Origin of the sequence: Actinosynnema sp. NPDC050801 (assembly GCF_040673975.1) — a bacterium.
In the GTDB taxonomy this organism is placed as follows: domain Bacteria; phylum Actinomycetota; class Actinomycetes; order Mycobacteriales; family Pseudonocardiaceae; genus Actinosynnema.
In genome coordinates this window covers 1-57,671 of record NZ_JBFAQZ010000021.1, presented here as the reverse complement: position 1 = coordinate 57,671, position 57,671 = coordinate 1, and the positions used below count along the sequence as shown (strand labels likewise).

Sequence of the window (57,671 nt, the reverse complement as noted above, 5' to 3'; positions counted from 1 at the left end):
TCATGCCCATGTCCTCGTGCTCGGCGTTGTGGCCGCCACACCTCGACGTCGCCGAGACCGACCGGGACATCGGTGCGGGCCGGGTCGAACGGCAGCCCGTCGATGAGCCACCGTGCCCGCCGTGCATCCGCCCGACGCGGAAGGAGAAGTCGCGCACCCTGGTGGCGTCCGACCGTCGCCGGCTCGGCAGGTCGGTGCGGAGCGTGCGCGGGACGCGGCTGTCGTCGGCGGCGAACGCGCGACGGTCGGCACGGGCAGTTCGTTGCGGTGCGCCACGGTCACCGGCCGGCCGCGGCGCGACTCGATTGTAGGCCCCGGGAAGGCGCCCTCGTGCGTCCAAAGTGGAGTCTGCCACCGGGCAGGATCTCCGCGCCCGCTACGCGCTGGGTGATCTCGTAGCGGTCGGTGCCGCCCGAGACGCCCGAACCCGACCGTCAGCGGGACCGTCGTGCCGCCTGCTCCCGGCGCAACTGCTCGGCGGTGCGCACGAGGTTGTCGTGGAGGTGTTCCAGGAACTCGCCGACGTCCTGGAGGCGCCGGCCCGCGGACGTGGCGGAGCCGAGGGCCTCGGCCCCCTCGCGGACGGTCCGGGCCATCAGCGCGTTCCTGGTGGCGGTGGCCAGCATCGCGCGGTACCAGGTGTCGTCGTCCATGTGGTACCGGTCCCGTCGGCTACCGCCGTCACGTCGGCGGGTGACCAGCTGCTGCCCCTCCAGGTAGCGGATGGCCGTCGAGATCGACGCGGGGCTGACGCGCAGCCGCTCGACCAGGTCGGCGGCGGTGAGGCTGCCGGAGTCGGTGGTGAACAGGCAGACGAGCACCCTGGCCGTCAGCCGCGGCAACCCCTCGTCGACGAGCGCGGCGGTCAACTGCTCCTCGACCGCGCGCACGGCGTCCGAGTCGCGTGCCGGCTCGGTCCGCGGTGCGGTGGCGGCCCGGCTCGGTGCGCTTCGACGCGCGCGCCGCCGGGTCGCCAGCTCCGCCTGGAGCGGTCGGTACCCGGACGGGCCGCCGTTGCGGGCGATCTCGCGCGTGACGGTCGAGGTGGGCCGGTCGAGCCGCTTGGCGATCTCGGCGTAGGTGAGCCCGTCGGCCAACCCGGCCGCGATGTCCTGGCGGTCCCGCGCGGTGAGCCTGGCTCCGGGCACGGCATCCCACCTCCTCGTCGGGCCACTGCCGGGAGTATGCGTTCAGTCCTGGGTCATTGCAACGCGCCGGACGTACCTGTTGCATTCGGTCTCAAGCCTGTTGCAACTGTTCCGGGCGCTTCAGCTCGGAAAACGGGGTCGGCTCCCGATTCGCCGGTTGCGCGCGTTCCGAGCGCAACCCTAGCGTTCGGCTCGTCCTGAAGATCAGGTGCGACAGGGGGAGCAGCGCATGACCGAGATCGTGACCGCGTTGCCCACGGCACGCCCCGCGGGCCGTCCGTTCGACCCCGCCGAAGGGTTGGCGCGGCTGCGGCCGTTGACCCGGATGGTGTTCCCCGACGGGCACGAGGGGTGGCTCGTCACCGGACACCGGTTGGGCCGGGCGGTGATGGCCGATCCCCGGTTCAGCTCCCGGTACGAGCTGATGCACTCACCCCAGCCCAGGGCCGCCGTGGCCGACGGGCAGCGGTTCCCGCCCGCCGCGCCCGGCGACTTCATCGGCATGGACCCGCCACGGCACACCCGCTACCGCAAGCTGCTCACCGGCAAGTTCACCGTCCGCCGGATGCGGCTGCTCACCGAACGGGTCGAGCAGATCGCCGCCGACCACCTCGACGCCATGCAACGCCAAGGCCCGCCGGTGGACCTCGTCGAGGCCTACGCGCAACCCCTGCCGGCGTTGACGATCTGCGAGCTGCTCGGCGTCCCCTACGACGAACGGGACTTCTTCCTCAAGCACACCGCGACGTTGAACGACCTCAACGCCACCCAGGAGCAGAACGTCGAGGCGATGAACGGGCTCGGCGGCATGCTGTACGGCCTGGTCCAGGCCAAGCGCGCCGAACCGACCGACGACCTGCTCGGCGACCTGACCACGACCGACCTCACCGACGAGGAGCTCGCCGCCGTCGCCGCGCTGCTGCTGGGCGCCGGTCTGGACACCACCGCGAACATGATCGGGCTCGGCACGTTCGCACTGCTGACCCACCCCGACCAGCTGGCCGCGCTGCGCGACGACCCGGGCCTGACCGGCCGGGCCGTCGAAGAGCTGTTGCGCTACCTGACCATCACGCCCACCGGTGTGCGCACCGCGCTGGCGGACGTCGAGCTGGACGGCCAGGTGGTCAAGGCCGGGGAGACGGTCGCCCTGGCGGTGAACGCCGCCAACCGCGACCCCGAGGTCTTCCCCGACCCCGACCGGCTCGACCTGCGGCGCTCGGCCACCGGGCACGTCGCGTTCGGGCACGGCATCCACCAGTGCCTGGGCCAGCAGCTCGCCCGGGTCGAGCTGCGGGTGGCGTTCCCCGCGCTGCTGGCCCGGTTCCCCGGCCTGCGGTTGGCCGTGCCGCCCGAGGCCGTGCCGCTGCGCGACAACCAGGACATCTACGGCGTGCACAGCCTGCACGTGACGTGGTGACACCTCGACCGTCCGATGTGGACCGACGACGGTCGTCGGTGCCCCCGGTCAGGGCAGGTTCTTCTCCAGGGCGGCCACGTAGGCCTTCATCGAGTGGTCGCGGAGGCCGTCGCTGCCGGGTGCCGGCGGGTCGGCGGTCATGCCCTTGGCGCGGTCGAACAGGTTGGACACCACGGGCATGGACTCGTGCACACGACCGGCGGAGTCGATGTAGCGCAAACCCTTGACGTGGCGGAACACCGGCTCGGGCGGGACCTGGGCGACGACGTCGTTGTTGTTGACCACCCGGAACGTGCGGCCCTCCAAGGCGCGGTCGTAGGCGTCGGCCAGCGCGTTGTCGCAGGTGCGCGGTTGGCCGAAGGTGTACACGCCCTGCGCGGAGAGCCGGGGGTCCTCGAAGTGCAGCCAGGCCGCGGCGAGCATCGCCAGTGCCCCGCTGTGGCCGGTGAACACCGGCTCGGTGCCGCGGAACGCGGTGACCACCATCGTCGGACTGGCCATGGTGTAGGCCTGGGTGTCGCTTCATCGCACGGAGGTGTCACATCACCCGCTAAACTGCGGTCGTTAGGGGAGGGGAGTACTCCTTCGCGGCCATGTCGTCATCACGGACCCCCATGGGTTCCGGTGTGGCCGGTCCGGGTCCGTCCGGGCGGAGAAGACCTCCGGCAGACGCGTCGACGCCTTGTCGGAGGAACCCGTGCCACCACCCATGTCCGTGCCCGCCTGGCTGTGGGCGGCGACCATCGCCGGTCTGGTCGTCCTGATCCTCGCCGACCTGGTCGTCGTCGGCCGCAAGCCCCACGAGGTCGGCGCGCGCGAAGCCGCCAGGTGGGTGGTCTTCTACGTCGGTTGCGCCGTCGCGTTCGGCGTCGGTGTCTGGATCGCCGGCGGTGGCGACCAGGCCGCGAGCTTCGCCACCGGGTACCTGACCGAGTACTCGCTGAGCGTCGACAACCTGTTCATCTTCATGATCATCATGACGAACTTCGCCGTGCCCGTCGTGCACCAGCACCGGGTGCTGCTCATCGGCATCGTGATGGCGCTGGTCATGCGCGGGTTCTTCATCGCCGTCGGCGCCGAGGCGGTCGAGCAGTTCAGCTGGATCTTCTGGCTGTTCGGCGGGATCCTGATCTACACCGCGGTGAAGTTCGCGGTCAGCGGTCAGGGCGACCAGGAGTACGACGCCAACGGCGGGCTCGTGCGGCTCGTCCGCAAGCTGTTCCCGGTGACCGACGAGTACCACGGCGCACGGCTGACGGTCCGGCAGGACGGCCGCCGCCTGCTCACGCCGATGTTCATCGTGGTCGTCGCCATCGGCGGCGCCGACCTCGTCTTCGCGGTCGACTCCATCCCGGCGATCTTCGGCATCACGCAGGACGCGTACCTGGTCTTCGCCGCCAACGCCTTCGCGCTGATGGGACTGCGGCAGCTCTACTTCCTGCTGGGCGGACTCGCGGAGAAGCTCGTCTACCTGTCCTACGGCCTGGCGGTCATCCTCGGCTTCATCGGTGTGAAGCTGGTGCTGCACGCCCTGCACGAGAACGAGTTGCCGTTCATCAACGGCGGCAGGCACCTCACCGGGATCCCCGAGATCGACAACTGGGTCTCGCTCGGCGTCATCGTCTCGGTGTTGGCCGTCACGACGGTGGTGAGCCTGCTGAAGACCCGGCGCGACCGACTGGCGGCCGCGCCGACCGGCGACGCCGAACCGCCGGAGGGCTGACGTCGCCGTGCGCCGGGACTTCCCGTTCCGGCGCACGGCCGGTTCCCGATCCGCTACGTTGTCGAGCGGCCAACCCGTGCGGCTCGCCACAGGGCTGCCGGAGCAGCGCGCGAGAGGGTGGGGCGGATGGACGCGGCGCAGGCGATCTCCCTGGTGGTGGAGCGGATCCGGACCGACGGGCAGGACTACCCCACCGAAGACCTGACGGCGGACCGCATCCTGGGCGGCTGGTGCGTCTACGCGCCGGTGATGGTCGCCGACGGCGACCCGGTGGCGGACGTGGACGAGCCGGTGACGCGATCGGTGTTCCTGGTGGGCGTGTCCGGGCGCGTCGAGGAGGTGTCGTCCACGGAGCCCGCGGAAGACGCGCGCGAGCAGTTCGCGGAGGCGTGCCTCTGGTTCGGCGCGGGTGAGCCCCGCGTGCCGGGAGAGGACGTCTCCACCACCCCCTCGCACCCCGATTTCAGCAGGTTCGTCCTTCCTCGCCCACCACGTCCGGCCGCCGCCTACGACAACCAAGCCCTGTACGCCCTCGCGGAGGCCTTGGTCCACGAGCGTGATTTCGGCGGTTGGCTGGCCGGTCGGTTGCGCGAGCTGGCCGGTCTGGTGGGCGGCGCCAGTCGCCTGGTCGTCCGCCGCCCGAAGGCCTGGGCGGCCGGGCACGTCACGGAGCTGGCCGCGCGGGAGCACGGTGACGCCGGTCCGAGCGAGGTGTGGCGGACCTGGCCGCCGGTCGACCCGGCGGGCCTGCCCGCCGTCGACACCGCGGGGTGGCTCCTCGTGCCGGGTGACGCGGTGTGCGAGTACCTGGAGGCGTTGGAGTCCGAGACGGCCGCCGCGACCCGGCTGGCCGACACCATCGCCGACCGTGCCCGGCAGGCATCGCCGTGGCGGTCCTGCGGTGTTTCCGAGCTGGTGCCCCAACTCGTCGCGGTTCGCCGCGACGAGCGGTTCGACGCCGACCTGGCGACGGTGGGTCGGCTCGCTACCGAGCACGACGACGAGGACTTCCTCGGCGCGTTCATGGCGGCGGGGGTGCCCGACGACGCGGACGTCGAGGCCCTGTTGCGCATCGCGATCGACGCCGAGCAGCGCCACCTGGAGGTCATCGACGTCGACGCACCGGCCACGGCCGCCTACCGCCGCCTCCTCGACCGCATCGGCCTGGCGTTCGAGACCGAGTGGTTCGAGGCGATGTTCGAGCTGTGACCTGTCACCACGACCGCACCGTCGTGGCGAGGCGGGTCAGTGGTCCGGGACGGCTCGGGCGAGGTGGTCGGCCACGGCGTGCCGGTAGGGGTTGGTCGCCGGACCGGCCGCGGTCGGGTGGACCCGGTTGGTCAGCAGCAGCACGAAGGAGCGGCTCTCCGGCTCGATGACCAGGGACGTCCCGGTGTAGCCGGTGTGGCCCGCGGTGTACGGGGTGGTCAGCATGCCCATGAAGGCCGGCTTGCCCAGGTCGAGGCCGAGGCCTCGGTCGGCGCCCGGGATGGCGGCGTTCCAGTTCTTCGTCATCGCTCGCACGCTCTCGGGGCGCAGGACGTGCCGGTCGCCGTAGCGGCCGCCGTTGAGCAGCATCTGGGCGAAGACGGCCAGGTCGCGTGCGGTGCCGAAGAGACCGGCGTGTCCTGCTGTCCCGCCCAGGTACCAGGAGGTCGAGTCGTGCACCTCGCCCCAGATCAGGCCGCGCGAGCCGTGGTGCTGGGTGGGGGCGATGCGTGGCCGCAGGTGCGCGGGCGGGGTGTACATCGTGTCGTGCAGGCCCAGCGGTTCGGTGATCTCCGCGGCGACCAGCTCCGGCAGGGACCGGTCGGCGACGCGTTCGACGATCTTGCCCACGACGATGAGGCTCAGGTCGGAGTAGACGTAGCGGGTGCCCGGCGGCGCACGCGGCGCCACCGCGTAGACGGCGGCCAGCCGTTGGTCGATCGTGGGGTACGAGCCGAGCGCCAGGCCGGCGGGGAGACCGGCGGTGTGGGTCAGCAGCTGCCGGACGGTGACGTCCTGCTTGTCGTTCTCGCCGAACTCCGGCAGGTAGCGGGCGGCGGGCGCGTCCAGGTCGATCAGGCCGCGCTCCACCAACCGCAGCGCGACCGCGGTGGTGAACAGCTTCGACAGGGACGCCAGGTCGAAGATGGTGTCCTCGCGCATCGGGATGCGCTGATCGGGCGGTAGCTCCGTGCCGTCGGTCCCGTGGCGCAGCGCATCGCCCACGGCGGCGTGCTCGGCGACCACACCGTTGCGCGCGACCAGGACGACACCGCCGGGGAAGGCGGGCGGGGTGGACCGCACGCCCGCTTCGACGGTCGGCACCAGTCGGTCCACGTGCTCGGCGAGCAGACCGGCCTGGTGGGGCGTGCCGTCGCGCAGCCGGTGGTGGGGGAGCGGCCCGTCCCAAGGAGACCCGCGTCGTCGGGAGATCGTCAGGTCGGCCACCACCGGCAGGTGGTCGGACGCCTCCGTGGTGATCACCCGGGTGTCGCGCACCCGCGCCGGGTACGCGGCGGCGACGTAGTCGATGCGCTTGGTGGGCGCCTGCGCCGGGTAGGTCGCGCCGGGGGAGGACGGGTCGGTCATCGCCCACGCGTCGACCAGTTCCACCCACAGGGGAGCCAGTTCCGGTGCGTCCGGGACCGCGTTGAAGTCACCGAGCAGGACCCTCGCCTCGCCCCGGTCCTCGGCCACGACGCGGAGCATGTCCGCGACCTGTGCCTGTCGCACGGCCGGGTCGGCGCGGTAGTCGAGGTGCGTGTTGTAGACGTGGACGCGCTCGCCGCGCACGTCCAGCACGACTTCCGGGAAACCCGGCGCCGGCTCCGGGGTCGGGTCGGGTACCTGCGTGGACAGCCTCGTGATCCAGTGGTTCTCCGCCGCGACGACGCGGTGGCGGCTGAGCACCGCCAGACCGAACTGCCGCCTCGGCTCGCCCGGCGCCAAGGGCTCCAGGTCGTAGATGGGCGCGAAGTAGACGTCCATGTCGAGCGCGGCCGCGAGTTCCGCCGCCTGGTCGCGCCAGCCGCTGCGCGCCATCCAGTGGACGTCGACCTCCTGGAGGCCCACCACGTCGGCGCCGGAGGCCCTGATCTCGGCGGCCACGCGCGCCAGGTCGAGCCGGCCGTCCACGCCCACGCCGGAGTGGATGTTGTAGGACATCACGGTCAACGGCGCCGGGGATCGCCCCTCGTGCGCCGCCGCGGGCGCGCTCGTGACGAGCAGGCCGCACGCGGCGGCGGTCAGGAGTCGGCGGACGGCCTCGCGCATCGGTTCAGCCCTCCCAGGTCAGGCCGTGGCCGAACGGGTACAGCGCGGTCGAGGGGTCGCCCGCCACCGGGATGGTGACCGGCAGCTTCCCCGCCGGCGCGCGTTCCCCGTACAGCACCCGCACGGCCGACTCGACCGAGACTTCGGTGTAGGAGTAGGTGGCGAGGTAGGTCGGGGCGTCGGGGAAGTACGCGATGTCGTACGGGTCGCGGACCGCGATGACCACGACCGGCCTGCCGGTGGCGAGCAGTGCCTTCACCAGGTTCTGCTGCCCGGTGTCGGCCCAGGCCTTGTTCGTGGCGACGACCGTCAGGTCGGCGCCGCCCGCACCGGCGACGGCCCGGTCGATCATCGCCTGGTTCGGGTTGGCACCGGTCGCCAGGGACGTCGCCGACGCGGCACGTCGGCCGACGGCGGTGGCGAGCCGTTGCGGCACCGGGTCGGCGGTCGTGCCCCAGCCGGTGGTGAAGACGGAGGTGGGGCGGGTGCGCAGGGGGAGGGTTCCGGCGGCGTTGCGGACGAGTGTGGTGGTGCGGTCGGTGATCCGCTGCGCGACCTGCCTGTTGCGCTTGGTTCCGACGATGTCCGGCAGCCGGGCGGGATCGACGAAGCGGTCGTCGAACAGCCCGCGGCCGGCCTTCATGCGCAGGATCCGGCGGACCGACTGGTCGATGCGGTCCTCGGTGAGTTCGCCGTTGCGCACCGCGGTCAGCACCGCGTTGAACGCGAGGTCGATGTTCGGCGGCATGAGCAGCTGGTCGACGCCCGCCTTGAGGGCCAGGACGGGCACGCGGTCGTCGCCGTACTTCTGCCGGACACCGGCCATCCCGAGCGAGTCGGTGATCACCACGCCGTCGTAGCCGAGCTCTTCGCGCAGGATGCCGGTCATGATCGGTCGGGAGAGGGTGGCCGGGTCGCCGGACGGGTCGAGCGCGGGCACCACGATGTGCGCGGTCATGATCGAGTCGACGCCGGCGGCGATCGCGCGGCGGAACGGCGGCAGGTCCAGCCGCTCCCACTCCGACCGGCTGTGACCGATCACCGGGATGCCGGTGTGGCTGTCCACGGCGGTGTCGCCGTGGCCCGGGAAGTGCTTGGCGGTGGCCGAGACGCCGCCCCGCTGGTAGCCGCGCACCTGGGCGTGCACCAGCCGGGCGACGAGTCCGGGGTCCTCGGCGAACGAACGGACCCCGATGACCGGGTTGAGGGCGTTGACGTTGACGTCCGCGACCGGGGCGAAGTCCTGGTTGACGCCCATCGCGCGCAGCTCGCGGCCGGCGATCTCGGCCGCGGTGCCCGCCGACGCCGGGTCGCGGGCGGCGCCGAGCGCCATGTTGCCGGGGAACAGCGTGGCCGGCGCGCCGATCCGCGACACCACGCCGTGCTCCTGGTCGGTGCTCACCAGCGCGGGGATCGCGGACACCCGCTGGATGCCGTTGGACAGCCCGGCCACCTGGGCCGGGTCGGCGGTGTTGCCGGACCACGCGAAGTAGACGACGCCGCCGAGGTGGTACTTCTCGATGAGCTGTCGGGCGTTGTCCACGCCGTGCTGACGCCGGTTCGCGGCCACCGAGGCGGGGTCGGCCGTGTCGACCGTGGCCCCGTAGGCGTAGGTGACGAACAGCTGGCCGACCTTCTCCTCCAGGGACAGGTGGCTCACCAAGTCGGTCGGCTGGGACTCGGCCGAAGCCGTGGCGGTCGTGGCGGTCGGGACGGAGCCGACCAGCAGGGCGGCAGCGACGGCGAGCACCCGCCGCCTGTTGAACAGTTTCCTCATCTGCACTCCCGCAGTGGGAAATTCACTGATCTGTCGGAATGTACGCAGGTGGCGCCGTGGCCGGGATCGGCCGTTCGGTGGCATTGGCCGGACGCGCGCTCCGCCGGTCGCGGCGTCACGTGGCGAGTCGCCGGTACAACTCGCTGTCGCACAGCAACTGCGCGGGCGTTCCCCGTGCCACCACCCGGCCCCCGTCGGGCAGCACGACGCGGTCGGCGTTGCGGAGGGTCGACGGCCGGTGCGCGATGACCAGGAGCGCGCATTCGGCGGTCCTCGAACGCCTGCCCGCTGAGCTGGACACCGAGGTCGGCGACCGCGGGTGCGTCCTGTCCGGCGGCGAGCGCCACAGCGCCAGGACCGTGGACTTGCCCACGTCGGACCGGCCCGCGAGCGCGACCAGGGAGCGTGGCGGCACCTCGAAGGACACGCCGCGCAGCACCGCGCGACGACGCGACCGCGTGCACGGAAGGGCGTCCACGCCTCATCATCTGACTTGCTGCGCCGACACCGCATTTCCCCCGCCGGTCGAACCACTCGTACGAGACTGCCGCCGCACACGACCGGCGGCCGCGCACTCGAACCGGTGTTCGCGGACCCTGCCGGGAGAAATCGGGTGCGGGCGCTCGGCAAGTTGGTGTGTGATCGGCGGCATGGCGATCGTGCTGGGGGACCCCGGGGTCGACGGGCTGGACGCGGCTGCGGGCGTGCTGCGGGAGTGGCAGCGCGAAGGGGCGCCGATGCAGCTGCACCCCGGGGACCTGGGCTGGTTCTGGCGGTTCGGTGCGGAGGCGACGGCCGCGGCGGTGCGGACCTGGGACCGGGACGGGCGGATCCTCGCCGTCGGGCTGCTGGACGGTCCGGAGCTGTTGCGGCTGACGATCGCGCCGGACGCCCGGCGGGACGCGGAGTTGGCGCGCCGACTGGTCGAGGACGTGACCGAGCCCGAACGCGGCGTGCTGCCGGCGGGGAGGGTGAACGTCGAGGCGCCGAGGGACGCGTTGGTCCACGACCTGCTGTCCGAGGCCGGCTGGCACGACGACGAGCCGTGGACGCCGCTGCACCGCGACCTCACCGGGCCGGTGCCGGACCCCGGCGTGCGGATCGAGGTGATCGGTGCGGAGCGGGCGGCCGTGCGGGCCGAAGTGCAGCGGGCATCGTTCGACGGGTCGACGTTCACCGACGAGCGCTGGCACGCGATGGTGGCCGGATCGCCGTACGCCGACGCGCGGTGCCTGGTCGCCCACGACGACCGGGGCGAGGCGGTCGCGGCGGTGACGGTGTGGTCGGCCGGTCCGGGCAGGCCCGGGTTGCTCGAACCGATGGGCGTGCACCGGGACCACCGCGGTCGCGGCTACGGCAAGGCGATCACCGTCGCCGCGGCGGCCGCGCTGCGGCAACTGGGCTCGTCGAGCGCGATCGTCTGCACCCCGAGCGTCAACGTCGGCGCCGTCGCCACCTACCGGTCGGCCGGCTTCCGGCAGCTGCCCGAGGTCCGGGACAAGTACCGCGACGCCTAGTAGGACTTCGTCAGGTCGAGCGACCGAAGGCGTTCAACCGGTGCCTGTTGCGCTCCCCGGCCCGCGGGCCACGTGCCGCCGATTCCTGGTGAGCATCCCCGACACCACGAGCACGACGAGCACCGCGCCTGCCGGCGACAAGAAGAGGGGAAGCGGCGAGGTCAGGACCGAGATCCAGTCCAGCGCCGCCAGGCCCAGCACGACGACGAGCACGATCCCGAACGCCCATCCACGCAGCACCAACGCGCCGCGCGTCGCGTCCATGGCCGTGACCGCCAGCACGGGCACGGCCACGCCGCAGAACAGCGCCGCCGTTGCGATCACCTGCCACGGCAGCGGTGCACCGGAGAAGGCCCACAGCACCCACAACGCCGGTCCGAACCACACCACCGCGCCCGCGCCGGCCGTCATGGCCAGGCCCGGCCTGCGCTGAGCACCACCTGTGCACGCCCGCGCCGCGGCTGTGATCGCCGCCGCGGCCGCGGTCCCGATCAGCACCGCCAAGGCCAAGGCCAAGTCCTGCCCCCTCTCGGGATCGGTCTCGTTCACCAGGGCCAGCGTCGGGACGAGCAGCGACAGCCACAGCGAGGACTGTCCGGCGAACGAGTCCCGCCGCCATGCCTGGTTCCGCCGCCCCACCAGGTCCCACCCGGTGTGGACCAGGTTGACCGCGAGGTAGCCGGCCAGCAGCAGTACCAGGGCGTTGCCCCACAGCGGCAGCGCCTCGCCCATCACCGACCTCAGTAAGGACTTGGGGTTGTATCCCGAGAACAGGACGAAACCGCCGAACATCGTGAGCGGCACCAGCAGGCCGAGCCCCGTCACCAGCGCCAAGGCCCCGGCCAAGGCCAGCCACGGATCCCGGTGGGCCGGCACGGGGGCGTGGAAGTGCACGTCCCCCGTCGACCAGGCCTGCACGACATCGCCGTGAATGGTGCCCGGGATGGTGTTGTGGTGTCTGCGCGATTCCTCCGGAACGGACATGGCCCGGCTCCTCTCGTCGCTCCGCCGGCAGCGTAGGAGCGCACAACCCCTACTTGGGCCGGGAATCGGGCCGTGTCGCCCGGACGGCGCAGCCTGGCCGAGGCGACTACGCGGTGCCCGGGTTCCAGCAGTTCGCCCGGATCCGATGGTCCCTGCCGGCCGGCGATTGGCGACACCAGGCGACGTGTGCCGCAACGGTGACGCGCCGACCGCGGCGTGAGGACCCGGCAATGGCGGATGAGGCGTCGTGCGATCGGACCGAGGACGGGTCGCGGAGGCTGCCTGCCGGTCGGCACGGAGCTGGTCCAAGCCGCGGCGGAGATCGTCCGCAAACGGATCCGCTGCGCGATCCCGGATGAGGTGCGGCACCGGGAGAAGTGGCGCCTGGCGCTGGACATGATCGACGAGCTTGTCGACCGGGGCGTGCCGCGGCGGCCGGTGGTGGCCGACTCGGCCTACGGCGACGACACCGCCTTCCGCCAAGGGCTGGCCGACCGCGGCCTGACCTACGCGCCGACGGTCCCGGCCTCCACCGGCCTGCATCCCGCCTCGTCGGCCCCGGTTGCGCCGGTCTACTCCGGCACCGGCCGCGCACCGGTCAGGACGACCTACCCGGACAAGCCCGTCACCGCCAAGACCCTGGTCACCGAGCAGGGGCGCTCGGCGGGGCGGTTGGTGGTCTGGCGCCACGGCTCCCGCAAAACCAGCGGCAACCCGACCGCGACCATGCGCTCGCGTTTCCTGGCGCTGCGGGTGCGTCCGGCCGACCGCAACATCCCCGCGCCGACGACGGCACCCTGCCCGAGTGCCGGCTACTGGCCGAATGGCCCACCGGTGGAACCGAGGCTACCGACTACCGGCTCTCCACCCCGCCCGTCGACATCCGACTGCGCGATCTGGTCAGGACCGACCCTCTACGCCGTCCTGCGCGAACCCAGCACTTACTCGTGGCCTGGACCGGCGCCTGCCACCCCTGCCGACAACCCGTCCAGGCCATGACCAACCCACCGAAACCGGAACTCAACAGCACCTGACAAAGCCCTACCAGGTGATTCCCGGACCTCGGAGGGCATCGTCGCTCCTTCGGGTTGAAACGATCCAATCGTCGGTCAGACATTAGGAAGCTCGCCGCCTCCTGTCAACCCCTCCACCATTCGTCGGACAAGCCGTCTCAATTGGTGCTCTTTCGAACCATGGTCGAATGAATGTGTCGAATGCATTCCCGGCGCACCTGGACCGGCTGCTCACGGACGTTTCCGGCAGGGTGGACGCGGTGCCGCTCCGGCACTTCGGCACAAGGGTGTCTGAGAAGCCGTGATTCGACTGAACGGGTGATCTGGTGGGAGCGTGCACAGCGGTATCGATGCCCTATGCACGGCTTTCACCTCCCACTTTGGTGTGTTTACATACATGACGCACCCCGCTACTGTGCACGTTCACAGCGACCGCGACCTCGCCCAGGCCCGCCTGCCGCACCCTCCGGGGAAACCCCGCGCAATCAGTCCCTCCGACGAACGGAATCGCCATGCACAAATCAAAGTTGATGCGTGCACTGCTCATCGCAACGACATCGGTCCTGGTCACGGGAGTCGCCGCGGCCCCAATCCCGGCCGCCGCCAATGGTGCTCCGCCGGCGTTACCGGAGTTTTCGTCGGCGACGACCGCGCCGTCCGGTACCGGTGCCGGGCCGACGGTCGACGCGACCGCCGCGACGAGTCGGTACGAGGCGGAGTCCGCACCGTCGGTGTGCGGTGGTGTCGTCGCCTCGAACCACTCCGGCTACTCCGGCGGTGGCTTCTGCGACACGTCCAACGCCGTCGGCAGCGCGGTCCAGTTCGCGGTGGACGCGACCGCCGCAGGCCCGGCGACGCTGTCCTTCCGCTACGCCAACGGCAGCGGCGCCGACCGGCCCGGCGACGTGGGTGTCAACGGGTCGGTGACCCAGCCCGGGGCGGCGTTCGAGGCCACCGGCGCGTGGACCACCTGGGCGACGAAGACCTTGACCGTGCGGCTGGACGCGGGGCACAACACCGTGCGGCTGGCCGCGACGACCGCCGCGGGCCTCGGGAACGTCGACTACCTCGACGTCACGACCGGCGACGCCGGGGACGGCTCGATCATGCGGGGCGCGGACGTGTCGACGTTGCAGCGGGCCGTCGAGCTCGGCGCGAAGTACTACTACGCCAACGGCACGCAGGGTGATCCGTTGGACATCCTCAAGGCCGCCGGTGTCGACTACGTGCGGTTGAGGATCTGGAACAACCCGGTCAGTGGCTACAACAACAAGGCCAAGGTGCTCCAGTACGCGCGCACGGTGAAGGCCAAGGGCCTGAAGCTGATGGTCGACTTCCACTACTCCGACACCTGGGCCGACCCGGGCAAGCAGTTCAAGCCCGCCGCCTGGGCGAACCACGGCATCGGGCAGCTGCAGACCGACGTCTACGACTACACCCACGACGTGTGCACCAGCCTCAAGGCGCAGGGCACCGTGCCGGACAGCGTGCAGATCGGCAACGAGATCAACACCGGCATGCTGTGGCCCGAGGGCCGGGTGGACAACAACAACTTCACCAACCTGGGGCTGCTGCTCAAGGCCGGCTACAACGCGACCAAGGCGTGCAACGCCGGCACCAAGGTGGTCATCCACACCGCGAGGGTGGAGAGCGGCGCCCGCTGGTTCTACGACGGCATCCGGGCACAGGGCGTCCAGTGGGACGTCACCGCGCTGTCCTACTACTGCTACTGGCACGGCGGCATGTCCGGGATGGCCGCTGTCGTCTCCGACATGAAGTCGCGGTACGGCAAGCCGGTCATCCTCGCCGAGACCGCCTACCCGTACACCACGGCGAACCACGACGGCACCGCCAACATCATCACCTCCTCGCAGCCCTGCGCCGGCCACCCGGCCACGCCCGCCGGGCAGCAGGCCGACTTCGCCGCCGTGCAGAACACCTCCCGCAACGCGGGCGCGACCGGCGTCTTCTACTGGGAACCCACCTGGCACGCCGTGCCCGGCAACGGCTGGGACCCCGCCGACATCGCCAACTCCGGCAACGGCTGGGAGAACCAGGCCGTCTTCGACCGCAACGGCCGGATCAACCCGAACATCCGATGGCTCCCCTGACTACGCCACCGGAACCCACGACCGTCCCCGCACCCGAGGAGTCGTCCATGACCATGCAACGGCGGAAGTTCCTCACCATCAGCGCGGCCGGGGCGGCGGGTGTGGGCCTGTCCCTGCTCGGCGCGGGACAAGCCTTCGCCGCACCGCTCGGACCGCTGGGCACGGCGCCTGCCACACCGTTCGCGGTCGGCGTGCGCCGGTACAACTGGACCCGCGGCAGCCGCCCCTGCACCACCTACGTCTACTACCCCGCCACCGGCACCGCAGGCGGCAACCCCGTCACCGACGCCCCGGTCGCGAACGGCGTCTTCCCCGTCTACAACTTCACCCACGGCCTCGGCAGCAGCCCTCAGGGTTCCCTGTTCATCATCCGCGCCCTCGCCTCCGCCGGCTTCATCGTCCCGGCACCGCACTTCAACCACAACTTCGGCGACGTCAACAACGGCAACACTTCCAAGGACGTCTCCCAGATCCTCACCAACACCCTCGCCCTCAACACCAGCGGACCGCTGGCCGGGCACATCGACACCGGAGCCGGCGTCGGCGTGTCCGGGCACTCGCTGGGCGGCATGGTCACCCACGGGCTGCTGACCTCCTGGCCCGACAGCCGCATCGTCTCCGCCAACCCGCAGTCCTGTGTGGACATGGGCAACCCGTCCTCCTCGGTCAATGCCAAGGTCCTGTTCGTCCACGGCGACCGCGACACGACCACCCAGTACTCCTCGGCCCGGCAGGCGTACACGGAGATGACCTGGCCGAAGGCGTTCCTGACCTTCGTCGGTGGCAGTCACACGAGCTTCTGGAGCGACCAGCGCTTCCCGAGGACGGTCGTCGACTGGGCCCGCTGGACCATGTACGGCGACACCGCCGCCCGCGACCGCCTCCCCGCCGACGCCTCCGGCACCAACACCCGATGGGAAGCCCAACTCGGCACCACCCCCGGCGGCCCCATTGCCTACACCCTGATCGCGCAGCACAGCGGCAAGGCCGCCGACATCAACGAGGCGTCCACCGCCCCCGGCGCCCGGCTCATCCAGTGGACGGCCGGCAGCGGGGCCAACCAGCAGTTCGAGTTCGCCGACACCGGCGACGGCCACGTCACGATCAAGGCACGGCACAGCGGCCTGGTGCTCCAGGCGGGCAGTGGCTCCGGCACCGACGTCACCCAGCAGACCGCCACCGGTGCGGCCGACCAGCAGTGGCGGGTCGTCGACCACGGCGGCGACGTGATCAGCCTGGTCAACCGGCAGACCGGCCTGGCCCTCGACGTCTGGGAACGCGCCACCGCGGACGGCGCGCGCATCGCCCAGTACGCCTACAACGCCGGCAGCCCCAACCAGCGCTTCACCCGCCGGCGCGTCTGACACCGCACCGGTCGGGGCACCGCTCGACCACCAAGCCGTCGAGTCTCATCCTCAGGAGAAGGACATGCGCAACAAGCGCCTGGCCCGCGCCACAGCGGGCCTGACGACACTGGCCACCGCGGTGTCCGCGGGCATGCTCATGGTGCCCGCGTCCGCCGGTGCCATCCACGGAACCGCGGACATCAAGCCGATCGAGAGCAACATCGCCGCCAAGCCCTGGGCCTCGGCGACGGCGAGCAGCGGGTCGTCGACCGCCGGCCAGGCCATCGACGGCGACCCGGCGACGTCCTGGTACCCCGACCGCGCCGGTGCCCGGCAGTGGCTGACGGTCGACCTCGGTGGCACCTACGACAACCTGCGCAAGGTCAAGGTGGTGTTCCCGGAGCGCGGCGTGGTCCACCGGTACGTCGTCGAGGTCTCGACCGACGGTCGCCTGTGGAAGGCGGTGGCCGACAGGTCGCACAGCAGAGCCGCGTCGCGGGGCGAGGTGCACCTGTTCACCCGACCGGCGACGCGCTTCGTCCGGTTGGCGTTCACCGGTGGACCGGGTCGTGCCCGGGCCGGCGTCAGCGAGCTCCAGGTCTTCAACTACCTGCGCGACGACCTCGTCCTCGGCGCCGACCTGTCCTGGGTGGACGACCACCAGTCCCGCGAGTACTGGGTCCACCCCCTGGCCGCCGACCGGGGCGCCGGGCCGCACCAGTTGGACGTGGTCAAGGACCGCGGCATGCAGCACGCCCGGCTGCGGGTGTGGAACGAGCCGCGCAGCGAGAGCACAGGTCAACCGACCGCAGTACCGCGCCAGGGTCCGCAGCGCACGCTGACGTCGGCGCGGTGGATCAAGCAGCGGAACATGGGCCTGGGCATCGACTACCACTACGCGGACTCGTGGGCGGACCCTGGCAAGCAGCCGAAGCCGCGCGCCTGGGCCGGGCTGGAGTTCGAGGACCTGAACCGGGCGGTGTACGACTTCACCGCCGACCACCTGCGCCAGTTGGTCCGCCAGGGCACCACGCCGGACAAGGTCGCCGTCGGCAACGAGATCATCAACGGGTTCCTGTACGGCAGCGAGGCCGCCCTCATCGGCACGACGAGCCCGCCGTACTTCGTCGACCAGGCCGACGTCTACCAGGCGAAGCCCGGCGGTGGCCTGCTGTGGCGGTACTGGGGGTCGACCGACCCGGCCGAGCAGCGGCTCTACGACCAGGCGTGGGACCGGTTCACGACCCTGGCCGCCTCCGGGATCAAGGCGGTCCGCGACGCGTCGCCGAAGTCCGAGGTCGAGATCCACGTGATCGTCGGCAAGGACCGGCTCGCCAAGACCATGGAGTTCTGGCACCAGTTCCTCACCCGGGTGAAGGCCAAGGGGCAGGACCCCGACGTGCTGGCCATCTCGTACTACTCGGAGTGGCACGGCACGCCCGAGGCCCTGGACGTCAACCTGAACACGATGGCCACCACCCACCCCGGCTACAAGATCGACATCGCCGAGACCGCCTACCCCGCCTCGGGCGGCGACGGCTCGCCGATGCCCGACTCGCCCTTCCCCCGGACGATCCAGGGACAGGCCGACGCCATCCAGCGGGTCTTCCAGGCCGCCAACGACGTGGTCGACAACAAGGGCGCCGGCGTGCTGGTCTGGGAGCCGGCCGGGTTCCAGACGATGTTCCGGGCCGTGCCGGGACTGGCGAACACGTGGGAGCCGCACGCCTCCATCGACGTCTTCAACGCCAGCCGGGCCAAGCACGTCCTCCAGGACACCGTCCACACCGCGACCGCGGTGCGCACCGCGCCGAGGCTGCCTTCCTCCGTCCACCTGCTCACCACCGCCACCAACAAGATCACCGACATCGCCGTCCGCTGGCAGCCGTTGCCACCCGGTGCGACCGACGAGCCGGGCGAGGTGACGGTCACCGGCATGACCGCCGCGGGACCCGTCACGGCGGTGGTCGACGTCCTGCCCGGGCGCGGCGAGCACGAGTGACCACCTCGTAGGTCGACGTCCCGGCCGCTGTTCCGCCGGGACGGGCCTACGGGCGGACCGCGCCGCGACCGTGATCACCGCCGCCCCGGACCCGATCGGTTCACCGAACTGATTTTTTCCCAATTGACGCTCGCGGCGCCGTGACCGCGAGCCATTCGCCCACGATTTCCGCGTCGGTACGGCAAGGGGAGCAGGACCCTTCCCGGCGAGTGGGCTAAACGAATCGGGTCTTCGCGTCAGCGGTGCCGGCCACGAAAACCGGGCGGTTATCGGCAACTCTGCTCGGTGACCGATTGCGGTACCGTGCGGGCGCGGGCCGTCGGGCCGCGCATTCTCTTTGTCAATGGGGAGGTTCGTCGATGGACATTCGCCATGCGGTCCCTGCGGCCACGCTCGCGGGTCTGGTCGCCGCGGGGATCACCTTGACCGGCGTGACGGCGTCGGCGGCGCCGATCGAGGTGGACGGGGTCTCCATCGCCGTGCTGGAGAGCGCCGACTACATGCCGCCCACCCCCGAGGCGTCCGTCCCGGACGCGTTCACCGTCGACGGCGTCACGGTGACCGTGCTGGAGAGCGCCGACTACATGCCCCCGGAAGACTGACGCGGAGGTGATCCCGTCCCCGCCGACCCTGCGCGAGGCACTGCGCGCCGGGCACTGGGATGTGCTGGACGACCTGGCGGACGCGGAGGCGCCCTACCGGCACAAGGCCGAACTCGGTCTGGTGGCCGCCGAGGAGGCCGCGCTGCTGCTGGCGCGCGATCCCGGAGCCCGGCAGGGCATCCAACGCCACTTCTACGTGGACGGAACCCGGGTGCTGATCTCGCCCGCCGGTACCGGCGTCGGGACGAGCGGCGGTCCGGCGAGCGCGCTGGCCGTCTCCGCCGAGGACGGGTCGGTGCGCGTCCGGCCGGTGTGGGATGACGACGACGTCTGGACCGTGACGCGGCGGTTGGCCGCCCGCCACGACTGGACCCTCCCGCCCGACCGGGAGGACCGCTTCCACCGCCGGGCCGAGGCGCTCACCGGTTTCCACGGCCTCGGCCGGTACGAGTTCCGGTCGCTGCTGCACTCGCCGGAGGGCCGGGCGCTGGCCGGATCCGCCGCCGGGCTGGCCGATGTGGTGTACCCGCTGTGGCGACCGCGGGCGCTCGGGCTCACCCTGACCTACCGCTGCAACGCCGCCTGTGCCCACTGCTACAACGTCAGCGGCCCGAAGCGGTCGGCGGACTGCCTCGGCTGGTCGCAGACCGGCGACCACCTCCGCGAGTGGATCGGGCTCGGTGTCACCGACATCGGCCTCTCCGGCGGCGAGCCGTTCCTGTACCCGGACCTGGTCGTGGACATGGTCGCGGAGCTCAAGGCACTGGGTGTGCCGCTGGTCAGCCCGTTCACCAACGGCTTCTGGGGCAACGACGAAGCGGCCGCGCGCGACCTGCTCGTCCGCCTGCGCCGGACCGGGTTCGGTGACAGCCCCAAGGACCAGGTGAAGATCAGCTCCGGTGAGTTCCACGTCCCGTTCGTGTCGGCGTCGGACGTGCTCACGGTGGCCGCCCTGCACCACGAGATCATCGGCAACCCGGTGGTGCTGGACGTGGAACTGGTCCGCACCGACGCCGAACTGCGCAACCTCGTCGCCGAGGCGAAGCGGCGCGGTGTCCACGACCGGATCCAGTGGATGGCCCGGCCGGCCGTGTCCGACTCCGGTCGGGCCAAGCGCTGGTACGAGACGTTGCCCCAGCAGCAGCGCTCGTTGGCCGACCTGCGGTGCCCGATCAAGGCGTCGGCGAGCCTGTACCCCGCGGGCGACTGGGTCTACTGCTCCGGCACCAGTTGGCCGATCGACTACCGGCGGATCGGCAACCTGGACGGCAACGGTCCGCACGGCGTGGCGGCCGTGACGCAACGCGATCCGCGCGTCCCGTACTGGCAGTTCGGCACGTTCGCCGACTGGGTGCGCGACAACCCCCGGCCGGACGTCGACGGCGAGCAGGTGACGATGCCGGTCCAGGCAACGGTGTGCGGCACCTGTCGTGACGTGTTCGGGCCGCCACGCGCACCCCGGCGGCCGCGGCGGGTGATCAAGACCGGGTAGTCGGACCCGATCCGGTCCTTCGCGACGCGGCCTGCCCGGCACGCCGGGCAGGCCGCGTCGACCGGGGACGCCGTCGGTCGGTCAGGTGATCACTTGCCGGGGAACCAGATGCTCCACGAGCCGAGCAGGTAGCCGCAGACCTCGTCGACGAGTTCCTGCTGACGCGCGGCGCCGTCGTCGCCGGGGGTCTCCCGGCCGGTGTCGCCGAACGCCACTTCGGGTGCCGGTTTCATCGATCTCCCTTCCTGGTGGGGTCCTTCCGGTCCAGCAGGACCGGAAGGCTTTCCATACCACGGAGCAGGCCGCTGGTCAGCCAGGTCACTTCGGTCGCGTCCGCCGGGAGTCGCAAGTCCGGGAAGCGCGCCAACAACCGCGGGATGGCCACCTCGCCGGCCAGCCTGGCCAGCGGGGCGCCGAGGCAGTAGTGGGTGCCGTGCCCGAACGCCAGGTGGCCGCCGGCCGGTCGGCGCAGGTCGAGCCGGTCGGGTTCGGTGAACCGGTGCGGGTCGTGGTTGGCCGAACCGAGCGCGACCACCACGAACTCGCCCGCCGGGATGGTCACACCGCCGATCCCGACCTCGGCCGTGGTGTAGCGCAGGGTGCTGAAGTTGACCGGACCGTTGAAGCGCAGGAGCTCCTCGACCGCGCCCGGGACCACGGCGGGATCGGCGAGCAGGGCGGCCCGCTGGTCCGGATCTCCGAGCAGCGCGAAGACGCCGTTGCCGATCAGGCCGACCATGGTGTCGTGGCCGGCGACCAGCAGCAGCAACGCCGTCATGACCAGTTCGACGTCGGTCAGCCGGTCCGCGTCGGCGTTGGCGGCGACCAGCAGGCTGAGCGTGTCGTCTCCCGGCTCCGCACGCCGGGCCGCGACGAGCCGGGCCAGGTAGCCGACCAGGGTCCGCAGACCGGCCTGGTCCGGGTCGGGCGCCGCGGCCCCGGTGCCGTCGACGGCGGCCGACGCCCACCGGGCGAAGTCGTCGCGGTCGTCCTCCGGCACGCCGAGCAGCTCGGACAGCACGACCGTGGCGAACGGGAAGGCGAACTCCTTGATGAGGTCCACGACGCCGTGGCGTTCGGCGAGGACGTCGAGCAGTTCCCCGGTGATCCGCTCGATGACGGGGCGCAGCGCCGACATCCGCTGTGCGGTGAACGCCCGGCCGACCAGGCGCCGCAGCCGGGTGTGGTCCGGCGGGTCGGAGTTGAGCATGTGCCTGATGACCGGAGCCGAGCTGCCCCCGCCGCCGGTCGAGCCGCGCGTGTGCCGTTCGAACAGGGCGCCGGCGGCGCTGAGGTCCTTGCTGAGGCGGGGATCGACGAGCGCGGCCCGTGCGTCCTCGTAGCGGGTGAGCACCCACGCGGTCGGGCCACCGGGCAGCACCGCCTGGTGGACCCCGCCCTCCGCCCGGCAAGCCGCGTAGGCGGGGAAGGGGTCGCGGAAGAATTCCGGGTCGAGCACGAGTCCATCCGGCCGGGAAACCAACGCGGGCGCCCCATTCCGTTCGAATGCCGCTGATACCGGGCGGACCCGGCGGCACGATCACCGCCGGGATGCTATCCCAGACTGCGTGCGGGCCCCTCGACGGAAATCCGAAGTGGATCGGGTGGTCAGCCGGTGCAGTTGGCGACCGCGGGGGAGCTGCCCACGCAGTTGTCGGCGGTTGCGTTGATCGGCGTCGCAGTCGCCTGGATGGGCGTACCGGCTGGGATGTTCCGACGAGCATCGACTCGTCGTTCCCGGCACCCGGCGCTCGACCGGTTGGTCACGCCGCCGTCGGGCCCGGGCGGGCGCCGGCGGGGCGGAAGGCGCGGATCCGCGCCGCCAGCGCGAGTGCCCCGGAGTGGGTGCGGCGCCGTGCCGCCTCGTCGCGCAGCGGTCGCAGTCGCCCGACCGTTCGGGTAGAGGTCAGGACTTCGCACCGGTCGACCGCTTGGTTGCCCAACTCGACCGCCGCCTCCACCTGGTCGTCGAGCAGGTGGCAGACGGCGAAGGAGATGAGGCTGAACGCGCGGCTGCCGCCATGTCGGGCCCGTAGCCGTCGAGGGCGGTCGACAGCACGGCCGCCGCGAACTCGGCGTACCGGGGGTCCGCGGTCCGGGCCAGTTCGGTGTAGGCGACGCCGGTGATCGCGGTGAAGTCGGTGGCGGTGAAGAACGCCGCCCAGGGCGGTACGGACTCGTCCGCCGCCAGCATGAAGGCCTCCCGCGCGTGCGCCAGCGATATCGCGACCTCGTCCGAACGTCCCGCGCGCGCGTGCGCCCACGCCTGGTTCGCGGAGATCACCGATGCCGCCAGTGCCGAGCCCCCGGCCTCGGCGGCCCGTTCACCGAGCCGGAACTCGGCCATCGCCCGCCCGATGTCGTTGTGGTGCAACGACATCCGCCCGAGCCGGTAGTAGACGTTGGACGTCAGCGACGCGTGATCGCCCCGTGCCGCCACGGTCAGCGCCGTGCGGAAGTGCTGTGCCGCGGCGCCCGTCCGCCCCGTGTCGAAGGAGGACCACCCCGCCAGGTTGTGCAGGTCGGCAACGGCGGCGCGCAGCAGCTCGGCGACCTGGACGGCCGCGGGGAAGTCGAGCAGCGCCAGGGCGAACGGCAGGCGCGACACCGCGGCGCCACGACAGCGGCCTCCGCCGTAGCGGTGGTCGAGCGACCGGAGGTCGGCGGTGAACGCCACCAGGGACTCGACGTCGGCCATGGCGACCCGTCCCCGAATGGTCCAGGGCCGATCCAGGCCCGGGTCCCCGAAGGGAGGTGGGGTGTCGGGCTCCATCATCAGGACCTCCGCGTCGCCAACGGGACATCGATTGGTTCACCGGGGTCCGGGGCGAACGACCAAGGGGGCCCAGTTTCCCACAGCACGGGCGTGCGGCCAGTACCCGACGGGGTGTGATCAGGCCTCCGAGTGAGTGGACGAGCACCCCCGCCGGCGGCAGTGCGTGAGGTGCGCGCCTCCCGGCCGGGCGTTCGACACGGCACGTGGACCGCTCGGAAAAGCCCTCGAACAGCGGCTTCCACGGCATTCGGGAGTGGGTGCACTCGCATCCGGGTGACCGGCGGTGGTGTGCCCGTGATGGCGTCACGCGCCGGTAACGCCTCGCGGAACACGATGTGGTCATCCGAATTCCCGGAGCGCGAAACGGAGGAACACAGTGCGAAATCGACAGCTCGTCCCGATCTTGGCCGCAGGCATCATGGTCATGGGTGGTTTCATGGGCACCGGCGTCGCGTCGGCGGCGGTTCCGTGCACCATCGGTCCCAACGTGACGCAGGACGACACCACGGTGTACGGGTCCGGCGGGAACGACACGATCGACTGCACCAGCGCCAACCCCGGCAAGACGATCCACGGCAGCGGTGGCAACGACACCATCACCGGCAGCGCGTACATCGACACGATCCACGGCGGCGCGGGCGACGACACACTCACCGGCCAGGTGGGCGACGACTTCCTCAACGGTGACCTCGGCACGGACACCCTGAACGGTTCCGCGGGCAACGACACGCTCAGCGGGCCGGGCACCGACCTCGCCCAGGACACCCTCAACGGTGGCGACAACACCGACTCGTGCGGTCCCGTCGGCGTCCCGCCGGACCTCCGCAGCAGCTGCGAGTCCTAGCACTCGGGCACTGCCGAGATGACCCGCGGACACGACAGACCGACGACGACCCGGCCCTGGAAGGGGACCGGGTCGCTCTGCGCGTCCTCGGGGTTCCGCGACGAACTCCCCGAACGGGTGGTTTGGCCGGCCGCGTGCCAGCTCCACGCGTGGTGGAGTCGTGTGGTGGCAGCGCATGTGCGAGCCGGCCCAATCGCCGTGCCCCCGTTGGTAACCTGGTCGACGGACGTCAGTCGACGGTTTCCGGCGCAACCGGCTCTGATCCGGCAGCGACCGCGCGGGCACCGCGCACACGTGCGAGATGAAGCCGAAAGGCCATCCGTGAACACTTTTCCGAACTTCTTCGTGACGACACCGACACCGACACCGGCCTCGTGAGCCCACTCGCGACGCCGGACGTGCGCTTGGCGCCTCCTGTGCGCCAAGCGGGTTTGCGCATCGTGCTCCTCGACGGGTTCCGGCTCACCGGGGGAGCCGACGCCATTCCGGTCTCCGGAGGGGCGGAGCGGCTGCTGGCGTTCATGGCGATGCGCCACCGGGCGGTGGGGCGGCTGCTGGTGGCGGGCTCCCTGTGGGCGGACGCGACCGAGGGCCACGCCTACGCGGCCCTGAGGTCGACGTTGATCCGCATGAACCGCGCCTGCCGGGACACGTTGCTGGTCACCCCGTCCAGCCTCGAACTCGCACCCGGTGTCTCGGTCGACCTGCGCGACGCCCAGGCGCTCGCCCACCGACTGCTGGAAGCCGGTCCGCACGCCGCGGTGGACCTGGGCGTGGAGGCGGTCGCCACGCTGTCGTCGGAGCTGCTGCCGCTCTGGTACGACGACTGGGTCGCCTTCGAGGCCGAGGACTGGCGCCAACTCCGGCTCCACGCGTTGGAGGCGGTGGTGGACGGCCTGGTCGAGGCGCGGCGCTTCGGTGATGCGGCGGCGGCGGCCGGTGTGGTCGTCCGAGCCGACCCGCTGCGGGAGAGCGCCCAGACCGCTCTCATCCGCGTCCACTTGGCCGAGGGCAACCAATCCGAGGCGGTGCACGCGTTCGACCGGTTCAGCCGCCTCCTGCGGGTGGACCTGGGCCTGACGCCCACCCCGCAGCTCCGGGACCTGGTCGGGGGCCGCACGGGGCCACCACGCGGCTGACCGACCGGTTGTCCGGTCAGCGTCGGAGTGGCTTGACGCCGGTGGGCGCGTTGAGCAGTTCCGGGGTGTTGATGTCGCCTGCGATGACGTCGTGGGCGACTCGGCTCAGCTTGAGGTTGTGCCCGCGGGCGTAGCCGCGCAGTGCGGCGAACGCGGTGTCCATGTCGACCTGGAGGCGTTCGGCGACCAGCCCCTTGGCCTGCTCGACGACCACCCGGCTGGTCAACGCGGCCTGGAGCTGCTCGGTCAGCACCTGGTGGTGGTGGATCGAGCGTTGTTGCAGCAGGCCGATGGTGGCGACGTCGACCAACGCGGTGGCGGTCCGCAAGGCGGTCGCGTCCAGGTCTCCGGACCGGTTCCGGAACAGGTTGAGCGCGCCGATCACCTCGCTGCGCAGGCGCATGGGCACCGCGTCCACGGCTGCGAACCCGGCCGCAGTGGCCGCCGCGGTGAACCTCGGCCACCGCTCGGCCGCGTTGGCCAGATCGGGGTGGCTGACCCTGGTGCCGGCGGCGAACGCGTCCAGGCACGGTCCCTCGTCGTTCTGGAGCTGGAAGAGCTCCAGCAGCCGGGCCTGCTCGTTCGACGTCGCGATCAACTGCAACCTGCCCTGGTGGTCGACCAGCAGCAGTCCCGCCGCGTCGACGTCGAGGAGCTCGACGCACCGGTCGGCGAGCATGTGCAGGAAGTCGATGACGTCGAAGTCGTCGACCAGGGTGTCCGCCAGTTCGACGAACGTTTCGACAAGACGATCACCGTCCATCGAAGCCACCTCCACGGGTGTGTTTCATAGTCCGGTCGTGTCCCGCCCGTTGTCGTGGTCGTTCCCGTCGCGGTCGAATCGTCGTCGCCGGGCCACCACGTCGGCCGCCAGGTCGCTCAACGGCCTCTGCTCGGCGAACGACCGCGCTCGCAGGTGGGCGAACGCGTCGGCCATGCCCACGTCGAGTTGCGCCGCGACCATCCCGGTGGCCTGGTGCACCCTGGGGTTGTGCAGCGGGAGGTCGTCGTCGGTGCCGCCGGTCGCGTCCAGGCCGACCTGCTCGTCCAGCAGCAGCCGCAGGGCCAGTTCCGCGAACGCCAGCGCGTCGGTCAGCGCCGGGCCGTCGAGGTGACCCGCCTCGACCCGGTACAGCGACAGCAGCCCGACCCTGATCGCGCCGACGCACAACGGCAGGGCGAAGAGCGAACCCGCCCCGGCCTCGACGGCCAGTGGCGCGAACAGCGGCCACCGCGCCTGGCTGGACAGGGCGTCGAGGTCGGCGACGAGCGCCGGGCCGCCGCCCCGCCAGACGTCCACGGCCGGGCCCTCACCCACCGTCACCTGCAACTCGGTCAGCTGCTCGCCCAACACGTCCGTGGCGCACCTGAGCTCCGGCCAACCGGAGGTGTCCATCGTCAGCACGACGCCGCTCACACCCAGCCGTGCCACTGCGCTCTGGCAGAGGGCGCCGATCGAGACTGGCGTGTCCAGTTCGACGGCCTTCTCCGCTATCCAGCGGCTCACCTGCGTCAACCGACTGGTGGTGTACCGGGGCACCCGGAGACCTCCCAGTTTGCCTGTCGCCCAGCACGACGCACGTGCTGTTCCCGCGGGGAATCAGGGACGCCCCACCCTAAGGGGTCGCGATCCCGACGGCGGCCGGTCCGTGCCGTCCCGCCGCTGCTGTCACCCGGATGCGCCGGGTGCCTCGCGTCATCGGTGGTCATCCGGCCGGTGCGGCACCCGTTCGACCGCGGTGCCGGGTGGCCGGCCGGTGGTGCGGGCCGCGCTGGTGGGGCGTCACGACGCCGCCCTGTCCTCCCCGTCACGCGGTTGCGGTCGTGGCTCGCGCAGCGCCGCCCGCAGGTCCCGCGTCCCGCCGTCGGCCTGCCGGCGCTCGGTCGGCTCCGCGTCGACGGTCCGCCACCCCGGCTGGGCCGCGGTGCCGGTCCGCAGGCCGGCGACGAGCACGTTGTTCCACCTCAGGACGTCCTCGGCGGTGGTGGTCGAATCGACGTCGGCGGCGGCGCGCAACGCGGCTCGTGCGGCGCCGCCCGGTGTGGCCGGGGGGATCACCAGCAGCCGGGTCCGGGCGCGGCCCGGTCCGATCATGGTGACGGTGTGGGGCTGCGTGGTGCGGAAGCCCTCCAACCGCACGTCGGTGTCGCCCACGGTGAGCAGGCGGCCGGTGGGCGCCCACGTGCCGAGGTGGTAGGACACCCGCAGCACGCGCATCCCCAGCGCGGCCATGGCCGTGATCAACGGCGGGAACTCGTTCGCGGGGTCGGTGGACCAGGGCCACCAGCCGCCGTCGACGAGGCCCGGTGCCGCCGTGGGCGATTTCATCGTCCACCGGCATGCGCGGCCGGTGGTGGAGTCGGTGGACGGACCGGGCTGGTTCGGGATCATCTCGGCGCTCCCGCCTCCGGCCGAACCCGGCCGGACGGTTGTCCTGGTGAGCGCGCGGCGGCGCCGCGCGCTCGATGTGCCCTCAGGACGTCGCACTTTACCGCAAGAAAACTGTCTATATCGATTTCGGCAGATTTTCGGATGAGTTCGGGTCGGGCTGCCGGAAGTTTTCAAGAAATGAGTTCGAATTGGGTTTGACATGGCCTTGTACGGCGACCGTGCGTGGCTATATGCTCATCACGTCGGTTCTGCCGCCCGGACCACGCGGACGCCATGCTCAGGTGAGAGGGTTCTCATGAGTGCCTCCGTCCGAAATCCGGCTCGACCGCTTTCGCTCGACGTCGTCCTCCAACCCTCCGCCACCGTGTGCGCCGTGTCCGGCGAGGTGGACCTGTCGACCGCCCCTGAGCTGCGCGACCGCCTCCTGGCCCAGGTGGGCCAAGCCGGCCCGGACGTGGTCGTCGACCTCGTCGGGGTGAGCTTCTTCGGCGCGGCCGGCCTCAGCGTGCTGGTGGAGGTCCAGGCCGCGGCGGACGCGTGCGGAGTGGGGTTCTACGTCGTCGCCCGCACCCGTGCGGTCCTGATGCCGCTGACCGTCACCGGGCTGGACCGCGTGCTCGACGTGCACCCGGATGTCGCTGGAGTGCAGGCGCGCGCCCGGTCGGCGGTCCGCGCCGGGGCGCGGATCCGGCGTCAGGCTCGACCGGCCCGGTCCTTGGTGTTCCCGCGCCCCGACGTGCCGTAGGTCGCGCCGCTCGACTCGCTGGAGCACTGGCAGCCGCGGGTGAGCGCGCCGGCCTCGGTCGCGGAGCAGAACCGCCGGGCGATGGGGTCGTGTGCGTACGTCGGATGGGGGCACACGGGGCAGGGCGTCTCGACCTGTCCAGCGTTGTCCGGGGTGCAGCGGTCCATGAGCACGTCGGTCGTCGGCATCGGCCCGTCCCTCTGAAGTGGTTTGTGATCGACTCTGGTCGGCTTCGCCGGGGACTGGGGCGATCTCACCGAGCGTACTCCGGATACCCCTTGGCCGGACGCGCGAACGGGTTGTCGCGCGCGGCGCCGCCGGCCGCCGCCACCGGGTTCGCCACCTGGTTCGAGGCGGGGACGGGGTGGACGGCGGCGACGGCGAGGATCGAGGCCGCGACACGGCGGATGTCCATGGGTTGCTCCTGTCACGAAGAAGGTGAGCCCCCGGCAGGTCCGGATACCATTGGGACTGCGCGGACAAAGTCGATCGAACTGAATCGGCTCATGGGTCAAGTATCTGCTCTGCGGTTCTCCCGATACCGGAAGTCGCCTATTCGTGTAAAGCGTCGGAGGTATTTCCGGATGGTGCAGAATGGAATTTCCAGGGCATGGCGAGGGGCGCGGAAGGCGTAGAGGCCGTGGAATTCCACGCGGTCGCACGGTGCGGGTGGCACGGCGAAGACCCCGGCTCGGCCACCTCCGTTGGGTGGAGGCAGTGGCCGCTACCGGGGTCTTGGGCAACTCGTCCAGCCCACTCCCGGGAGGGCCGGACGTGCGCGGGCGCGTCCCGTCGTCAGTAGCCGGCGGGCATCCGCGTCGTCAGGCTGCCCGTCGTGGTCAAGGCGGTGGAGGTGACGGTGGCGGCGGTCAGGCCGCTGGACGTGGCGCGCAGCACCAGCAAGCGCGGTGTGCGCGGTCAGGCGCAGGGCGGTGGCCGCGTCCGTGGTGGTCTTGGACGTGCGGACCACCTCGACGCCGTTCGCGTCCAACCCGACCGCGGTGATGGTGCCGGGCTGCCATGTCGGAGGAGTCCACGTCGTTGTAGGTGTGCGGCAGGTGACCGCCACCCAGGACGAGTCGTCCAATGACGGGACCTCGCCACCCGCCTGGACATCACCGTGCACGCTCCTGAGCCAGGTCGGGGGAGCCTGTGGACCAGAGGTGGCGGCGGCGGAGTCGTGGAGCTCGGGTTGGCGCCGGCGCCGGCCACGGGGATCGTGCTCGGCTGCGGCCGGCCGGCGCCTCTGGTCACGTCAAGCGGTCTTCCTCCGGGTCGCGCGCACGCCTACCGCTCCGGGTAGGTGATGGCGGGACGCGGCGGAGTCGCCATGCCGGCTCCGAGGAAGTAGTCGACGTGGTGGGACTGCATGTAACCCTTGAGCGTCATCGCGTTGCGGTAGGCCGGGTTGTGCGCCAACGTGTACAGCCTGGTGCTGCTCGGCTGGTTCGTGGTGAAGATGATCAGCTCGGTGAAGGCGGCGTTGGTGTAGACGACCTCTTCGCGCCAGTCGCCGAAGAGGTCGCCGTAGATGGTGGGCGAGTTGCCCTGGGCCGCGTCGACCGCGCCGTACTGCGAGGTCGTGAGCAGTCGCGGCACGCTGTTGGTGGGGGTGGGGCTGGTCGGGTTCCACTTCTCGAACTTGCCGTCGTTGAGCAGTTCCATGGTGATGTCCCCGTCCCAGTACAGGCCCAGCTGCGGCCAGGGCTGCAACGAGGTGCTGGACTGGGTGAGCCGGTTGGTGGACGCGTTGTAGAGGCCCGAGAACGCCCAGACCTCCATGCCGGGGTGGCGCGGGTCGACGTCGCCCGCCATGCCGCGGCCCACGTCGGCGGTGCCGGGTTCGGTGTGCCGCCAGATGATGTTGCCGTTGGCGGCGTCGTAGTAGTAGTCGCGCAGGCCGCTGGGGTTGACCTGCTGCACGCCGTAGCCCTCCAGCCCCGGGCGGCTCGGGTCCATGTCAGCGATGTGGAAGCGGTCGCCGTGCACGACGCCGGCCGGTCCGAGCGAGTAGCGCAGGGTGCCGTCGCCGTTGAGCACGAACCCGATCTCGGCGATCTCGTCGCGGCCGTCACCGTCGACGTCGACGATCCGGGTGTTGTGGCCGTCGGGCAGGTTCCGGTTGCCGCGCAGGAACTTCCACTGCATGGTCAGCGCGCTGCCGGTGAACCGCCAGGCGGTGAACATGAGGTTGAAGTCGCCGCTGCCGATCCGGTTCTTCATGAACGCCACGAGGCTGGGGTTGACGCCGTCGAGGTAGCCGACGCCGAAGCGCGCGTACATCGGGCCGTCGGCCAGGTAGTCGGTCGGCACCGGCGCGGTGGCGCGGGCGGCGCCGGTCATGCCGTCGAGGATGGCGATGAACTGCCGGTTGTTGTCGCTGTTGGTGAACCTGACGCCGTTGCCGAAGGTGACGCCGTTGGCGATCCGCACGGCCACCTCGGCGCGACCGTCGCCGTCGAGGTCCTGCACCGTGACACCGTCGTTGTGGCCGACGTCGATCGTGGCCGAGCCACCCTCGATGTTGTTCTGGTCGGTGCTGTTGGGGCCCATGTCGACCTGCCAGAGGAACCGGCCGTCACGGCGGTAGGCCTCGATCTTCTGCGGTGACGTCTGCCGGTCCAGCACGTAGTCGTACTCGCCGTCGCCGTCGAGGTCGCCGACCCACAGGAACTTCACCGCGCCGCCGGCGCGCAGCGGCACGCGCACCACCGGCTCGGTCGCGGCGTTGGCGCGCAGCGTGAACGCGCCGCTGGGCGCCTGCTCCACGCCGTCGACCACCGGCCGGACGCGGTAGCTGTTGGACTGCGACAGGTTGGCCGTCGAGTCGGTGAAGTTGGTACCCCCGGTCAGCACGCCGGAGTTGAGCTTGACCTCCTGGCCGCCCGCGGTGGACCGGTAGACGTTGAAGCCGATCCCGGTCGGGTCGAGCCCCAGCAGCCGCCAGCTGACCAGGACGGCACGGTCGCTCGACCGCACGGCCACCACGCCGCGGCCGAGGCTCTCCATCCGCCTGGCCGCGGTGCCGCCGTTCGTGGTGACTTCCAGGTAGTCGATGTTGGCCGGCCCGGCCGCGGTGGTGGCGGAGAGCTCGACGGTGTTGTCGCCCGCGTTCAACGGGGCGGTGAGGGTCTTGGTCGCCCAGGTGCTCCAGCCCCCGGTGTGGTCGAACGCCGACCCGGTCTGCACCGCCGCGCCGTTGACGCTGATGGTCGTGGGCCGGCCGACGGTGTTGCCGTTGGCGTACCTGATGGCCAGGGTCGCGGTGCCGCCGGCGGCGGCGTTGACGGTGAACCTCACCGAGGCGCCGGTGGCGCCGTTCGGGTCGCAGAACCCGCTCCCGGAGTAGCCGGAGTGGTTCGTGGCGATCGCACCGTCACAGGTGGCCGGCGCGGTCTCCGCCTCGTACCGGGTCGTCGCGGCGTGCCCGGCCGGGGTGAACACCACCGCGGTCAGCGCACCGGTCAGCAAGGTGGTCACGGCAACGACTACGGACGCCTTTGTCAGTCGTTTCATTGTTGTCCTTCGACGTGTCGAGGTGTTCCGCACCTCGACGGCTCGGTGGTCGAACAACGGCGGCGGGGCCTCGGTTCGGCGGTGTGCGGTGCCGGATCAGGTGGCGTGCGGGGCAGATCAGGTGGTGTGCGCGGGTCAGGGGGCGTGCGCTGGCGGGTCTGCGGGTCCGGGGCAGCGGGTCCGCGGGTCAGGTCAGGTGGTCGCCGACCAGGGCCAGGCACTGGATGGCGGCCAGGCCGTACTGGGCGCTGGCGTTGGTGGAGACGAAGCCCGCCTCGTCGACCGGCTTGAGCACGCTCGGGCCCTGCACGCGCACCGATGCGAACTCGCGGTTGCGCGGGTAGCCGGCGTGGCCGGTGTCGAACTCCCGCCAGGCGCGCGCGGCCAGCGTGGTGTCGCCCAGCTTGGCGGCGGCGTAGGCGGTGAGCCGGGAGTGCGCCTGGCGCAGGTTGAGGCTGCCCCAGGACTGGCCCGTCTCCGCCTGCTGCTCGGCGGCGGTGCCGTTGTAGAGCCGGCAGTACTGCAACCACGCCCGGGTGAACGCCTCGTCCCCGGTCAGGGAGATGACCTCGCTGCACAGCTCCACCAGGCCGAACACCGAGCCCAGCGAGCCGACGCTCACCGCGGGTTCGGTCGGCTTGAACGTGCCGTTGTCGAGGTCGTACAGGCCGCTGCCGCGCGCAAACCCGTTGGGCATCGCGGCGATGGTGCGCATGCCGTTGAGCAGCTTCTCGCGGGCGATCGGGTCGCCGCCGCGCTCCCACTCGGTCAGCCAGGCGAGCGCGAGGCCGCTCCAGTCGGTGCCGGTGCTGACGCCGAGGGCGTGCGGGTCCGGCACGTACGGCCCGGTGCGGATCTTGCGGATGGGGTCGAGCACCAGGAACGTCCGGTCCGCGTCCACGAGGTCGCGCATCAGGTCGCCGGTGCGCTCGTCGGCGGTGAGGAAGTAGAGGAAGCGCCGGTAGCCGGCGTTGCTGATGCGCATCTGCTTGGCGCTGTCGGCCCAGTGCTGCACGCCGTGCCGGGTGCCGAGGTCCCGCCACTTGCCCAGGTGGTAGACGTCGACCTCGCCGGTGTGGCGGGTCATCGCCTCGGCGAAGCGGAACACGTCGGCCCGGCCGGAGCGCAGGTACTGGTACCAGAGCCACAGGTCGGGGGAGAGCTCGGAGTTGGCCCAGGCGTAGCCGCCGACGTCGTAGCGCCAGACGTGCCGGTCGGGGTCGTAGCTGTGCATGATGTCGCCGTAGTCCCAGAAGCCGTACCAGGACCGCTGCTCCACCTGCCCGCTGTGGTGGTCGAACAGGAAGTCCAGGCGGTCCTCGATGTGCGCCTTGGCCGGTGTCGAGCGGTCGACCGGCGACCAGTCGCCGAACACGCCGGCGGCGTGCAGGTGCGCCGGCGACGTGACGATCAGCGGGGGTGTCCGCACCGCCTCGGCCAGTTCCGCGACCCGTTGCGCGGCGGGCGTCGAGTCCAGCGCCCAGAACACCAGCTCCGTGGTGCGCGCGATCCCGTAGGGGGTGCCGAATCCGGGTTCGTAGTCCTCGTAGGTGATCTCCAGGCCTTCGAGCTGCTCGGGATAGGTGTCCTGGCCCATGCCGTCGTGGTAGAAGCGCAGGTCCATGGGCTCGGCGTCGGGCGACCACAGCCACACGGTGACCTCGGCCGCGTCGCCGGCCGCGCCCCGGACGTCGAGTTGGGACGGGTGCAGCTGCCAGAAGTCGCGCATCCCGAAGGCGAACCCGCCGCCGGGGCCGCCGACGTACCCGAGCCCGCCCGCCCGGCCACCGGCGTCGACCGGGATCCACGCGTGACCGGCCTTGGTGCGCTTGCGGATCTGGAAGCCGTCGGCGGACAGCTGGCGCAACGAGTAGTCGCCGAAGGTGGGGATGAGGTGCAGGCGTGAGCTGACGCGGGTGTCCCAGGTGTCCACCGGCGGGGTGGCCTGACCGGCGACCTGCGCCTGGCGGACCGCCGCGCCGGGGTCGCGGCGCAGGCCGGTGATGCCGCGCACCGCCTCGGACAGCACGCCGTCGTCCGGTCCGGCGAAGCGCACGTGCCGGTTGTGCGGCTCGTCGCGCATCGGCACCTCGAACCGGATGCCCAGGCCGCGGATGAAGTCCTCCTTCTCATCGCCGTCGAACACGAACGTGTGCACCGCGCGGATGCCGTCGCTGCCGGCGTAGAAGTACAGGCGCACGGTGAACGGCAGCCAGGACCGCCCGCCGTGCCGGTGCCTGCCCTCGACCTTGACCACCGCCCGGACCGGGCCGGACGACTCGACGGTCGCCTTCTCCACCCGGCCGGTGAACCTGTCCAGCTTCACCGGGCCGTCCTCGTCGCCCGGCTCGCCCTGCCGCAGGCACACCAGCTTGCCGTGGCGGGCGATCTCGCGACCACCCCGGATGATGGTGCGCACCAGCCGGTCGCCCCTCTTCGGGACGTGGCACCGGATCACGCCGGTGTCCACCTCGACCTCGTCGCGGCTCTCCTTGATCGTCAGGGTCGTCGCGGGCGTCGCGGGCGTGCCCCCGGTGAGCACGTACCGCTCGGCCGCGGGCACCTCGGCGCCGATGGCGTGCGCGGTCCACTTCAACGACCCGTCCGGCCAGTACGCGGTGGCCCACGACTGCACGGGAACCTGCTGTCCCGCCGCTGTGCGCAACGCGAAGGACTGCTGCCGGGGCACCGTCCCCTTGGGCCACGGCACGCCCCACGTCGACCCGGCGGCCAGTTGGCGGGGCACGCCCCCTTCCAGCCACCGGAGCTCGACACCGTCCTCCAGCGCACCGCTCGCCGTCGCCGGCCACGTGCCCGCGGCGGGGGCGGCGTGCGCCGATCCGGTGGCGCGCCCCACCTGCGCGGCGGTGCCGACCGCCGCGGCGCTGAGGATGAGGTTACGTCGGGAGATCATCGCCATGGGGGCTCCACTGTGAGCAGGGCAATGCCGGTGGAATGTCAGCCGTGGAAACGTTTACAACGAGGTAATGGCAGCATGCGTCACATACCCTGTCAAGGGTTACCGCCGTTCGACGTATGCGGTTACATGAACGGCCTGCCGGAGGCGGCCTGGACGGTCACTCGTCCACCGGGTTGTCGACCGAAGGGTGATTTGACACCACGAGAGCGAGCCGGAAACATCGCGTGTAAGCGTTTTACCAGCGAGGTTGCAACACCAGGTGGAGGCGACATGGTCCGGCGCGCGGCGGCCGACAACGGTGAGCGACGGCCGACCACGATCCGCGACGTGGCCGCGCACGCCGGGGTGTCCGTCGCCACCGTCTCCCGGATCCTGTCCGGCACCTACCCCGGCGCGACCGCCACGCGCAGCAGGGTCCTGCGGGCGGTGCGCGAGCTGGACTACGTGGCCAACGCCAACGCGCGCGGGCTCGCCGGTGCGCGCAGCCGCAGCGTGGCCATCATCGTCAACTCCGTCGTCTCACCGCACTACGCCCACGTGGCGCAGGGCGTGCAGGCGCAGGCCGCCATCGAGGGCAAGCTGTGCATCGTCGGCACCACCGGCAGCGACCCCGAGCGCGAGCTCGCCACGGTCCAGCTCATGCGCGAGGAGCACGCCGAGTGCGTGATCCTCGTCGGCAACGTGGTGGCCGACGAGGCGTACCGCGCGCGGATGGCCGACTACGCCCGCGCGCTGGCGCTCGCGGGTTCGCAGCTGGTCCTGTGCGGACGCCCGCCGCTGGGGCCCGACGTGCCCGCGCTCGTGGTGGAGTACGACAACACCGGCGGCGCCCACGCCATCACCAGCCACCTGCTGTCGGCGGGTCACCGGCGCATCCTGTTCCTCGGCCGCCGCGACAGCTACACCACCCCGGAGAGCCGCATCGCCGGGTACCGCGCGGCCCTGGCCGACCACCACGTGCCGCACGACCCGGGCCTGGAGGTCGAGGGCACGATGGAGCGCAGCGAGGGCTACCGGATGATCCGCGAGCGGCTCGCCGCCGGACCCCGTGACTTCACGGCCGTCTTCGCGGGCAACGACCTCATCGCCGCGGGTGCCCGCCAGGCGTTGCGCGAGCAGGGGTTGCGCGTCCCCGACGACGTCTCCCTGGTCGGTTTCGACAACCTGCCACCCGCCGCCGACATCGACCTCACCACCGTCCACGTGCCGCACGAGGAGCTGGGCCGCACCGCGGTGCGCATGGCCCTGCAGCGCGCGCGGGACAAGTCGGGCGTGCCCGAGCGGGTCATGCTCGGCACCCACATCGTCGTGCGCGACTCCGTCCGCCCGCTGGTGCGCTCCGACATCCGGGCGCGGTAGGCCCGGGTCCGCCCACCGGCCCGGGTCACCGGTTCGCGGCGTGCTCCTCGGCCAGTTCCTCGGCGACCTTGTCACCGCCCGCCTGACGCCACTGCGTGACGACGTCCTTCCACGCCGACGGCGGTTTGCGGCCGAAGGTGACCGCCGTGATGCCGTCTCCCAGGATCTGGTTGAGCTGGGCGCTCTTGCCCGCCTCGGTGGCGGAGCGGAGCCCGATGCCGGGGTTGCGCACGCTGCGCGGCAGCGTCGCCTTCTGCCAGTCGTGCACGGCCCTGGCCACGTCGGGGTGGCCCGGCAGGTAGAGGACCGACGGCGCCACGCCGATGTACTTGGTCGGCAGCAGCGAGTTGTTCTCCTGGCTGTACAGGTCGGTGAGCTTGATGCCGCCGGCCTCCTTGGTGAAGTGCTTGCCCTCCACCCCGTAGTTGGCCAGCTCGTACTCCTGCGTGCCGAAGGGGGCGCTGAGGTAGTCGATGACGCGCAGCAGCAGCTTGATCCGGGGAGAGTCGGCCTTCTTCAGGGTGACGTAGCCGAAGGTGCCGTTGCTCTGCCAGGGCGTGGCCTGCGGTCCGTACGGCCTGCCGAGGTCGGGTGCGAACCGGCCGTTGATCTTGTTCAGGAAGGAGATGTTCACCGAGCCGAAGCCGTCGTTGATCGAGGCGACGGTGCCGTTGTGGAAGTAGCTCTGCATGTCGGTGGAGCTGGTGGTGAGGCTGTCGGGGTACTGCGTGCCGGCCTCGACCAGCTTGCGCATCACCTCCAGGGCCTGTTCGAACTGCGGCGTGGTGATGGTGTGCGCGAACGCGCCGTCCTTCTCCGACCACGTGTTCGGCGCGCCCGTCGAGCCGGCGTGGTAAGTCACCGCGCCCAGCCCGCCGAACAGCGTCTTGAACCAGCCGACGCCCCACCTGCGGTCGCCGGTCAGCTCCTTCATGGCGTCCAGGTACTGCTCGGTCGTCCAGTCCTTCGGGATGCCCGCCGCGTCCATGGCCGTGCGGTTGACGAACAGGCTGTTGGCCGGCATCGGCCGTTCCAGCGGGACGCCGAAGATCCTGCCGCCGATGCGGCCCATGCCCTGCCAGGCGTAGGTGGGGACGTTGGCCAGGTTGCGGAACTCCTTGACCGCGTCACCGCCGACGAACTCCGACAGGTCGGCGCACCGGGCCTGGACGAACTCGGCCGCGTGCGGCAGTGCCAGGTTGGTGAACATGATCATGTCCGGCAGGTCGTCGCCCGACGCCATCAGCGTGGCCATCTTCTGCCCGTACTCCGGCTCGGGCACGACGGTCACCTTGAGGTTGACGCCCAGCGCCTGGTTGACCGCCTGCCAGTACTGGTTCTCGCCGACCGGCTTGGGCGGCGCGCCGTACGACACGACCATCACCGTGATGTCGGAGCCGTCCCCGACCGGGCCGTCCACCGACCGCACGACCTCGTCGGGGTACTTCAGGTAGAGCGGCTGCACGCCGGAGTCGTCGCCGGGCGCGTCGGGGGTCGGCCCGCTGAACGGCACGTGGGTCGGCCAGGGGGTGAGGTCCTTGCCGGCGTTGGAGACGCCACCGCCGGGTGTGCTCCCACCGCACGCCGACAGCAGGGACGGGACGGCCAGGCCGAGCGTGCCGACGCCGGCCAGCCGCAGCAGGGAACGGCGGTCGATGCGGTGATCCATGACGGGTTTCCTCTCCCGGCGTGGCGCCGAAAGGAGTGGTTCAGGTGGGGGAGGTCATGCCTTCACGGCTCCGGTGACGACGCCCTTGACGAAGTACCGCTGCACGAACGGGTACACGCACACGATGGGCAGCGTCGCGAGCATGACGACGGCCATCTGCACCGACTGGGGCGAGGCGGTCGCCAGTTCCCCGGAGGTCTCGGCGAGGGAGGCCCCGCCGGTGACGTACTGCCGCAGGACGGTGCCGATCGGCCACTTGGTCTGGTCGTTGAAGTAGATGATCGCCTCGAAGAAGCGGTTCCAGTAGGCGACCGCGTAGAACAGGCCGATCACCGCGATGACCGCCTTGGACAGCGGCAGCACGACCCGGCACAGGATGCCCAGCTCGCCGGCGCCGTCGATGCGCGCCGCGTCGATCAGCTCCGACGGGATCGACTGGAAGAAGCCGCGCATCACGACCAGGTTGAACACGTTGACCAGGAACGGCAGCACCAGCGCGGCGTAGGAGTCGAACAGCCCGGTGCCCTGCACCACCAGGAACAGCGGCACCATGCCCGGCGGGAACAGGAAGGTGAACAGCACCAGCAGCAGCATGGGCTTGCCGCCGTAGACCTTGGGCCGGCTCAGCGTGTAGGCCAGGCCGATGGTGCACAGCAGGCTCAGCGCCGTGCCGATGACGGTGACGCCCGTGCTGACCAGCAACGCGCGGGTGATGATCCCGCCCTGGAGGATCTCGGCGTAGGCGTCGGACGAGAAGTCCTCCGGCCAGACCACCCAGCCGCCGTTGTCGATGACGTTCTGCGGGCTCGCCAGGCTCGTCGCCAGGACCGTCCACAGCGGGAAGACCACCAGGAGCACCACCACCGTCAGCGCGACCGCCTTGGCGGCGCGCACGGCGGGGGTGGGACGGCCCATCCAGGCCGGTGCGGCGGCGCTGCTCATGCCTTGTAGACCCCCTGTTCGCCCAGCCGGTGCGCCACCTTGTTGGCGGCGTAGATGAGCGCCACGCCGATCACGCCCTTGAACAGCCCGACCGCCGCGGCGTAGCCGAAGTCGCCGTTGGCGAAGCCGGTGAAGTAGACGAACGTCTCCAGCACCTCGCCGGTCTCGGGACCGACCGACTGGCGCTGCAGGAAGAACTGCTCGAACCCGATGGACAGGAACTCGCCCAGCCGCAGCACCAGCAGCAGCACGATGACCGGTCTGATCGCGGGCAGCGTCACGTGCCACAACCGCCGCCACCAGCCCGCGCCGTCCAGCGCCGCGGCCTCGTACTGCTGCTCGTCCACCTGCGACAGCGCGGCCAGGAAGATGATCGTGGCCCAGCCGCACTCCTTCCAGATCAGCTGCGCGACCACCAGCGGCCCGTAGGCGTCGGGGTTGCCGATGATCGAGACGCCGCCGAGGCCCAGGGTGGACAGCCAGCCGTTCACCACGCCCGCGCCGCCCAGCATCTGCTGGAACAGCGCGATCACGATCACCCACGACAGGAAGTGCGGCAGGTAGACCACGCTCTGCACGAACCGCCGGACGGTGTCGCCCACGATGCTGTTGAGCAGCACCGCGAGCGCGAGCGGTGCGGGGAAGAAGAACACGAGCTGCAACGTGGCGATGAGCAGCGTGTTCCGCACGGCGGTCCAGAACTGCGGGTCGCCGAACATGCGCTCGAAGTGCGCCAGGCCGACCCACTCGCTGCCCGAGAGGCCGAGGAACGGGACGTAGTCCTGGAAGGCCAGCACGTTCCCGAACAGCGCGCCGTAGTGGAACACCAGGAAGTACCCGAGTGCCGGTGCCGCGATGACCAGCAGCACCCGGTTCGCCCGGAGGCGGCGCAGGTGGCCGGGGCGCGAGCCGCTCCCGTCGGGGCGGGGACGTGGCTCCTCGGGCGGTGGGCTGGTGCCACCGGTGCCACCGCGGACCCGAGTCATGCTCACGTCGAACGCCTCTCTCGCGGTGCCGGGCCGACACAGGATTTTCACAAAGATAAAACGGTTACACGGCTTCGTCAACGCCTTGCGCATCGACTGCGGGAAGGTGTAACCGCACGTCACCGCGATCGGGTGAGACCGGCCGTCGACGTTGTGAGCGCGATGCCCGGTGCGTACAGTGGAACTCGATGCAAACGGTTACATCGACCAGCCGCCAGTCGGCCCTCCGATAGGAGCCCACTCCGTGCCACGGCGACCCGTTGCGGTCTTCGCCCTCGCTCCCTGGGCGTTCGCCGACGTCTTCCCCGCCGACGTCGTCGCCCGGTTGCGCCAACTCGTGGACGTCGACCCGGCGACCACCCTCACCTCGTTCGACGGGCCGGTCGCCGCCGCGGCCCTGGCGGAGGCGGACATCCTGCTCACCGGCTGGGGATCCCCGCGCGTGGACGCCGACGTGCTGGCCGCCGCTCCGGGGCTGCGCGCCGTCGTGCACGCCGCGGGCACGGTCAAGAACTGCATCGACCCGGTGGTGTTCGAGCGCGGCCTCGTCGTGTCCTCCGCCGCCGAGGTCAACGCGGTCCCGGTGGCCGACTACACGATGGCCATGCTCGTGCTGGGCGTCAAGCACGCGTTCAGCCGCGCCCGGAGGTACGCGACCGCCGCCGAGGACACGCCCCGCGACTGGGTGTCCGGGACCGGGACCGGGCTGCACGACTGCACGGTCGGGGTGGTCGGCGCGTCCCGGGTCGGCCGCCTGGTGTTGCGACGACTCCGGGCGTTCGAGGTCGAGGTCCTGCTCCACGACCCGCACGTGGCCCCCGCGGAAGCCGCCCGCCTGGGCGTCGAGTTGGTGGGCGTGGACGACCTGTGCCGCCGCAGCGCCGTGGTCACCGTGCACGCCCCGGCGCTGCCCGAGACCCGTCACATGCTCGACGACCGCCGGCTGGGCCTGCTGCCCGCGGGCGCGCTCGTGGTCAACACCGCCCGCGGCTCGCTGATCGACACCGAGGCCCTGACCCGGGCGTGCGCCACCGGCCGGATCTCCGCCATCCTGGACGTGACCGAACCCGAGCCGCTGCCGCCCGGGCACCCGCTCTTCAGCCTGCCCAACGTCCTGATCACCCCGCACCTGGCGGGAGCCCAGGGGCGCGAGGTGCGACGGCTCGGCGAGTTCGCCGTGGCCGAGGTGGGCCGGTTCCTCAAGGGTGCGCTGCTGGTCGGCCGGGTGGAGCCGGAGCGCCTGCCCTACACGGCATGACGGTGCGGCCGTCCGGCAACCGGTGCGTGATGCTTCCGCCCACCCCACCCGTGCACCGCGAGCGAGAGGAGCGAACCGCGTGAACCCCGTGGCCGACGTGGCGGAGGACCGAGAGCTCAGCCCGCGCACCGGGTACACCCGCGCCCACTGGGAGACCGCCGCGGACGCGTTGCTGACCGGCGCGTGGCGGTGGGCGAGCGCCGGCGGTGCCCGGCTGGACCTGCCCGGCCCGGCGTCGGGCAGCGGCGTGCGCAGCGACGGCCTGGAGGGGTTCGCGAGGACCATGCTCACCGCCGCCTACCGGGTCGCGGGCGCGGGCGGCGACGACCCGCGCGGCTGGCTGGCGCGCTACGCCGACGGGCTCGACGCCGGCACCCGCACGCCCGGCGCGGACGACGCCGAGTCGTGGCCGGTGATCCGCGACCACCACGTGCAGGGCCAGCCGCTGGTCGAGGCGGCGTCGGTGGCGCTCGCCCTGCGGGTGAGCCGGCCGTGGCTGTGGGACCGGCTGGACGAGACCGTGCGCGACCGCGTCGAGTCGTGGCTGCGCGACGCCCTGCACGCGCTGCCCGCCCCGAACAACTGGTACCTCTTCCCGTACTCGGTGGCCGGGTTCCTGGAGTCCGCGGGCCGGGGCGACGCCGACACCGCCCGCGTCCGGCACCGCGCCCTGGAGCTGCTGGAGGCGTGGTACCGGGGCCAGGGCTGGTACTCCGACGGCGACGGCCGCGCCTTCGACCACTACAACGGCTGGGCGCTGCACCTGTACCCGGTGCTCGACGCGCACCTGGCCGGCACCACCACCCCGCACGGCGACCGCCTGCGCGAACACCTCTCCGGGTTCTCGCTGCTGTTCGGCGGCGACGGTGCGCCGATCCACCAGGGCAGGTCGCTGACCTACCGGTTCGCCGCCGGCGCGGCCGTCGCCGTGGGCGCGGTCACCGGCCACACGCCGCTCGCGCCCGGGGTGTCGCGGCGACTGCTCAGCGGGTGCCTGCGCTACTTCCTCGACCGCGGGGCGGTGGACGACCGCGGCCTGCTCACCCTCGGCTGGCACGGCCCGCACGCGCCGGTCGTGCAGCACTACTCCGGACCGGCCTCGCCGTACTGGGCGTCCAAGGCGTTCGCGTGCCTGCTCGCCGGGCCGGACGACCCGCTGTGGACCGACGTCGAGCGGGACGCGCCCGTCGAGGAGCGCGACCGGGTGCTGAGCCTGTCCGCACCGGGCTTCCTGGTGCACACCACGGCGGCCGACGGGATCGCCCGGCTGCACAACCACGGCAGCGACCACGTGCGCCCGGGCCACGCGGAGACCGCCGACGGCGACGACCCGCACTACGGCCGGTTCGCCTACTCCACCCGCACCGGTCCCACGCCCGCGGGCAACCCGGTCGACAACCACTTCGCGGTGGTGTGCCGCGGCCTGCGCGGCGTCCGTCGACGCATCCACCCGCTCGGCGCGGGCCACGGTGACGGCTGGGGCTGGGCCGCCTCCTGGTGCCGACCCGTGTTCCCCGGCGGCTCACCGCTGGTGCCCGCGCTGCGCGTGGAGAGCGTCGTCGTCGCACGCGGGCCGTTCGAGCTGCGGGTGCACCGCGTGGTGGGCGCGCCGGCCGGGGCCGCGGTCGAGCTGACCGGGTGGGCCGTCGGCAGGGACGAGCCGTTGTGCTCGGCGGTGCACCCGTTGCACGGCTGGGACTCCGCGGACGAGGCCGTCGCACCGGGCGGCACCGCGTTCACCCCGTCGGCGCGCGTGCCGAGGCTGCGCGGCACCACCACCGGCACCTCGGTCCACGCCGCGCTCGCGGTGCTCACCGCCGAACCGGGACCACCGGACCTCGCCGGCGTGGTCACGGGCGTGGCGGCGGGACCGGACGCGGTCGAGGTGCGCTGGTCGGACGGCCGGGTGACGCTGGTGTCGTTCGTGCCGCTGGAGGTGGCGCACCGGTGAGCGGGTGGCGGTTCGCGGTGAGCACGCTCGGTGCACCCGGTGTGCCGGTGCGGGAGAACGCGCGCGTGGCGGCGTCGCACGGCTGCCACGGCTTGGAGATCCGTGCGCACCCCGACGAGGAGGTCCACCCCGGGATGTCGCCCGCGCGTGCGGCCGGGGCACGTGACCGGGTCGCCGCTGCCGGCCTGGTGATCGCCTGCCTGGCGGGGTACCCGAAGGTGTGCCGACCGGGACCGGACGGGCCGGTGGTCGACGAACTGCGCGCCCTGGTGGAGCTGGCGGTGCTGCTCGGCGCGCCCTCGGTGCGGGTGTTCCCCGGTGGCCACGACGACGGGCGCGGGTTGGAGCGCATCGCCGCCGTGCTGCCCGACCTGCGCGCCGCCGGTGTGCGGCTGCTGGTCGAGACCCACGACTCGCACCCGACCGGCGAGACCGCGCGACGCCTGGTCGCCCCGTTCGGTGAGCCCGAGCGGGTGGCCGTGCTGTGGGACGCGGTGCACCCGTGGCGGGCGGGCGAGCCGCCGGCGCGCACCCGTGCGGTGCTGGGGGAGTACCTGGGCTACTTCCAGGTCAAGGACGTGGGCGCGGACGGCCCGACCCCCGTGCCGCCGGGGGAGGGCGCGGTACCGCTGGAGGAGTGCGGTCGGCTGCTGGCCGACTGGTCGGGCTGGGTGTCGCTGGAGTGGGAGCGTGCCTGGTACCCCGACATCGCACCGCTGCCCGTGCCGCTGCGCGCCGCCGCCGACTGGTACGCCCGGTGGCGACCGGCGGTCAACGCCTCGCCGTGGACGCGGCCACCCGGCAACGCATCGCCGTAAGTCTCCGGATGGGGCCACCCGGACACGCCTCGCCGTGAGGGTCGCCGGATGCGGCTACCCGGATCACGGGAGGCTGATGGCCGGCTCGGGCCGGTGCACGCCGCGCGGGCGGTAACCGAGGGCGTCGGCGAGGCCGAGCAGGTCGGCGAGCAGCCAGATCACCGCCGACCACATCTCGGTGCCCTGGAGACCCGGTGCCGTGGCGGGAAGGCCGGTGGTCGTGGGGTGCGGCGCCCGGAAGCCGAAACCGGCGCCGTCGGTCCAGTGGCCCAGCGCGTCGGCGAGCAGTCGGCGGGCGACCGCCAGGACCTCGTCGGTGCGGTGTCCGGTGTGGCGGGTCAGCCAGAGCGGGTGGGCGACGTCGAGGACGTTGCAGGCGTTCTGCCTCTCCGGCCGGAAGAAGCGGGCGTCGCGGACGTGCTCCAGGACCGTGTCGACGACCCGCTCCGGACGGGGCACGGGGAGGCCGAACTGGGCGAACGTGCCGCGTGAGGCCCGGTAGAAGCCGTTGACGACCTGGAGCAGGCCGTCGTCGGGCGCCGGTCGACCCCACGTGCCGGTGCGGGGGTCGACGGTGGTGACCAGCCAGCCGAAGAGGGCTTCGGTGGCGCCGGGGGTGCCGCGGTCGCCGCGTCGCCGGTTCCAGTGCAGGGCGGTGCCGAGGGCGTCCACCCAGGCGCCCGCCGACCAGGCGGCGGTGGTCCACGGCTGCCGCTCCAACCCGGCGACGACCTGTTCGGCGGTCGCGCGGGAGGCGACGTGGACCGGCTCGGCGAAGTCGCTGCCCAGCAGGTCCAGCGCGTAGCCGACGGACAGCACGTGGTAGGCGGCGTCCGGGTCGGCCAAGCCGTCGTGGGCGGCCTCGACGGTGCCGTCCGGTCGGAGCCTGCCGACCAGGCCGGTCTCCGGGTCCTGCCAGCCGCGCAGCCGGTCCACCTGGGCTCGGGCGGGCAGCGGGTCGGGCGCACGGCCGAGCAGCAGGTCGGCTATCTCGATCGCGTCGCACTGGGCGCGGACGGTCGGCGCGGCACCCGGTGCATCGGCGAACAGCCCCAGGTCGGGGTTCCAGCAGCGCGCCAACACCGAAGGCGCCTGGGCACGGGCGGTCTCGGCGAAGGCGGTGAGCGCGCCCACGAGGTCGTCCGAACGCGGGGCGAGCGCGGGCACGCGCCACCGCAGGACCCTGGCGGGGTTGCCGCCGACGATCGCGCCGGCCGGGACGTCCTTGGTGACCACCGCGCCGGCGGCGATCACGGACCGGTCGCCGACCGTCACCCCGTCCAGGACGACGACGTGCGAGCCGATCCAGACGTCGTCGCCGACGGTGATGCCGAGGGAGCGCAGGGGCTGCCGGAACACCTCGGTGTCGGGGTCGTCGGCGGTGTGGTTGAAGCCGAGGATCGAGGTGTGCGCGCCGATGCGCACGGCGTTGCCCAGGCGGATGTCACCGCGCACCACCGCGTACGGGTTGATCGTGCAGTCGCGCCCGGCGTGCAGCGACCCGCTGAGGTAAGCGCCCGCGGCGACGTAGCTCCGGTGGCCGAGGCGGAACTCCTCGTTCTGCACGGAGGCGAGTTCGGAGAGGAAGCAGCGCTCGCCGATCTCGTAGCCGCGGTGCTCGACGAGGTCACGCCGCAGGTCGAGCTGGCGCTGCCGCGCCCGGTCGTCGGCCTCGTCCCAGAAGGACCAGGGCGAGTAGTCGAAGTGGTTGCGGTCGAACGGCCGGTCGTCGGCGGGGAGCCCGGTCATGGAACGCGCTTTCCTCCTGGCTGGTCCAGGGTTTCACGGGTGGCGCCGCTGCGCCGCCACAGCACGCCGACGGCCAGGGCGGCGAGCACGCCCAGTACACCACCGGCCGCGACGACCTGGTGCGGTGGGGCGTGCTCGGCGGCCAGCCCGGCGGCGGCGACACCGAGGCCCTGGGCGACCTTGAGCGCGGTGATGGCCAGGCCGTAGACCTGACCGCGGGCCTCGTCGGGGGTCCACAGGGCGAAGGTGGGCGAGGCGATGGCGTGGTAGGCGCTGGCCGCGCCGGACACCACGAACAGCAGCACGAGGACGGGCAGGTCGGGGTTCAGGGCGCAGCCGATCAGCGGCGCGCTGGTCGCCACGGCCAGCACCGGCAGGGCGCGCAGCTGGGTGGCCTCCGGGCGGGTGGCCACGACCAGGCTCGCCAGCGCGCAGCCGGCGGGGTAGGCGGCGAACAGCAGCCCGGCCGCGACCGGCCCGCCGCCGAGCCGGTCGGCCAGCGGCACGGCCAGCGCCTCCCCGCTGATGTAGAACGCCGACAGCGACGCGAAGCCGATCAGCGCCAGGAGGCGCCGGTCGCGCCAGACCAGCACCGCGCCGGCGGTCATCGCACGCCACCAACCGGGCCGCGGCGCACCTGGTGCGCCGGGTGCGGGGCGGGACTTGACCCGCCACGCCACGAGTGCGGCCGACACCGCGAACGACACGGCGTCCAGCAGCAGGACACCGCTGGTGCCCAGGACGATCACCAGGACACCGCCGGCGGCGAACCCGGCGACCTGGGCGGCCTGGCTCACCGTGGACAGCGCGGCGGCGCCCGCGCGGAACGCCGGACCGGGCAGCACGTGCGGCAGCAGCGCGGTCCGCGCCGGCACGGCGGGCGCACCGGCCAGTTGCAGCAGCACCAGCAGCCCGCAGACCACCGGCCACGGCACGACGGGCACCGCCATCGCCGCGACCAGCACGGCCCGCACCAGGTCCGAGCACACCATCACGGCGCGCCGGGGGTACCTGTCGGCCAAGCCCGCCAGCAGTGGGCCGCCGATCAGGTCGGGCAGGAAGGTCAGGGCGTAGGTGATCGCCGCCCACGCGGGGGAGCCGGTGTCGCGGAACACCAGCACGGTGAGCGCGACCCGGGCGAACTGGTCCCCGACGGTGGAGACGGTGTGCGCGACGAACAACGCGCGGAACTCGGCGGAGGCGAACACCTCGCGGTACCGGGCGGGTCCACCGTTCTGCGGCACCATCCCGGTCAACCGGCGCTGCCGGCCGGTGCGGACTCCACCCGGTCCCGCCCGTTCCGCTTCGCCCGGTACAGGGCGGTGTCGGCGGCCAGCAGCAGTTCGTCCACGGTCGCGCCGTGGGCCGGGTACGCCGCCACCCCCAGGGACGCGGTGATGCGCAGGTCGCCGTCGGTGCCGTGGACGGCGCCGGGCAGGTCGGTCAGCGGCGCCCGCACCGCGGCGCGGATCCGCTCGGCGACCTGCCGGGCGGCGGTCGGGTCGGCGCCGGGCAGCAGCACCACGAACTCCTCCCCACCCCACCGGCCCACCAGGTCCCCGTCCCGGACCTGGCGGCGCAGCTCGGTCGCCACGGCGCGCAGCGCGTGATCACCGGCCAGGTGCCCGCGGGTGTTGTTGATGTGGCTGAAGTGGTCGAGGTCGAGCAGCAGCACACCCATCGGCGCACCGGTGGCACCGGCGCGGGTCAGCTCGGCGGTCGCCCGCTCGGTCCAGGCCACCGAGGTCAGCGCGCCGGTCTTGCCGTCCACCCGGGCGGCGGTGCGGTACACCGGCAGCAGCAGCCCCAGGTGCATCCCGAGCATGGTCACCACCAGCACCGGCATCACCCACGGCGCCGTCACCAGCACCACCGCCAGGCCCGTGCCCAGACCGATCGACGCGGCGATGACCAGCTGCTGGCTCAGCGGCCCGAGCACGTCGCGGCCCGGCCGCGCCGGCGTCGACAGCAGGATCGCGCCGACCACCAGGGCCAGGTTGACCAACCAGTACGCCACACCGGCCGCCACCAGGACGCCGAGGGAGACCGGGCCGGTCAGCTGCGCGGCGTGCGGGAGCGCCGGGTCCGGGTGCACCGCCAGCAGGATCGCGCCCGCCGACCAGCAGCCCAGCAGCACCGTCGCGGCGGAGAAGGCCTTGCGGTGCAGGGGGCTGTGCCGGTAGATCCTCAGCCACCCGTAGCCGTAGCTCACCGCGACCAACCCGGCCAGCAACGGCGGTGGCAGCACCAGCACGCCCGCGAACAGCCAGATCGACTGCGGGTGGGCGTAGGGGCTGCCCTCGGCCGCGACCTCGCGCACCCGCTCCAGCCCGCGCGCCGCCTCGAAGTGCACCACCGCCGCACCGGCCAGCACGCCGAACCACACCCAGTGCCGTGCCGTCACCGGTGTCACGGTCGCGCTCGCCACCACGGCGACGACCGCCACCAGCTCCACACCCAACACGTAGAACAAGACCGCGCGTGGCGCCCGCCACAGCGACCAGCCACGACACCACCGCACCGGGGATGCGCGCCGACCCGTGCCGCCAGCGACCATGGGAGCCACCACCTCACCTCAGGTGAGGGACACGGTAACCAGACGCTCACCCAGCGTCGAGCACCCCACGGGAGACCAGCATGAACACCACCATCACCACCACCGGCCGCCCGAACGACTGGCGGACCGGCCGTCCCAACGACTGGCGGCGCTGAAGGTCACCACCGGGCAGCCCGACCACGCCCCGCGCGCGGTCGGGCCCGCCCGGTCCTACTCGTGCTGGTCGCCCCACGCGCGGGCGTAGCGGCTGGTGTCTGGGCGTTGGGGGTCACGGCGGCGGTAGACCACGTACGGCCGGACGAGGTAGCCGACCGGGGCGCTGAACACGTGCACCAGGCGGGTGTACGGCCAGATGCCCAGCAGCACCAGGACGACCACGTTGTGCACCTGGAAGCTGAGCGGTGTGCCCGTCATCAGCTCCGGCCGCGCGGAGAAGGTGAACAGGCCGCGGAACCACACCGACACCGAGGCCCGGTAGTCGTAGCCGCCGCCGATCAGGTTCTCCCCCACGGTGTTGTACATCCCGGTGACGATCGCCGCCGCGAGGAACGCGTACATGATCTTGTCGCCGCGTGTGGTGGCCATGCGCACCGCGGACACCCTGATCCGGCGGTACAGCAGGATCGCCACGCCCGCCACGGTTGCCACGCCCGCCAGCGTCCCGGCCGTCACGGAGACCACGTGGTACATCCCGTCGGAGATCCCGACGAACTCGGTCCAGCTCTTCGGGACCAGCAGGCCGAGCACGTGGCCGCCGATCACGGCGAGCAACCCGAAGTGGAACAGCGGGCTGCCCAGGCGCAGCAACCTGCTCTCGTGCATCTGCGAGGACCGGGTCGTCCAGCCGAACTGGTCGTGCCGGTAGCGCCAGACGTGGCCGACCAGGAACGAGGTCAGCGCGATGTACGGCAGGGCCAGCCACAGCAGCGTGCTCATCGTCGTCCTCCCGACTCGGCGTGCAGCGCGGGGTCCATCGCGAACGGCTCCAGGCCCACGTCCTCCTCGGGCGGGCCTTCCGCGGCCAGCGTCGCGATCTTGCGCCGGTCGGCGGCACTGAGCTCCGGCAAGGTGGCGCACACCGCGTCCAGCACGGCCAGGTACGGCGACCCACCCTCGGCGAGGGACAGCCGGACCATCTCCAGCACCGGGTGGTGCTCCACCAGCAGCCGACGGCCGGCGACGGGGTCGGCGGTCGCGGCGAACTCGAGCACGACCGCGAGGTGGTCGGGCAGTTCGTGCTCACCCAGCTCCACACCGGCCGCGCGGTAGGCGTGCTTGAACCGCAGCAGCGCCATGCCGCGCTTCCGGGTGTCGCCGTAGGCGTAGTACGACAGGTGCAGGCAGTTGCGCTTGCGCAGGTCGAAGGTCTCGACGTAGTGCTGCGCGAGCGCACCCCCCGTCGTGGACAGCGCGTGGTCGATGAACGCCACGAGCGAGGGCCCGGCGGGCGCCGGCAGGGACACCGCGGTCGCACGGAGGTCGGGCAGCATCGTGGTCACGGCCGCGCTGGGGTAGTCGATCAGGAGCGCGGCGATCCGCCACACCAGCCGACTCTCCCGCTCCGGGGGTCCATCCACCTTGTCCCGCTTGCGCAGCGCCTTCATCTGGGCTCCTGTCGGTCGATACCTCGGCCTTCACGCCGGGGAGGAAATGCGATGCCCTGGACTCGTGGCGATGGCTCAGCGGCGGTGGGATTAGTGTGTGAGGCGTGTCGTCGGGGTCGGTGGTGAAGCGGGCGTTCCGGTACCGCTTCTATCCGTCTGCGGCGCAGGAAGTGGAGTTGCTGCGCACGTTCGGGTGTGTGCGTCTGGTCTACAACCGGGCGTTGGAAACCCGCACCGCGGTGTGGTAAGGCGAGCAGCGCAGGGTGAACTACGCGCAGACCTCGGCGCTTCTCACGGAGTGGAAGAAGACCGACGGGCTGGCGTTTCTCAACGAGGTGTCGTCGGTGCCGTTGCAGCAGTCGCTGCGGCACCTCCAGACTGCGTTCACCGCGTTCTGGGAGAAGCGGTCCCGTTACCCGCGGTTCAAGTCCCGCAAGCGCGGCAAGGCTTCCGCCGAGTACACCCGGTCGGCGTTCCGCTGGCGCGACGGGCGGCTGACCCTGGCGAAGACGGCCGAGCCGCTGGACATCGTGTGGTCCCGGCCGCTGCCCGAGGGGGCCGAGCCGTCCACGGTGACCGTCTCGCGCGACCCGGCCGGCCGATGGCACGTGTCGATCCTGGTGGAGACCACCGTCACCCATGTTGCGCCCATCGACCGTGTCGTGGGCGTCGACGCCGGGATCACCTCCCTGCTCACCCTCTCGACCGGGGAGAAGATCACCAACCCGAGGCACGAGCGACGGGACCGGGAACGCCTGGCTCGCACGCAGCGGGCACTGGCTCGCAAGCGGAAGGGCTCCGCCAACCGGGCCAGGTCCCGGCTGAGGGTGGCCCGTGTCCACGCCCGCATCGCCGACCGTCGGCGTGACCTGCTGCACAAATTGACCACTCGACTCGTCCGGGAGAACCAACTGGTCGTAATCGAGGACCTGGCGGTCCGCAACATGGTCAACCGGACCCTGGCCCGCGCCATATCCGACGCGTCCTGGTCGGACCTGCGGTCGATGCTGGAGTACAAGTGCCGCTGGTACGGCCGCGACCTGGTCGTGGTCGACCGGTGGCTGCCCAGCTCGAAGACCTGCTCGGCCTGCGGACGGCTCCGCGACCGCCTGCCGCTGCACGTCCGGGCCTGGACCTGCGAATGCGGGGCAGGGCACGATCGCGACGTCAACGCCGCGAAGAACATTCTGGCCGCCGGGCTGGCGGTCACCGCCTGTGGAGACGGTGTCAGACCAACCCGACGCTAGTCGGCGAGGCAACCGTCACAACCTCCCTCGGGAGAAGAAGCAGGAACTGCCGGGCGCAAGCCCGACGGGGAATCCCCTCCCTTCGGGGAGAGGCGGAAGTCAACCGATGGCCTCGGGTTCGTGTGCGGCGCCGTTGCCCGCGCCGCCGTCGGCCACCGCGCCGTTGCCCGCGGTCGCGTTGCCGCCGGTCGGGAAGAGGCCCTCGGTGCCGACCCCGTCCCAGTCGAGCAGGTTGATGCGCTTGGCCTTGTCGGGTGGTGCCGCGCCGTTGGTGTCGGTCAGCTGGAACTTCTCCGCCATCACGTCGAACGCGGTCATGCCGGGACCGCCGTCCTCGTCCAGGCTGCACCCGGTGGTCAGGGCCTCCAGCCGGTGCGCGTCCGACCCCGCGCCGCCGGGGATCACGTAGCGGTCCTCGTACTTGGCGATGGCGAGCAGGCGGTACATCGACTCGATCTCACCGGGCGCCAGCCGCACCGACGCGGCGATCGAGTCGTCCACGTCCTCACCGAGGTTGACCTTGCGCATGTGCGCGCGCATCGCGGCCAGCCGCTGCAACGACGCCCGCACCGGGCTCACGTCACCGGCGGTGAACAGCTCGGCCAGGTACTCCACCGGGATGCGCAGCGCGTCGATCGCGCCGAACAGGTTGCCCGCGGCCTCGCCGTCGTGGCCGGTCTGGCTCAGCACGTCGACCACGGGCGACAGCGGCGGCACGTACCAGACCATGGGCATGGTGCGGTACTCCGGGTGCAGCGGCAGCGCGAGCTGGTAGTCGACGATGAGCCGGTACACCGGGGAGTTCTGCGCGGCCTCGATCCACTCGCCGGAGATGCCCGCCCGCTCGGCCTCCTCGACCACGCGGGGGTCGTGCGGGTTGAGGAAGACGCCGAGCTGCGCGGGGTAGAGGTCCTTCTCGTCGCTCACCGCCGCCGCCTCGCCGACCTTGTCCGCGTCGTACAGCAGCACGCCGATGTAGCGCAGCCTGCCGACGCAGGTCTCCGAGCACACCGTCGGGATGCCCACCTCGACCCGCGGGTAGCAGAACGTGCACTTCTCCGCCTTGCCCGTCTTGTGGTTGAAGTAGATCTTCTTGTACGGGCAGCCGGTGACGCACTGCCGCCAGCCGCGGCACTTGTCCTGGTCCACCAGCACGATGCCGTCCTCGGCGCGCTTGTAGATCGCACCGGACGGGCAGGACGCCGCGCACGACGGGTTGAGGCAGTGCTCGCAGATGCGGGGCAGGTAGAACATGAACGTCTGCTCGAACTCCAGCTTGACCTGCTCGGAGAGCTTGCCCAGCAGGGGGTCCTTGCCGATCTGCTCCGGACCGCCGCCCAGGTCGTCGTCCCAGTTGGCGCCCCAGGTCACCTTCGTGTCCTCGCCGGTGATCGACGACTTCGGCTTGGCCGTGGGGGTGGTGTCCGAAGGCGGGGCCGACAGCAGGTTCTGGTAGTCGTAGGTCCACGGCTCGTAGTAGTCCGCCACCGTCGGCATGTCCGGGTTGGCGAAGATGTTCAGCAGCCGCTTCAGGCGCGAGCCGGTGCGCAGGGTCAGCTTGCCGCGCTTGTTCAGCGCCCAGCCGCCCTTCCACTTGTCCTGGTCCTGGTACTGGCGCGGGTAGCCCTGCCCCGGGCGGGTCTCGACGTTGTTGAACCACGCGTACTCGACCCCGCCGCGATTTGTCCACGCCTGCTTGCAAGTGACGCTGCACGTGTGGCAGCCGATGCACTTGTCCAGGTTCATCACCATGGCGAGCTGTGCCATCACGCGCATCAGTACTGCACCTCCTGGCTGCGGCGGCGAATGGTCGTGACCTCGTCCCGCTGGTTGCCCGTGGGACCGTGGTAGTTGAGCGCGAACGACTGCTGGGCGTACCCGCCGATGAGGTGCGACGGTTTGATCATCAGGCGGGTCAGCGCGTTGTGGATGCCGCCGCGCTTGCCGGTCGCCTCGGTCCGCGGCACGCCGACGGCCTTGTCCTGCGCGTGGTACATGAAGACCGTGCCCTCGGGCATCCGGTGGGAGACGATCGCGCGTGCCACCACGATCCCGTTGCGGTTGACCGCCTCGATCCAGTCGTTGTCCTTCACGCCGATCTTCTCGGCGTCCCGGTCCGACATCCAGATCGCCTGCCCGCCCCGCGACAGCGTGAGCATGTGCAGGTTGTCCTGGTAGGCCGAGTGGATCGACCACTTCGAGTGCGGCGTCAGGTACCGCACGGTCACCCCGCCGTTCACGCCGCCGTTCAGCGACCCGACCGACGGCTCGTTGAAGAGCGCGGTCATGTCGAGCGGTGGCCGGAAGATCGGCAGCTGCTCGCCGAGCTCGAACATCCAGTCGTGGTCGAGGAAGAAGTGCTGCCGCCCGGTGAGGGTGTGCCACGGCTTGAGCCGCTCGGTGTTGATCGTGAACGGCGAGTACCGCCTGCCGCCGGCCTCGCTGCCCGACCACTCCGGCGAGGTGATCACCGGCACCGGTCGGGCCTGGGTGTCGGGGAAGGTGATCCGCTTGCCCTCGCTCTCGGCGGCGAGGTCGGCGAGCTCGGTGCCGGTCCGGCGCTCCAGGGCGCGGAAGCCCTCCGTCGCCAGGCGACCGTTGGTCGTGCCGGACAGCGCCAGGATCGCCTCGGCGGCGTGGGTGTCCTTGGCCAGCGACGGCCGCCCGGCCGCGATGCCCGACGGGATCGTGCCGTTGGCGCCCTTGAGGTACTCCACCTCCTCGTCCGGGTGGACGGTGACGCCCTTGGTGGTCAGCCCGACCTGCTCGACCAGCGGCCCGAGGGCGGCCATCTTCTCCCCGACCGCCGGGTAGTCGCGCTCCACCACCACCAGCCGCGGCATCGTCTTGCCGGGGATCGGCTCGCACTCGCCGGCCTTCCAGTCCAGCACCTGCCCACCCGGCTGCGCGGTGGCGTCGACGGTGTCGTGGGTGAGCGCGACGGCCACGATGTCCTTGCGCTTGCCCAGGTGCTTCTCGGCCAGCCACGAGAAACCGCGGGCGATGCGGTGGAACGCCTCGAAGTCGGTCTTCGTCTCCCACGGCGGGGAGATCGCGGGCGAGAAGGCGTGCACGTAGGGGTGCATGTCGGTGGAGGACAGGTCGTGCTTCTCGTACCAGGTCGCCGCGGGCAGCACGACGTCGGAGAACAGCGTGGTCGAGGTCATCCGGAAGTCCAGTGACAGCAGCAGGTCCAGCTTGCCGACCGGCGCCTCGTCGCGCCAGGTCACGTCCTCCGGCCGCACCCCGTCGGCGTCGCGGGCGCGCAGGTTCGTGTCGGTGCCGAGCAGGTGCTTGAGGAAGTACTCGTTGCCCTTGGCCGACGAGCCGAGCAGGTTCGCCCGCCACACGGTGAGGACGCGCGGGAAGTTCTCCGGTGCGTCCGGGTCCTCGCAGGCGAACCGCAGGTGCCCGGACTTGAGCCCGTCCACCACGTGGTCCGCGGCGGGCTTGCCCAGCCGCTCCGCCTCGTCGGCCAGGTCGAGCGGGTTGCGGTTGAACGTCGGGTAGCTCGGCATCCACCCCAGCCGGGTCGCGAGCGCGATGTTGTCGGCCGCGGTGCGTCCGGCGAAGCGCCCGGTGCCCAGCGGTGAGGACATCACGTCCGAGGTGAACGGGTCGTAGCGCCACTGGTCGGTGGCCAGGTACCAGAAGATCGTGCCCTGCATGTGCCGGGGCGGGCGCTGCCAGTCCAACCCGAACGCCAGCGTCGACCACCCCGTGATCGGGCGGCACTTCTCCTGGCCGACGTAGTGCGCCCACCCGCCGCCGTTGACGCCCTGGCAGCCGGTCAGCATGGTCAGCGACAGGAACGAGCGGTAGATCTGGTCGGAGTGGAACCAGTGGTTGGTGCCCGCGCCCATGAGGATCATGGACCGGCCCTTCGAGCGCTCCGCGTTGTCGGCGAACTCCCGGCCGATCCGCTCGGCCGCGGCGGCGGGCACCCCGGTGATCCCCTCCTGCCAGGCGGGCGTGTAGGGCTGGGTGGCGTCGTCGTAGCCGGTGGGCCACTCGCCGGGCAGGTCGCCGCGGCGCACGCCGTACTGGGCGAGCAGCAGGTCGAACACCGTGGTCACCCGTCGACCCGCGACGATCCGGGTCGGCACGCCGCGGTGCAGCACGCCCGGCTCGGAGGTGTCGAACCGCGGCAGCGCGACGGTGACCGGGTCGCCGCCATGCACCGACAGCAGCGGGTCGACCTCGCCGAGGTCGAGGTTCCACCTGCCCTGCCCGGAGTCGGTGAACCGGTGTCCGAGCGATCCGGGCGGCACCACCGGCTCGCCGTCGGCGTCGAGGAGGACCGTCTTGGACTCCGCGCCCTCGGCGGTGTCGCCGAGGTCCGCGGCGGTGAGGAACTTCCCCGGCACGTGGCCGTCGTCGGTCTCGGTCAGGGTGACCAGGAACGGCAGGTCGGTGTACCGCTTGACGTAGTCGGTGAAGTACGGGGTGGTCTTCTCGACGAAGAACTCCCGCAGGATCACGTGTCCCATCGCCATGGCGAGCGCGGCGTCGGTGCCGGGGCGCGCGGGCAGCCACTCGTCGGCGAACTTGGTGTTGTCGGCGTAGTCCGGGGACACCACGACGACCTTCTGGCCGCGGTAGCGCGCCTCGGTCATGTAGTGCGCGTCGGGCGTGCGGGTGACCGGGACGTTCGAGCCCCACATGATCAGGTAGCCGGCGTCGAACCAGTCCGCCGACTCCGGCACGTCGGTCTGGTCGCCGAACACCTGCGGGCTCGCCACCGGCAGGTCGGCGTACCAGTCGTAGAAGCTCAGCATCGAGCCGCCGATCAGCGAGACGAACCGCGCCCCGGCCGCGTGGCTGACCATGGACATCGCCGGGATCGGCGAGAAGCCCGCGACCCGGTCCGGGCCGTACCGCTTGATCGTGTGCACGTGCGCGGCGGCGACCATTTCGGCCGCCTCCCACCACTCGGCGCGCACGAATCCGCCCATGCCGCGGGCGGCCTTGTAGCGGCGGGACTTCTCCGGGTCCTCGACGATGTCGGCCCAGGCGAGCACCGGGTCCTTCAGCCGTTGCTTCGCCTCGCGGTAGAAGTCCAGCAGCACGCCGCGCACGTACGGGTAGCGCACGCGGGCGGGGGAGTAGGTGTACCAGGAGAAGGAGGCGCCGCGCGGGCACCCGCGGGGCTCGTACTCCGGCTTGTCCGGGCCGATCGACGGGTAGTCGGTCTGCTGCGACTCCCAGGTGATCACGCCGTCCTTGACGTAGACCTTCCACGAGCAGGAGCCCGTGCAGTTCACCCCGTGGGTGGAGCGGACCACCTTGTCGTAGGCCCACCGGTCCCGGTAGAACACGTCGGCGCCGCGTCCACCGATCTGGTGCAGGGTGCGCCCGTCCGCGGAGGTCTCGCCTCGCTGGAAGTGCCTGGCCAGTCGCAGCAGCGAGTCGCCGATCTCGGATTCTTTCTCCGCACCGTCCGGACGAACGCTGCCGGCGGAGAAATTCGACACGGCGATCACCTCCGAGGTATTAGTGAATCGCAAATTCGGCAGTCGGTCGTTTATTGACCCTGCTCGGTCAGTCACGATAGGGGCCGGCAGGGTGGCTGCCAAGAAAGGATTGGAAGTCGCACGCTATCGCGCCGGAGGTGGTGAGCGTGACGTAACCTCGCGTTCACGACCGCCCTGCCCAGCGTGTCCGGGGCGTACTCGCATTACCTCGTCCCACCTGCGGCGACAGCCTCCATCCGCTCTGTCGGCACGGTGCGTGACGGGGCGTCGCCCGACAGGTCCACACGCATCTTTAACATCCAAGTCACATCGTCGGCGGTGCGAGAGTCGAACTACCGCCGGGTAGCGACCGGTATCCCGGATTTTCGGGACTCGAATTCGCCCCCGACGAGTGCCCGGTGTTAATGCCGACGGCAGAAGCGGTCGGTCGGGTGAATCCCGACGCGTGCGTTGTCGCAGCGGAGCCGGGAGCCGCGCGCCCTGGAGTGGCTGGGCTCGACCGGCTCCGCCGCGTCGTCCGGGCTTGTCTGCTCTCCCCCTGGCACCCGGACGCCTCGACTCTCCCGGCATCCGGTCGGACGTGTGCGCATCCCAAACGAATCCACAGCCGCCTCGTCGTCGCGGGCCTGGGCTCAATGCCGGTGACTCAGGGTCGACTGTGACCGCACACGGCGGCCGGCTGGGCGGTGGCGACGCGGGCAAATCGGTTGACCGGCAGGGATGCGGGCGATCACCGTGTGGCCATGCCGTCCACTATCCAGAACATCGCCTTCGACTGCGCGGATACCTACGCGTTGGGGCAGTGGTGGAGCCAGGTCGTCGGGCACCCGCTGCACCCGGAGGATCGCCCGGGGGACCTCGAGGCGCTCATCGAGATCCCCGGCGGCCCTGTGCTGTTCTTCAACCAGGTGCCGGAACCGAAGACGGTGAAGAACCGGGTGCACGTGTGCCTGCGCCCGGACGTCCCGCGCGACCAGGAGGTCGAACGGCTGCTCGCGCTCGGCGCCACGATGATCTCGGATCGGCGCGAGCCCGATGGCGGTGGGTGGGCGGTGCTGGCCGATCCCGAGGGCAACGAGTTCTGCGTCCTGCAGGGGCCTTCCGACACCCCGCCCACCCCCTGATCGCTGATCAGCGGCGTTGCCCGGGACATCCGAGGCAAGGTGCGGCCTGCACTGCCACGCGGCGAGTCAGCCATTCAATAACGGTCCTGAGCCACTGGTATCGGGCCTAGGCTCAATACCGGTGACTTAGAGTGGTTTGCGCTGTTTGTTGGCGGAGGCGGTGCGGTAGTGCGGTGCGATCCGGACTGTCTCGGCGGGGTCGCGGGTG

Annotated in this window: 46 protein-coding genes and 1 pseudogene; 20 read left to right on the top strand and 27 right to left on the bottom strand. The window is 71.6% G+C overall.

Annotation, left to right across the window (positions count from 1 at the left end; all coding sequences use genetic code 11):
* Window positions 1-240: 240 nt before the first annotated feature.
* Both AB0K14_RS33130 and AB0K14_RS33125 read right to left on the bottom strand, forming a co-directional pair.
* Window positions 241-392: pseudogene (locus tag AB0K14_RS33130) on the bottom strand (multicopper oxidase domain-containing protein); the annotation flags it as partial.
* Between the two features lie 42 nt (window positions 393-434).
* A complete protein-coding gene (locus AB0K14_RS33125) occupies window positions 435-1,148 on the bottom strand; it encodes a helix-turn-helix domain-containing protein (RefSeq protein WP_360457869.1) in 714 nt (237 codons plus the stop codon).
* A 229-nt stretch (window positions 1,149-1,377) separates the two neighbouring features.
* On the opposite strand from AB0K14_RS33125, the gene AB0K14_RS33120 reads away from it, so the two are divergent.
* Window positions 1,378-2,565: a cytochrome P450 gene (locus AB0K14_RS33120; RefSeq protein WP_360457872.1), complete on the top strand. Its 1,188-nt coding sequence runs from the start codon at window positions 1,378-1,380 to the stop codon at window positions 2,563-2,565.
* Window positions 2,566-2,613: 48 nt separating this feature from the next.
* Here the strand turns inward: AB0K14_RS33120 and AB0K14_RS33115 are convergent, their stop codons facing one another.
* On the bottom strand, window positions 2,614-3,066 hold the full coding sequence (locus AB0K14_RS33115) for a lipase family protein (protein WP_360457875.1): 453 nt from the start codon (window positions 3,064-3,066) through the stop codon (window positions 2,614-2,616).
* 208 nt (window positions 3,067-3,274) lie between these two features.
* Here AB0K14_RS33115 and AB0K14_RS33110 point away from each other — a divergent pair, with 208 nt between their 5' ends.
* Together AB0K14_RS33110 and AB0K14_RS33105 are read left to right on the top strand one after the other, a co-directional pair.
* Window positions 3,275-4,288: a TerC family protein gene (locus AB0K14_RS33110; protein WP_360457997.1), complete on the top strand. Its 1,014-nt coding sequence runs from the start codon at window positions 3,275-3,277 to the stop codon at window positions 4,286-4,288.
* Window positions 4,289-4,414: 126 nt separating this feature from the next.
* Window positions 4,415-5,497 (top strand): hypothetical protein, encoded by a 1,083-nt coding sequence (locus AB0K14_RS33105; RefSeq protein ID WP_360457878.1) that lies wholly within the window; start codon window positions 4,415-4,417, stop codon window positions 5,495-5,497.
* Window positions 5,498-5,533: 36 nt separating this feature from the next.
* On the opposite strand, the gene AB0K14_RS33100 is transcribed toward AB0K14_RS33105, so the two are convergent.
* From AB0K14_RS33100 to AB0K14_RS33090, 3 genes are all read right to left on the bottom strand, one after another.
* Window positions 5,534-7,549: a serine hydrolase gene (locus AB0K14_RS33100; RefSeq protein WP_360457881.1), complete on the bottom strand. Its 2,016-nt coding sequence runs from the start codon at window positions 7,547-7,549 to the stop codon at window positions 5,534-5,536.
* Window positions 7,550-7,553: 4 nt separating this feature from the next.
* Entirely contained in the window at window positions 7,554-9,326 is a 1,773-nt protein-coding gene (locus tag AB0K14_RS33095) for a glycoside hydrolase family 3 protein (protein WP_360457884.1), read from the bottom strand.
* A 115-nt stretch (window positions 9,327-9,441) separates the two neighbouring features.
* Window positions 9,442-9,804: a hypothetical protein gene (locus AB0K14_RS33090; protein ID WP_360457887.1), complete on the bottom strand. Its 363-nt coding sequence runs from the start codon at window positions 9,802-9,804 to the stop codon at window positions 9,442-9,444.
* Window positions 9,805-9,976: 172 nt separating this feature from the next.
* Here AB0K14_RS33090 and AB0K14_RS33085 point away from each other — a divergent pair, with 172 nt between their 5' ends.
* Window positions 9,977-10,843 (top strand): GNAT family N-acetyltransferase, encoded by an 867-nt coding sequence (locus AB0K14_RS33085; RefSeq protein ID WP_360457890.1) that lies wholly within the window; start codon window positions 9,977-9,979, stop codon window positions 10,841-10,843.
* A 33-nt stretch (window positions 10,844-10,876) separates the two neighbouring features.
* Here the strand turns inward: AB0K14_RS33085 and AB0K14_RS33080 are convergent, their stop codons facing one another.
* Window positions 10,877-11,827, bottom strand: a complete 951-nt coding sequence (locus AB0K14_RS33080) for a hypothetical protein (RefSeq protein ID WP_360457893.1) — start codon at window positions 11,825-11,827, stop codon at window positions 10,877-10,879.
* A 237-nt stretch (window positions 11,828-12,064) separates the two neighbouring features.
* On the opposite strand from AB0K14_RS33080, the gene AB0K14_RS33075 reads away from it, so the two are divergent.
* The 6 genes from AB0K14_RS33075 (at window position 12,065) to AB0K14_RS33050 (ending at window position 20,393) form a co-directional block, all read left to right on the top strand.
* The gene (locus tag AB0K14_RS33075) at window positions 12,065-12,826 is read left to right on the top strand and encodes a transposase (protein ID WP_360457896.1); all 762 of its coding nucleotides are present in this window, start codon (window positions 12,065-12,067) and stop codon (window positions 12,824-12,826) included.
* Window positions 12,827-13,370: 544 nt separating this feature from the next.
* Window positions 13,371-14,951, top strand: a complete 1,581-nt coding sequence (locus AB0K14_RS33070) for a glycosyl hydrolase 53 family protein (protein ID WP_360457899.1) — start codon at window positions 13,371-13,373, stop codon at window positions 14,949-14,951.
* Window positions 14,952-14,998: 47 nt separating this feature from the next.
* On the top strand, window positions 14,999-16,315 hold the full coding sequence (locus AB0K14_RS33065) for an RICIN domain-containing protein (protein ID WP_360457902.1): 1,317 nt from the start codon (window positions 14,999-15,001) through the stop codon (window positions 16,313-16,315).
* A gap of 64 nt (window positions 16,316-16,379) precedes the next feature.
* On the top strand, window positions 16,380-18,299 hold the full coding sequence (locus tag AB0K14_RS33060) for a glycosyl hydrolase 53 family protein (RefSeq protein WP_360457904.1): 1,920 nt from the start codon (window positions 16,380-16,382) through the stop codon (window positions 18,297-18,299).
* A 359-nt stretch (window positions 18,300-18,658) separates the two neighbouring features.
* Window positions 18,659-18,901, top strand: coding sequence for a hypothetical protein (locus tag AB0K14_RS33055; RefSeq protein ID WP_360457907.1), 243 nt, complete (start codon window positions 18,659-18,661; stop codon window positions 18,899-18,901).
* 7 nt (window positions 18,902-18,908) lie between these two features.
* Window positions 18,909-20,393, top strand: a complete 1,485-nt coding sequence (locus AB0K14_RS33050; protein WP_360457910.1) for a radical SAM protein — start codon at window positions 18,909-18,911, stop codon at window positions 20,391-20,393.
* A gap of 89 nt (window positions 20,394-20,482) precedes the next feature.
* Here the strand turns inward: AB0K14_RS33050 and AB0K14_RS33045 are convergent, their stop codons facing one another.
* From AB0K14_RS33045 to AB0K14_RS33035, 3 genes are all read right to left on the bottom strand, one after another.
* On the bottom strand, window positions 20,483-20,626 hold the full coding sequence (locus AB0K14_RS33045) for a hypothetical protein (RefSeq protein WP_360457913.1): 144 nt from the start codon (window positions 20,624-20,626) through the stop codon (window positions 20,483-20,485).
* A complete protein-coding gene (locus tag AB0K14_RS33040; RefSeq protein ID WP_360457916.1) occupies window positions 20,623-21,852 on the bottom strand; it encodes a cytochrome P450 in 1,230 nt (409 codons plus the stop codon). Before AB0K14_RS33040 ends, AB0K14_RS33045 begins: the two co-directional genes overlap by 4 nt.
* Window positions 21,853-22,299: 447 nt before the next feature.
* Window positions 22,300-23,091: a hypothetical protein gene (locus tag AB0K14_RS33035; protein WP_360457919.1), complete on the bottom strand. Its 792-nt coding sequence runs from the start codon at window positions 23,089-23,091 to the stop codon at window positions 22,300-22,302.
* 502 nt (window positions 23,092-23,593) lie between these two features.
* Here AB0K14_RS33035 and AB0K14_RS33030 point away from each other — a divergent pair.
* Together AB0K14_RS33030 and AB0K14_RS33025 are read left to right on the top strand one after the other, a co-directional pair.
* Window positions 23,594-24,013: a hypothetical protein gene (locus tag AB0K14_RS33030; RefSeq protein ID WP_364339746.1), complete on the top strand. Its 420-nt coding sequence runs from the start codon at window positions 23,594-23,596 to the stop codon at window positions 24,011-24,013.
* A gap of 374 nt (window positions 24,014-24,387) precedes the next feature.
* Window positions 24,388-25,152, top strand: coding sequence for a BTAD domain-containing putative transcriptional regulator (locus AB0K14_RS33025; RefSeq protein WP_360457925.1), 765 nt, complete (start codon window positions 24,388-24,390; stop codon window positions 25,150-25,152).
* A gap of 16 nt (window positions 25,153-25,168) precedes the next feature.
* Here AB0K14_RS33025 and AB0K14_RS33020 read toward each other — a convergent pair whose 3' ends face one another.
* From AB0K14_RS33020 to AB0K14_RS33010, 3 genes are all read right to left on the bottom strand, one after another.
* The gene (locus tag AB0K14_RS33020) at window positions 25,169-25,915 is read right to left on the bottom strand and encodes a GAF and ANTAR domain-containing protein (protein ID WP_360457928.1); all 747 of its coding nucleotides are present in this window, start codon (window positions 25,913-25,915) and stop codon (window positions 25,169-25,171) included.
* A 24-nt stretch (window positions 25,916-25,939) separates the two neighbouring features.
* Window positions 25,940-26,692: a GAF and ANTAR domain-containing protein gene (locus AB0K14_RS33015; RefSeq protein ID WP_360457931.1), complete on the bottom strand. Its 753-nt coding sequence runs from the start codon at window positions 26,690-26,692 to the stop codon at window positions 25,940-25,942.
* Between the two features lie 243 nt (window positions 26,693-26,935).
* Complete coding sequence (locus AB0K14_RS33010; RefSeq protein WP_360457934.1) at window positions 26,936-27,481, bottom strand: DUF5994 family protein; 546 nt, start codon at window positions 27,479-27,481, stop codon at window positions 26,936-26,938.
* Between the two features lie 262 nt (window positions 27,482-27,743).
* On the opposite strand from AB0K14_RS33010, the gene AB0K14_RS33005 reads away from it, so the two are divergent.
* A complete protein-coding gene (locus tag AB0K14_RS33005) occupies window positions 27,744-28,289 on the top strand; it encodes an STAS domain-containing protein (protein WP_364339741.1) in 546 nt (181 codons plus the stop codon).
* Here AB0K14_RS33005 and AB0K14_RS33000 read toward each other — a convergent pair.
* From AB0K14_RS33000 to AB0K14_RS32985, 4 genes are all read right to left on the bottom strand, one after another.
* Window positions 28,238-28,456 carry an RGCVC family protein gene (locus tag AB0K14_RS33000; RefSeq protein WP_364339799.1) on the bottom strand — a complete coding sequence of 73 codons (219 nt, stop codon included), beginning with the start codon at window positions 28,454-28,456 and terminating at the stop codon, window positions 28,238-28,240. The two genes, AB0K14_RS33005 and AB0K14_RS33000, sit on opposite strands and share 52 nt — an antisense overlap.
* An 86-nt stretch (window positions 28,457-28,542) precedes the next feature.
* Window positions 28,543-28,704, bottom strand: coding sequence for a hypothetical protein (locus AB0K14_RS32995; protein ID WP_360457942.1), 162 nt, complete (start codon window positions 28,702-28,704; stop codon window positions 28,543-28,545).
* 872 nt (window positions 28,705-29,576) lie between these two features.
* Window positions 29,577-31,769, bottom strand: coding sequence for a carbohydrate-binding protein (locus AB0K14_RS32990; protein WP_360457945.1), 2,193 nt, complete (start codon window positions 31,767-31,769; stop codon window positions 29,577-29,579).
* 223 nt (window positions 31,770-31,992) lie between these two features.
* Window positions 31,993-34,719: a Tat pathway signal sequence domain protein gene (locus AB0K14_RS32985; RefSeq protein ID WP_360457948.1), complete on the bottom strand. Its 2,727-nt coding sequence runs from the start codon at window positions 34,717-34,719 to the stop codon at window positions 31,993-31,995.
* Window positions 34,720-34,995: 276 nt separating this feature from the next.
* Here AB0K14_RS32985 and AB0K14_RS32980 point away from each other — a divergent pair, with 276 nt between their 5' ends.
* Window positions 34,996-36,084, top strand: a complete 1,089-nt coding sequence (locus AB0K14_RS32980) for a LacI family DNA-binding transcriptional regulator (RefSeq protein WP_360457950.1) — start codon at window positions 34,996-34,998, stop codon at window positions 36,082-36,084.
* 25 nt (window positions 36,085-36,109) lie between these two features.
* Here AB0K14_RS32980 and AB0K14_RS32975 read toward each other — a convergent pair whose 3' ends face one another.
* The 3 genes from AB0K14_RS32975 to AB0K14_RS32965 are packed head-to-tail and all read right to left on the bottom strand — an operon-like array spanning window position 36,110 to window position 39,681.
* Window positions 36,110-37,753, bottom strand: a complete 1,644-nt coding sequence (locus AB0K14_RS32975; protein ID WP_360457953.1) for an extracellular solute-binding protein — start codon at window positions 37,751-37,753, stop codon at window positions 36,110-36,112.
* 54 nt (window positions 37,754-37,807) lie between these two features.
* Window positions 37,808-38,695 (bottom strand): carbohydrate ABC transporter permease, encoded by an 888-nt coding sequence (locus AB0K14_RS32970; protein ID WP_360457956.1) that lies wholly within the window; start codon window positions 38,693-38,695, stop codon window positions 37,808-37,810.
* A complete protein-coding gene (locus AB0K14_RS32965) occupies window positions 38,692-39,681 on the bottom strand; it encodes an ABC transporter permease subunit (RefSeq protein ID WP_360457999.1) in 990 nt (329 codons plus the stop codon). Before AB0K14_RS32965 ends, AB0K14_RS32970 begins: the two co-directional genes overlap by 4 nt.
* A 244-nt stretch (window positions 39,682-39,925) precedes the next feature.
* Here AB0K14_RS32965 and AB0K14_RS32960 point away from each other — a divergent pair, with 244 nt between their 5' ends.
* The 3 genes from AB0K14_RS32960 to AB0K14_RS32950 all read left to right on the top strand — a co-directional run bounded on the left by AB0K14_RS32960 (window position 39,926) and on the right by AB0K14_RS32950 (window position 43,708).
* On the top strand, window positions 39,926-40,939 hold the full coding sequence (locus AB0K14_RS32960; protein WP_360457959.1) for a hydroxyacid dehydrogenase: 1,014 nt from the start codon (window positions 39,926-39,928) through the stop codon (window positions 40,937-40,939).
* 79 nt (window positions 40,940-41,018) lie between these two features.
* On the top strand, window positions 41,019-42,890 hold the full coding sequence (locus AB0K14_RS32955) for a DUF2264 domain-containing protein (RefSeq protein ID WP_360457962.1): 1,872 nt from the start codon (window positions 41,019-41,021) through the stop codon (window positions 42,888-42,890).
* Window positions 42,887-43,708: a sugar phosphate isomerase/epimerase family protein gene (locus tag AB0K14_RS32950; RefSeq protein ID WP_360457965.1), complete on the top strand. Its 822-nt coding sequence runs from the start codon at window positions 42,887-42,889 to the stop codon at window positions 43,706-43,708. The genes AB0K14_RS32955 and AB0K14_RS32950 overlap by 4 nt, the downstream gene beginning before the upstream one ends.
* A 63-nt stretch (window positions 43,709-43,771) precedes the next feature.
* Here AB0K14_RS32950 and AB0K14_RS32945 read toward each other — a convergent pair whose 3' ends face one another.
* From AB0K14_RS32945 to narJ, 5 genes are all read right to left on the bottom strand, one after another.
* A complete protein-coding gene (locus AB0K14_RS32945) occupies window positions 43,772-45,457 on the bottom strand; it encodes an acyltransferase (RefSeq protein ID WP_360457968.1) in 1,686 nt (561 codons plus the stop codon).
* Window positions 45,454-46,704 carry an MFS transporter gene (locus AB0K14_RS32940; RefSeq protein WP_360458002.1) on the bottom strand — a complete coding sequence of 417 codons (1,251 nt, stop codon included), beginning with the start codon at window positions 46,702-46,704 and terminating at the stop codon, window positions 45,454-45,456. Before AB0K14_RS32940 ends, AB0K14_RS32945 begins: the two co-directional genes overlap by 4 nt.
* A 5-nt stretch (window positions 46,705-46,709) precedes the next feature.
* On the bottom strand, window positions 46,710-48,014 hold the full coding sequence (locus AB0K14_RS32935) for a diguanylate cyclase (RefSeq protein WP_360458005.1): 1,305 nt from the start codon (window positions 48,012-48,014) through the stop codon (window positions 46,710-46,712).
* Window positions 48,015-48,224: 210 nt separating this feature from the next.
* A complete protein-coding gene (narI, locus tag AB0K14_RS32930) occupies window positions 48,225-48,950 on the bottom strand; it encodes a respiratory nitrate reductase subunit gamma (RefSeq protein ID WP_360457971.1) in 726 nt (241 codons plus the stop codon).
* Window positions 48,947-49,618: a nitrate reductase molybdenum cofactor assembly chaperone gene (gene narJ, locus AB0K14_RS32925; protein WP_360457974.1), complete on the bottom strand. Its 672-nt coding sequence runs from the start codon at window positions 49,616-49,618 to the stop codon at window positions 48,947-48,949. Before narJ ends, narI begins: the two co-directional genes overlap by 4 nt.
* Before the next feature lie 104 nt (window positions 49,619-49,722).
* Between narJ and AB0K14_RS32920 the strand changes: the two genes are divergently transcribed.
* Both AB0K14_RS32920 and AB0K14_RS32915 read left to right on the top strand, forming a co-directional pair.
* On the top strand, window positions 49,723-49,866 hold the full coding sequence (locus AB0K14_RS32920; RefSeq protein ID WP_360457977.1) for a helix-turn-helix domain-containing protein: 144 nt from the start codon (window positions 49,723-49,725) through the stop codon (window positions 49,864-49,866).
* A gap of 15 nt (window positions 49,867-49,881) precedes the next feature.
* Window positions 49,882-50,865: an RNA-guided endonuclease TnpB family protein gene (locus AB0K14_RS32915; RefSeq protein ID WP_360457980.1), complete on the top strand. Its 984-nt coding sequence runs from the start codon at window positions 49,882-49,884 to the stop codon at window positions 50,863-50,865.
* A gap of 99 nt (window positions 50,866-50,964) precedes the next feature.
* Here the strand turns inward: AB0K14_RS32915 and narH are convergent, their stop codons facing one another.
* Complete coding sequence (gene narH / locus AB0K14_RS32910; protein ID WP_360457983.1) at window positions 50,965-52,641, bottom strand: nitrate reductase subunit beta; 1,677 nt, start codon at window positions 52,639-52,641, stop codon at window positions 50,965-50,967.
* On the bottom strand, window positions 52,641-56,339 hold the full coding sequence (locus tag AB0K14_RS32905) for a nitrate reductase subunit alpha (protein WP_360457986.1): 3,699 nt from the start codon (window positions 56,337-56,339) through the stop codon (window positions 52,641-52,643). The genes narH and AB0K14_RS32905 overlap by 1 nt, the downstream gene beginning before the upstream one ends.
* A 743-nt stretch (window positions 56,340-57,082) precedes the next feature.
* On the opposite strand from AB0K14_RS32905, the gene AB0K14_RS32900 reads away from it, so the two are divergent.
* Window positions 57,083-57,463 (top strand): VOC family protein, encoded by a 381-nt coding sequence (locus AB0K14_RS32900; protein ID WP_360457988.1) that lies wholly within the window; start codon window positions 57,083-57,085, stop codon window positions 57,461-57,463.
* Window positions 57,464-57,671 lie beyond the last annotated feature (208 nt).

Coding starts and splice junctions, on each gene's coding strand:
- AB0K14_RS33005 (WP_364339741.1), top strand. CDS start 27,744: ATGGCCTTGTACGGCGACCGTGCGTGGCTATATGCTCATCACGTCGGT.
- narH (WP_360457983.1), bottom strand. CDS start 52,641: ATGCGCGTGATGGCACAGCTCGCCATGGTGATGAACCTGGACAAGTGC.
- AB0K14_RS33085 (WP_360457890.1), top strand. CDS start 9,977: ATGGCGATCGTGCTGGGGGACCCCGGGGTCGACGGGCTGGACGCGGCT.
- AB0K14_RS33110 (WP_360457997.1), top strand. CDS start 3,275: ATGTCCGTGCCCGCCTGGCTGTGGGCGGCGACCATCGCCGGTCTGGTC.
- AB0K14_RS32980 (WP_360457950.1), top strand. CDS start 34,996: ATGGTCCGGCGCGCGGCGGCCGACAACGGTGAGCGACGGCCGACCACG.
- AB0K14_RS33100 (WP_360457881.1), bottom strand. CDS start 7,549: ATGCGCGAGGCCGTCCGCCGACTCCTGACCGCCGCCGCGTGCGGCCTG.
- AB0K14_RS33065 (WP_360457902.1), top strand. CDS start 14,999: ATGACCATGCAACGGCGGAAGTTCCTCACCATCAGCGCGGCCGGGGCG.
- AB0K14_RS32965 (WP_360457999.1), bottom strand. CDS start 39,681: ATGACTCGGGTCCGCGGTGGCACCGGTGGCACCAGCCCACCGCCCGAG.
- AB0K14_RS32985 (WP_360457948.1), bottom strand. CDS start 34,719: ATGATCTCCCGACGTAACCTCATCCTCAGCGCCGCGGCGGTCGGCACC.
- AB0K14_RS33105 (WP_360457878.1), top strand. CDS start 4,415: ATGGACGCGGCGCAGGCGATCTCCCTGGTGGTGGAGCGGATCCGGACC.
- AB0K14_RS33055 (WP_360457907.1), top strand. CDS start 18,659: ATGGACATTCGCCATGCGGTCCCTGCGGCCACGCTCGCGGGTCTGGTC.
- AB0K14_RS33095 (WP_360457884.1), bottom strand. CDS start 9,326: ATGAGGAAACTGTTCAACAGGCGGCGGGTGCTCGCCGTCGCTGCCGCC.
- AB0K14_RS33120 (WP_360457872.1), top strand. CDS start 1,378: ATGACCGAGATCGTGACCGCGTTGCCCACGGCACGCCCCGCGGGCCGT.
- AB0K14_RS33000 (WP_364339799.1), bottom strand. CDS start 28,456: ATGGACCGCTGCACCCCGGACAACGCTGGACAGGTCGAGACGCCCTGC.
- AB0K14_RS33080 (WP_360457893.1), bottom strand. CDS start 11,827: ATGTCCGTTCCGGAGGAATCGCGCAGACACCACAACACCATCCCGGGC.
- AB0K14_RS32995 (WP_360457942.1), bottom strand. CDS start 28,704: ATGGACATCCGCCGTGTCGCGGCCTCGATCCTCGCCGTCGCCGCCGTC.
- AB0K14_RS33045 (WP_360457913.1), bottom strand. CDS start 20,626: ATGAAACCGGCACCCGAAGTGGCGTTCGGCGACACCGGCCGGGAGACC.
- narI (WP_360457971.1), bottom strand. CDS start 48,950: ATGAGCACGCTGCTGTGGCTGGCCCTGCCGTACATCGCGCTGACCTCG.
- AB0K14_RS33035 (WP_360457919.1), bottom strand. CDS start 23,091: ATGGCCGACGTCGAGTCCCTGGTGGCGTTCACCGCCGACCTCCGGTCG.
- AB0K14_RS33020 (WP_360457928.1), bottom strand. CDS start 25,915: ATGGACGGTGATCGTCTTGTCGAAACGTTCGTCGAACTGGCGGACACC.
- AB0K14_RS32940 (WP_360458002.1), bottom strand. CDS start 46,704: ATGGTGCCGCAGAACGGTGGACCCGCCCGGTACCGCGAGGTGTTCGCC.
- narJ (WP_360457974.1), bottom strand. CDS start 49,618: ATGAAGGCGCTGCGCAAGCGGGACAAGGTGGATGGACCCCCGGAGCGG.
- AB0K14_RS33070 (WP_360457899.1), top strand. CDS start 13,371: ATGCGTGCACTGCTCATCGCAACGACATCGGTCCTGGTCACGGGAGTC.
- AB0K14_RS33115 (WP_360457875.1), bottom strand. CDS start 3,066: ATGGCCAGTCCGACGATGGTGGTCACCGCGTTCCGCGGCACCGAGCCG.
- AB0K14_RS33030 (WP_364339746.1), top strand. CDS start 23,594: ATGGGTGGTTTCATGGGCACCGGCGTCGCGTCGGCGGCGGTTCCGTGC.
- AB0K14_RS32900 (WP_360457988.1), top strand. CDS start 57,083: ATGCCGTCCACTATCCAGAACATCGCCTTCGACTGCGCGGATACCTAC.
- AB0K14_RS32975 (WP_360457953.1), bottom strand. CDS start 37,753: ATGGATCACCGCATCGACCGCCGTTCCCTGCTGCGGCTGGCCGGCGTC.
- AB0K14_RS33075 (WP_360457896.1), top strand. CDS start 12,065: ATGAGGCGTCGTGCGATCGGACCGAGGACGGGTCGCGGAGGCTGCCTG.
- AB0K14_RS32945 (WP_360457968.1), bottom strand. CDS start 45,457: ATGACCGGGCTCCCCGCCGACGACCGGCCGTTCGACCGCAACCACTTC.
- AB0K14_RS33060 (WP_360457904.1), top strand. CDS start 16,380: ATGCGCAACAAGCGCCTGGCCCGCGCCACAGCGGGCCTGACGACACTG.
- AB0K14_RS32935 (WP_360458005.1), bottom strand. CDS start 48,014: ATGGTCGCTGGCGGCACGGGTCGGCGCGCATCCCCGGTGCGGTGGTGT.
- AB0K14_RS32970 (WP_360457956.1), bottom strand. CDS start 38,695: ATGAGCAGCGCCGCCGCACCGGCCTGGATGGGCCGTCCCACCCCCGCC.
- AB0K14_RS33010 (WP_360457934.1), bottom strand. CDS start 27,481: ATGAAATCGCCCACGGCGGCACCGGGCCTCGTCGACGGCGGCTGGTGG.